General features: G+C 69.9%; 48 protein-coding genes (2 of these 48 cut by a window edge). 27 read left to right on the top strand and 21 right to left on the bottom strand.

The window, feature by feature from the left end; translation table 11 throughout:
- From hisD to QTI51_RS16115, 8 genes are all read left to right on the top strand, one after another.
- Positions 1-488, top strand: partial view of a histidinol dehydrogenase gene (gene hisD / locus QTI51_RS16150; protein WP_116911312.1) — the 3' portion only. 832 nt of this gene lie to the left of the window's left edge; only the last 488 of its 1,320 coding nucleotides appear in the window; its start codon lies beyond the left edge, outside the window; the stop codon is at positions 486-488.
- A complete protein-coding gene (locus tag QTI51_RS16145) occupies positions 485-1,255 on the top strand; it encodes an SDR family NAD(P)-dependent oxidoreductase (protein WP_286515091.1) in 771 nt (256 codons plus the stop codon). The genes hisD and QTI51_RS16145 overlap by 4 nt, the downstream gene beginning before the upstream one ends.
- Positions 1,252-2,328, top strand: a complete 1,077-nt coding sequence (locus tag QTI51_RS16140) for a LacI family DNA-binding transcriptional regulator (protein WP_286515090.1) — start codon at positions 1,252-1,254, stop codon at positions 2,326-2,328. Before QTI51_RS16145 ends, QTI51_RS16140 begins: the two co-directional genes overlap by 4 nt.
- A 35-nt stretch (positions 2,329-2,363) precedes the next feature.
- Positions 2,364-3,383 (top strand): Bug family tripartite tricarboxylate transporter substrate binding protein, encoded by a 1,020-nt coding sequence (locus QTI51_RS16135; RefSeq protein WP_286515088.1) that lies wholly within the window; start codon positions 2,364-2,366, stop codon positions 3,381-3,383.
- A gap of 10 nt (positions 3,384-3,393) precedes the next feature.
- On the top strand, positions 3,394-4,449 hold the full coding sequence (locus QTI51_RS16130; protein WP_286515087.1) for a Bug family tripartite tricarboxylate transporter substrate binding protein: 1,056 nt from the start codon (positions 3,394-3,396) through the stop codon (positions 4,447-4,449).
- Complete coding sequence (locus QTI51_RS16125) at positions 4,446-5,165, top strand: RraA family protein (RefSeq protein ID WP_286515086.1); 720 nt, start codon at positions 4,446-4,448, stop codon at positions 5,163-5,165. Before QTI51_RS16130 ends, QTI51_RS16125 begins: the two co-directional genes overlap by 4 nt.
- Before the next feature lie 16 nt (positions 5,166-5,181).
- Positions 5,182-5,988 carry an HpcH/HpaI aldolase family protein gene (locus QTI51_RS16120; RefSeq protein WP_286515085.1) on the top strand — a complete coding sequence of 269 codons (807 nt, stop codon included), beginning with the start codon at positions 5,182-5,184 and terminating at the stop codon, positions 5,986-5,988.
- Positions 5,989-6,170: 182 nt separating this feature from the next.
- Complete coding sequence (locus tag QTI51_RS16115; RefSeq protein WP_286515084.1) at positions 6,171-7,133, top strand: alpha/beta fold hydrolase; 963 nt, start codon at positions 6,171-6,173, stop codon at positions 7,131-7,133.
- 81 nt (positions 7,134-7,214) lie between these two features.
- On the opposite strand, the gene QTI51_RS16110 is transcribed toward QTI51_RS16115, so the two are convergent.
- Complete coding sequence (locus QTI51_RS16110; RefSeq protein ID WP_286515083.1) at positions 7,215-7,751, bottom strand: ureidoglycolate lyase; 537 nt, start codon at positions 7,749-7,751, stop codon at positions 7,215-7,217.
- Between the two features lie 181 nt (positions 7,752-7,932).
- On the opposite strand from QTI51_RS16110, the gene QTI51_RS16105 reads away from it, so the two are divergent.
- The 4 genes from QTI51_RS16105 to QTI51_RS16090 all read left to right on the top strand — a co-directional run bounded on the left by QTI51_RS16105 (position 7,933) and on the right by QTI51_RS16090 (position 14,752).
- Positions 7,933-9,258, top strand: coding sequence for an MFS transporter (locus QTI51_RS16105; protein WP_286515081.1), 1,326 nt, complete (start codon positions 7,933-7,935; stop codon positions 9,256-9,258).
- A gap of 101 nt (positions 9,259-9,359) precedes the next feature.
- Complete coding sequence (locus QTI51_RS16100; RefSeq protein ID WP_286515079.1) at positions 9,360-10,097, top strand: FadR/GntR family transcriptional regulator; 738 nt, start codon at positions 9,360-9,362, stop codon at positions 10,095-10,097.
- 142 nt (positions 10,098-10,239) lie between these two features.
- Positions 10,240-10,560 (top strand): hypothetical protein, encoded by a 321-nt coding sequence (locus tag QTI51_RS16095; RefSeq protein ID WP_286515076.1) that lies wholly within the window; start codon positions 10,240-10,242, stop codon positions 10,558-10,560.
- Between the two features lie 157 nt (positions 10,561-10,717).
- Positions 10,718-14,752 carry a non-ribosomal peptide synthetase gene (locus QTI51_RS16090; protein WP_286515074.1) on the top strand — a complete coding sequence of 1,345 codons (4,035 nt, stop codon included), beginning with the start codon at positions 10,718-10,720 and terminating at the stop codon, positions 14,750-14,752.
- Between the two features lie 40 nt (positions 14,753-14,792).
- Here QTI51_RS16090 and QTI51_RS16085 read toward each other — a convergent pair whose 3' ends face one another.
- Entirely contained in the window at positions 14,793-16,367 is a 1,575-nt protein-coding gene (locus QTI51_RS16085) for a sensor domain-containing diguanylate cyclase (protein ID WP_286515073.1), read from the bottom strand.
- A gap of 280 nt (positions 16,368-16,647) precedes the next feature.
- On the opposite strand from QTI51_RS16085, the gene QTI51_RS16080 reads away from it, so the two are divergent.
- Positions 16,648-16,935, top strand: a complete 288-nt coding sequence (locus QTI51_RS16080; protein WP_286515072.1) for a hypothetical protein — start codon at positions 16,648-16,650, stop codon at positions 16,933-16,935.
- Positions 16,936-16,949: 14 nt separating this feature from the next.
- On the opposite strand, the gene QTI51_RS16075 is transcribed toward QTI51_RS16080, so the two are convergent.
- From QTI51_RS16075 to QTI51_RS16045, 7 genes are all read right to left on the bottom strand, one after another.
- On the bottom strand, positions 16,950-17,612 hold the full coding sequence (locus QTI51_RS16075) for a hypothetical protein (RefSeq protein ID WP_286515070.1): 663 nt from the start codon (positions 17,610-17,612) through the stop codon (positions 16,950-16,952).
- 79 nt (positions 17,613-17,691) lie between these two features.
- Positions 17,692-18,582 (bottom strand): helix-turn-helix transcriptional regulator, encoded by an 891-nt coding sequence (locus tag QTI51_RS16070; RefSeq protein WP_286515068.1) that lies wholly within the window; start codon positions 18,580-18,582, stop codon positions 17,692-17,694.
- Between the two features lie 68 nt (positions 18,583-18,650).
- The gene (locus QTI51_RS16065) at positions 18,651-19,703 is read right to left on the bottom strand and encodes a Bug family tripartite tricarboxylate transporter substrate binding protein (protein ID WP_286515067.1); all 1,053 of its coding nucleotides are present in this window, start codon (positions 19,701-19,703) and stop codon (positions 18,651-18,653) included.
- 61 nt (positions 19,704-19,764) lie between these two features.
- Positions 19,765-20,574, bottom strand: coding sequence for an enoyl-CoA hydratase-related protein (locus tag QTI51_RS16060; RefSeq protein ID WP_286515066.1), 810 nt, complete (start codon positions 20,572-20,574; stop codon positions 19,765-19,767).
- Positions 20,571-22,535: an AMP-binding protein gene (locus QTI51_RS16055; protein ID WP_286515065.1), complete on the bottom strand. Its 1,965-nt coding sequence runs from the start codon at positions 22,533-22,535 to the stop codon at positions 20,571-20,573. The genes QTI51_RS16060 and QTI51_RS16055 overlap by 4 nt, the downstream gene beginning before the upstream one ends.
- Before the next feature lie 110 nt (positions 22,536-22,645).
- Positions 22,646-23,470, bottom strand: coding sequence for an SDR family NAD(P)-dependent oxidoreductase (locus QTI51_RS16050; protein ID WP_286515064.1), 825 nt, complete (start codon positions 23,468-23,470; stop codon positions 22,646-22,648).
- A 126-nt stretch (positions 23,471-23,596) separates the two neighbouring features.
- Complete coding sequence (locus tag QTI51_RS16045; protein ID WP_286515063.1) at positions 23,597-24,553, bottom strand: GlxA family transcriptional regulator; 957 nt, start codon at positions 24,551-24,553, stop codon at positions 23,597-23,599.
- Positions 24,554-24,664: 111 nt separating this feature from the next.
- Between QTI51_RS16045 and QTI51_RS16040 the strand changes: the two genes are divergently transcribed.
- From QTI51_RS16040 to QTI51_RS16030, 3 genes are all read left to right on the top strand, one after another.
- A complete protein-coding gene (locus QTI51_RS16040; protein ID WP_286515062.1) occupies positions 24,665-25,237 on the top strand; it encodes an MOSC domain-containing protein in 573 nt (190 codons plus the stop codon).
- A 75-nt stretch (positions 25,238-25,312) separates the two neighbouring features.
- The gene (locus QTI51_RS16035) at positions 25,313-26,521 is read left to right on the top strand and encodes a Fic family protein (protein WP_286515061.1); all 1,209 of its coding nucleotides are present in this window, start codon (positions 25,313-25,315) and stop codon (positions 26,519-26,521) included.
- A gap of 155 nt (positions 26,522-26,676) precedes the next feature.
- The gene (locus tag QTI51_RS16030) at positions 26,677-27,945 is read left to right on the top strand and encodes a multidrug efflux MFS transporter (protein ID WP_286515060.1); all 1,269 of its coding nucleotides are present in this window, start codon (positions 26,677-26,679) and stop codon (positions 27,943-27,945) included.
- Positions 27,946-27,991: 46 nt separating this feature from the next.
- Here QTI51_RS16030 and QTI51_RS16025 read toward each other — a convergent pair whose 3' ends face one another.
- The 6 genes from QTI51_RS16025 to putA form a co-directional block, all read right to left on the bottom strand.
- Positions 27,992-30,463 (bottom strand): penicillin acylase family protein, encoded by a 2,472-nt coding sequence (locus tag QTI51_RS16025; protein ID WP_286515059.1) that lies wholly within the window; start codon positions 30,461-30,463, stop codon positions 27,992-27,994.
- Between the two features lie 73 nt (positions 30,464-30,536).
- Positions 30,537-33,098 (bottom strand): penicillin acylase family protein, encoded by a 2,562-nt coding sequence (locus QTI51_RS16020; RefSeq protein ID WP_286515058.1) that lies wholly within the window; start codon positions 33,096-33,098, stop codon positions 30,537-30,539.
- Between the two features lie 183 nt (positions 33,099-33,281).
- Positions 33,282-34,085 (bottom strand): helix-turn-helix domain-containing protein, encoded by an 804-nt coding sequence (locus QTI51_RS16015; RefSeq protein WP_286515057.1) that lies wholly within the window; start codon positions 34,083-34,085, stop codon positions 33,282-33,284.
- Positions 34,086-34,193: 108 nt separating this feature from the next.
- Positions 34,194-35,240, bottom strand: a complete 1,047-nt coding sequence (locus QTI51_RS16010) for an isopenicillin N synthase family dioxygenase (RefSeq protein ID WP_286515056.1) — start codon at positions 35,238-35,240, stop codon at positions 34,194-34,196.
- Between the two features lie 57 nt (positions 35,241-35,297).
- Complete coding sequence (locus tag QTI51_RS16005) at positions 35,298-36,113, bottom strand: pyrroline-5-carboxylate reductase family protein (RefSeq protein WP_286515054.1); 816 nt, start codon at positions 36,111-36,113, stop codon at positions 35,298-35,300.
- 66 nt (positions 36,114-36,179) lie between these two features.
- Positions 36,180-40,133: a trifunctional transcriptional regulator/proline dehydrogenase/L-glutamate gamma-semialdehyde dehydrogenase gene (putA, locus tag QTI51_RS16000; RefSeq protein WP_286515053.1), complete on the bottom strand. Its 3,954-nt coding sequence runs from the start codon at positions 40,131-40,133 to the stop codon at positions 36,180-36,182.
- A 221-nt stretch (positions 40,134-40,354) separates the two neighbouring features.
- Here putA and QTI51_RS15995 point away from each other — a divergent pair, with 221 nt between their 5' ends.
- Genes QTI51_RS15995 through QTI51_RS15980 form a run of 4 tightly spaced genes read left to right on the top strand, consistent with a single transcriptional unit; the run spans position 40,355 to position 42,977 of the window.
- On the top strand, positions 40,355-40,603 hold the full coding sequence (locus QTI51_RS15995) for a hypothetical protein (protein ID WP_286515052.1): 249 nt from the start codon (positions 40,355-40,357) through the stop codon (positions 40,601-40,603).
- A gap of 10 nt (positions 40,604-40,613) precedes the next feature.
- Complete coding sequence (locus QTI51_RS15990; RefSeq protein ID WP_286515051.1) at positions 40,614-41,483, top strand: transporter substrate-binding domain-containing protein; 870 nt, start codon at positions 40,614-40,616, stop codon at positions 41,481-41,483.
- A gap of 13 nt (positions 41,484-41,496) precedes the next feature.
- The gene (locus QTI51_RS15985; protein ID WP_286515049.1) at positions 41,497-42,171 is read left to right on the top strand and encodes an amino acid ABC transporter permease; all 675 of its coding nucleotides are present in this window, start codon (positions 41,497-41,499) and stop codon (positions 42,169-42,171) included.
- Positions 42,171-42,977: an amino acid ABC transporter ATP-binding protein gene (locus QTI51_RS15980; RefSeq protein WP_286515047.1), complete on the top strand. Its 807-nt coding sequence runs from the start codon at positions 42,171-42,173 to the stop codon at positions 42,975-42,977. Before QTI51_RS15985 ends, QTI51_RS15980 begins: the two co-directional genes overlap by 1 nt.
- Before the next feature lie 65 nt (positions 42,978-43,042).
- Here QTI51_RS15980 and QTI51_RS15975 read toward each other — a convergent pair whose 3' ends face one another.
- Positions 43,043-43,999 (bottom strand): LysR substrate-binding domain-containing protein, encoded by a 957-nt coding sequence (locus QTI51_RS15975; RefSeq protein ID WP_286515046.1) that lies wholly within the window; start codon positions 43,997-43,999, stop codon positions 43,043-43,045.
- Positions 44,000-44,100: 101 nt separating this feature from the next.
- Between QTI51_RS15975 and QTI51_RS15970 the strand changes: the two genes are divergently transcribed.
- Entirely contained in the window at positions 44,101-45,441 is a 1,341-nt protein-coding gene (locus tag QTI51_RS15970; RefSeq protein WP_286515045.1) for an MFS transporter, read from the top strand.
- On the opposite strand, the gene QTI51_RS15965 is transcribed toward QTI51_RS15970, so the two are convergent.
- A complete protein-coding gene (locus QTI51_RS15965; protein ID WP_286515043.1) occupies positions 45,402-46,463 on the bottom strand; it encodes an adenosine deaminase in 1,062 nt (353 codons plus the stop codon). The genes QTI51_RS15970 and QTI51_RS15965 overlap by 40 nt on opposite strands.
- Before the next feature lie 190 nt (positions 46,464-46,653).
- On the opposite strand from QTI51_RS15965, the gene QTI51_RS15960 reads away from it, so the two are divergent.
- Both QTI51_RS15960 and QTI51_RS15955 read left to right on the top strand, forming a co-directional pair.
- Positions 46,654-47,619 (top strand): helix-turn-helix domain-containing protein, encoded by a 966-nt coding sequence (locus QTI51_RS15960; protein ID WP_286515042.1) that lies wholly within the window; start codon positions 46,654-46,656, stop codon positions 47,617-47,619.
- Positions 47,620-47,690: 71 nt separating this feature from the next.
- Positions 47,691-48,239, top strand: a complete 549-nt coding sequence (locus QTI51_RS15955; protein WP_116911338.1) for a DsbA family protein — start codon at positions 47,691-47,693, stop codon at positions 48,237-48,239.
- Positions 48,240-48,258: 19 nt separating this feature from the next.
- Here QTI51_RS15955 and QTI51_RS15950 read toward each other — a convergent pair whose 3' ends face one another.
- Positions 48,259-49,173: a LysR family transcriptional regulator gene (locus tag QTI51_RS15950; protein WP_116911339.1), complete on the bottom strand. Its 915-nt coding sequence runs from the start codon at positions 49,171-49,173 to the stop codon at positions 48,259-48,261.
- Between the two features lie 202 nt (positions 49,174-49,375).
- Between QTI51_RS15950 and QTI51_RS15945 the strand changes: the two genes are divergently transcribed.
- Both QTI51_RS15945 and QTI51_RS15940 read left to right on the top strand, forming a co-directional pair.
- Positions 49,376-50,365 (top strand): Bug family tripartite tricarboxylate transporter substrate binding protein, encoded by a 990-nt coding sequence (locus QTI51_RS15945; protein ID WP_286515039.1) that lies wholly within the window; start codon positions 49,376-49,378, stop codon positions 50,363-50,365.
- Positions 50,365-51,948: an amidase gene (locus tag QTI51_RS15940; RefSeq protein WP_503011517.1), complete on the top strand. Its 1,584-nt coding sequence runs from the start codon at positions 50,365-50,367 to the stop codon at positions 51,946-51,948. Before QTI51_RS15945 ends, QTI51_RS15940 begins: the two co-directional genes overlap by 1 nt.
- A 40-nt stretch (positions 51,949-51,988) precedes the next feature.
- Here QTI51_RS15940 and QTI51_RS15935 read toward each other — a convergent pair whose 3' ends face one another.
- Positions 51,989-53,035, bottom strand: coding sequence for a helix-turn-helix domain-containing protein (locus QTI51_RS15935; protein ID WP_286515036.1), 1,047 nt, complete (start codon positions 53,033-53,035; stop codon positions 51,989-51,991).
- A 217-nt stretch (positions 53,036-53,252) separates the two neighbouring features.
- Between QTI51_RS15935 and QTI51_RS15930 the strand changes: the two genes are divergently transcribed.
- Both QTI51_RS15930 and QTI51_RS15925 read left to right on the top strand, forming a co-directional pair.
- A complete protein-coding gene (locus QTI51_RS15930; RefSeq protein WP_286515035.1) occupies positions 53,253-54,245 on the top strand; it encodes a Bug family tripartite tricarboxylate transporter substrate binding protein in 993 nt (330 codons plus the stop codon).
- Between the two features lie 169 nt (positions 54,246-54,414).
- Positions 54,415-55,434 carry a porin gene (locus QTI51_RS15925; protein ID WP_286515033.1) on the top strand — a complete coding sequence of 340 codons (1,020 nt, stop codon included), beginning with the start codon at positions 54,415-54,417 and terminating at the stop codon, positions 55,432-55,434.
- Between the two features lie 78 nt (positions 55,435-55,512).
- Here the strand turns inward: QTI51_RS15925 and QTI51_RS15920 are convergent, their stop codons facing one another.
- Positions 55,513-56,700: a DUF5624 domain-containing protein gene (locus QTI51_RS15920; RefSeq protein ID WP_286515031.1), complete on the bottom strand. Its 1,188-nt coding sequence runs from the start codon at positions 56,698-56,700 to the stop codon at positions 55,513-55,515.
- Positions 56,697-57,083, bottom strand: the end of a protein-coding gene (locus QTI51_RS15915; RefSeq protein ID WP_286515029.1) for a hypothetical protein. The gene runs 744 nt beyond the window's last position; the window shows 387 of its 1,131 coding nt (coding positions 745-1,131); the start codon falls outside the window, past its right edge; it ends in the stop codon at positions 56,697-56,699. Before QTI51_RS15915 ends, QTI51_RS15920 begins: the two co-directional genes overlap by 4 nt.

Here is a 57,083-nt window from a genome sequence, read left to right as displayed (position 1 = left end):
GGCAGCTGAAGATCCTGCCGACCGCCGCCATCGCCGCCGTGAGCTGGGCCGAGTACGGCGAGGTGATCGTCTGCGACACGCAGGAAGAAATGCTGCGCAAGGCCAACGAGCTGGCCTTCGAGCATGTACAGGTGCTCACGCGCGACCCCGACTACTTCCTGGCGCACATGACCAACTACGGCGCCCTGTTCCTCGGGCCGCGCACCAACGTGAGCTTCGGCGACAAGGTCATCGGCACCAACCACACGCTGCCCACCAACCGCAACGCGCGCTACACCGGCGGCCTGTGGGTGGGCAAGTTCCTGAAGACCTGCACCTACCAGAAGGTGCTGACCGACGAGGCCAGCGCGCTCATGGGCGAGTACTGCTCGCGCCTGTGCCACATGGAGAACTTCGCGGGTCACGGCGAGCAGGCCAACCTGCGCGTGCGCCGCTATGGCACGCGGCCCGAGGTGCCGTGGTACCAGCCGGTGCCGGCGCTGTCGTGACCGGCGCGCTGCCCCGCTCGCCGGGCTTTCGGGTCGACGGCCAGCGCGCGCTGGTCACCGGGGCCGGGCGCGGCATCGGCCTGGCCGCGGCGGCGGCGCTGGCGCGCGCCGGCGCCCACGTCACCCTGGCCGCGCGCTCGGAGAACGAGCTGCGCGAGGCCTGCGAGCTGATTCGCGCCGAAGGCGGCGCGTGCGACTGGCTGGTGCTCGACGTGACCGACTCGGCCGCGGTGACCGCCGCGCTGGGCGCCGCGGCCCCGTTCCAGGTGCTGGTGAACAACGCCGGCCTCAACCGGCCCAAGCTGCTGGTCGATGTGCAGGACGACGACATCGACGCGGTGTTCGAGCTGAACGTGAAGGCCACGCTGTACGTCACGCGCACGGTGGCGCGCGGGCTGCTCGCGGCCGGGCTGCCGGGCTCCATCGTCACCATCTCCTCGCAGATGGGGGTGGTGGGCAGCCCGCGCCGCACGCTGTACTGCGCGAGCAAGCACGCGGTCGAGGGCATGACCAAGGCGCTGGCCTGGGAGCTGGGCCCGGCGAACATTCGCGTGAACACCATCTGCCCCACCTTCATCGAAACCGCGATGACGGCGAACATGTTCGCGGACCCCGCCTTCCGCGGCTGGGTCACCGAGCGCATCGCGCTGGGCCGGCTCGGCAAGACCGAGGAGATCATGGGCGCGGTGGTGTTCCTGGCGAGCGAGGCCTCGAGCCTCATGACGGGCAGCGCGCTGATGCTCGACGGCGGCTGGAGCGCGGCATGAGGTCGAACGCCACCGCGCAAGACGTCGCCAAACTGGCCAACGTGTCGCAGTCGGCCGTGAGCCGCACCTTCACGCCCGGCGCCAGCGTGTCGGAAGACACCCGCGCCCGCGTGATGATCGCGGCCAAGTCGCTGGGCTACCGGCCCAACGCCATGGCGCGCAGCCTGATCACGCGGCGCAGCCGCATCATCGCGCTGGTCATGGGCTACCTGGAGAACCAGTTCTACCCGCTGGTGATCGAGAAGCTCTCGCAGAAGCTGCAGAAGCAGGGCTACCACGTGCTGATGTTCATCAGCGACGGCGACGAGACCGACGGCGTGCTCGACGAGATCCTGCAGTACCAGATCGACGGCATCGTCATGGCCTCGGCCATGCTGTCGCCCGACCTCGCGCGGCAGTGCGCCGACTCGGGCGTGCCGGTGGTGCTGTTCAACCGCGTGCCCGACACCAGCGCCTTCGCGCGCCACACGACCAGCTCGGTCACTTCCGACAACCGCGAGGGCGGGCGCATGGTGGCCGAGCTGCTGCTCGCGCGCGGCCACAAGCGCATCGCGTTCCTGGCGGGGCTGGAAAAGTCTTCGACCAACCTGGAGCGCGAGCGCGGCTTCAACGAGGTGCTCGCGCAAGCGGGCGTGCAGGTGTTTCGCCGCGAGGTGGGCCACTACAGCTTCGAGCGCGCGCGCGACGCGGCGCGCGCCATGTTCGCCGGCGTGCCCGCCGCCAAACGCCCCGACGCGGTGTTCGTGGCCAACGACCACATGGCCATCGCCGCCATGGACGTACTGCGCCACGAGCTGGGCCTGCGCGTGCCCGAGGACGTGAGCGTGGTCGGCTTCGACGACGTGCCGCAGGCGGCCTGGGGCGCCTACCGCCTCACGACCGTGGTGCAGGGCGTGGAGCCGATGGTCGAGGCCACGGTCGAGCTGCTGCACGAGCAGATGCAGGACGACGCGCAGCCGCGCAACGTGGTCATTGCGTGCCGCGTGGTCGAGCGCGACTCGGTGCGCGCGGCACGGCCCTCGCAAGGCAAACGAAGCAACCCAGGCAAAGCCAATGTTTCGAAGCCCGCCTGAGCGGGCCGATTTCATTCATTCCAGGAGACAAATCCATGAGCCCCCGAATCCGCCCCGCCCTGCGGGCCACGCTTGCCGCACTCGCACTCCCGCTTGCCCTTTCCACGCTCACCGCCTTGACCGGTTTGGCCGGCGTTGCGCACGCGCAGCCGGCCGCCTGGCCCACCAAGCCCGTCAAGTACGTCGTGCCCTTCTCCCCCGGCGGCGTGTCCGACGGCGTGGCGCGCCTGGTGGCCCAGCACCTGGGCGAGCGGCTGGGCCAGCCGGTGATCATCGACAACCGCCCAGGCGTGTCGGGCATCGTCGGCACGCAGGCCGTGGCGCGCGCGCCGGCCGACGGCTACACCGTCATCGGCGGCACCATCACCACGCACGCCGTCAACCCCTTCTTCAACAAGAACCTGGGCTACGACCCTGTGAAGGACTTCGTGCCCGTCAACCTCGTGGGCATGGTGAGCAACGTGCTCGTGGTGCCCGAAGGCAGCCGCTTCAACTCGGTGGCGCAGGTCATCGCCGAGCTGAAGGCCAAGCCCGACAGCCTCACCTACGGCACCGCGGGGCCCGGCACCTCGCAGCACCTGTCGGGCCAGCTTTTCGAGAACATCACGCACACGCGCATGCGCCAGATCGTCTACAAGGGCGGCTCGCAGGCCATCGTCGACCTGGTGGGCGGGCAGATCGACATGGTGTTCGAGACCGTGGCCGCCGCGCGGCCCATGATCGACGGCAAGCGCGTGAAGGTGCTGGGCGTGACTGCGGCCAGGCGGCTCGCCAGCCTGCCGGGCGTGCCCACGCTGGCCGAGGCCGGCGCGCCCAACTTCGAGATGCAGTCGTGGCAGGGCGTGTTCGTGCCCGCGGGCACGCCCAAGCCGGTGGTCGACCGGCTGGCGCGCGAGATTGCCGCCATCGTCGCCATGCCCGACGTGCAGGAGAAATTGCGCGGCCTGGGCGTGGAGCCCGACGGCCGCACGTCGGAGGCCTTCACCGCGTTCCAGCAATCGGAAATCGCGAAATGGGGCAAGGTCATCAAGGACGCAGGCATCCAGGCCGAATGAGAGAGACAGCATGAAACACGACACACCTATCGCGCCCTTTACATCCATTACAACGGCCTCGCGCCTTCGCCGCTCCGCATTGCGCGCCGCCGCCGCGTTCGCCCTGGCCGGCGGCATCGGCATCGGCAACCTCGCATCCGCGCAAGCGCCCGCCGGCCCGGGCGGCTACCCCGCCACGGGCCGCGTCACCATCGTCGTGCCCTTCGCGCCCGGCGGCGCCACCGACATCGTCGCGCGCCTGGTGGCCGAAGAGCTCGGCAAGCGCTGGGGCACGGCCGTGGTGGTCGACAACCGCGCCGGCGCGGGCGGCGGCATCGGCACCGAGTACGTCGCGCGCGCCAAGCCCGACGGCTACACGCTGCTGCTGGGCACGCAGACGGCACTGTCGGTCAACCCCACGCTGCTGAAGAAGGTGAGCTACAACGTCGACAAGGACTTCGCCCCCGTGACCGAGCTCGCGAGCACGCCGCTGGTGCTGCTGGCGGGCAACAAGTCGGGCGCGACCGACGTGAAGTCGCTCATCGCGGTGGTCAAGGCCAAGCCCGACGCGGTGTCCTACGGCTCCAGCGGCAACGGCACCTCGCAGCACCTCACGGCGCTGATGTTCCTGAACCGCATCGGCGGCAAGGCGGTGCATGTGCCCTACAAGGGCAGCAGCCAGTCGCTGGTCGACCTGGCGGGCAACCAGATCGACATGCAGTTCGACAACATGACCACCGCGCTGGCCTTCGCCAAGAACAACCAGGCCAAGGCGCTGGCCGTGACCAGCGCCGCGCGTTCGCCGCTGGCACCCGAGCTGCCCACGCTGGCCGAATCGGGCGTGCCCGGCTTCGAGGCCGCGACCTGGCTCGGCCTGCTGGCGCCGGCCGCGACGCCCGCGCCGGTGGTCACCTGGCTGAACGGCGAAGTGGTGGCCGTGCTGCGCTCGCCCGCGGTGGTCGAGCGGCTGGCCGCGCAGGGCTTCACGCCCAAGCCGATGACGCCGCAGGCCTTTCGCAAGTTCATCCAGGACGAGACGCTGAAGTTCGCCGAGCTCATCAAGACCAACCACGTGACGCTCGAATGAGCACCGCGCCGCACCCGGTGATGAGCGAGGCGCTGGCCCGCAAGCTGCGCTCGGTCGACACGCCCACCATTTGCAACGCGCTCGAGCTCGCGATGGGCGGACGCAGCGCGCAGGGCTTCACCCGTGGCACGCTGGTGGCCGCGCCGCAGCCGATGGCGCCGATGCTGGGCTTTGCGCGCACCGCGTGCATTCGCGCCGCGCAGCCTTCCACGCGGCCCGCGGCCGACATGCGCCAGCTGCGCCTGGACTACTACCGCCACGTGGCGCCGGTGAACGGCGTGCCCACCCTCGTCGTGATGCAGGACCTGGACGAGCACCCCGGCGTCGGCTCGTTCTGGGGCGAGGTCAACTCGGCCGTGCACGAAGGGCTGGGCGTGGCCGGCGTGCTGACCAACGGCTCGGTGCGCGACCTGGGCGACCTGTCGCCGCGCTTTTCCATTCTTGCGGGCAGCATCGGCCCCTCGCATGCCTTCGTGCACGTGGAGCGCATCGGCGAGCCGGTGGAGGTGTTCGGCCTGCGCGTGGCGCACGACGACCTGATTCATGCCGACCGGCACGGCGCGGTGCTCATCGCGCCGCAGTACCTGCAGGCGCTGCCCGAGTGCATCGACCGCGTGCAGCGCAAGGAAGCACCGCTGCTGGCCGCCGCGCGCGGCCCCGGCTTCAACCTGGCGAAGATAGAGGCCGCCATGCGCGAGGCCGACGACATCCATTGAAGGACACACAGACACCATGGACCATCCTGTTCATCCTCATCACCCGCTCGACACCCGCCTGCCCGCGCTGCTGAAAAGCGGCCAGCGCCTGCGCGGCCTGTTCAATTCGCTGCCCAGCCCGGCCATCGTCGAGATGTGCGGCTACGCGGGTTTCGACTTCGTCATCCTCGACAACGAGCACGGCAGCGCCAACCTCGAAACCACCGAGCACATGCTGCGCGCCGCGCGCGCGAGCGGCATCGTGCCCGTGGTGCGTTGCCTGCGCCACGACATCTCGCGCGTGCTCGACATGGGCGCCAGCGGCGTGCAGATACCCATGGTCGGCAGCGCCGAGGAAGCGCGCGACCTGGTGCAGCAGGTGCGCTACCCGCGCGTGGGCCGGCGCGGCAGCGCGTTCAGCCCCCGCGCCGCCGGCTACGGCGCGTTCCCCGGCGTGGCGCACACCGAGCGCAGCAACGCGGGCGTGGCGCTGATCGTGATGATCGAGACGCCCGAAGCGGTCGAGCAGGCCGCCGAGATCGCGTCGGTGCCCGGCGTGGACGCGGTGTTCGTCGGGCCCAACGACCTGTCGCACGCCATGGGCTTCGACAACAACTGGAAGGCGCCCGAGGTGGAGGCCGCGATCCAGCGCGCGCTGTGCGCCATTCGCGACGCGGGCAACTGCGGCGGCGTGATCGCGCTCACGCCGCAGGACGAAGACAAGTACGGCCAGTGGGGCGCGCGGTACTTCGCAAGCACCACCACAGGCCTCATCACGCAGGCCTTCCAGCAGGCCTCCGGTGCGGGCGGGCGGCGGCCGGCCGCGGGCACGCTGGGGTACTGATTTTTCCTGTGTTGCAAGGCATGCACGGCGGTGCAGGCATGCCCCTGCGCGCTCGATGAACGGGAAGGGTTAGCCCTGTTTGCATGCCTGTGTAAGGTTTCGACATTGGGTCCGCCGCGGGGCGCTGGGCATTGGGCCCCGTGCTCCGCGCCCGACGATACCTTCACCACGGAAAGACTTCGATGCGACTCCAACGATCCCTGCTGCCGCTGCTCATGGCGATGGGCGCGCAATGCGCACTGGCCCAAGGCATGCCTACGCCCACGCCCACGCTCAACGCTTCACCCGCACCAGCCGCTGCAAGCGCGGCCGCCCCCGCCCTGCCCTACAAGCTGCACACGGTGACCACGCCCGATGGCGTCAAACTGCATGTGCAGGAATGGGGCAACCCTGCCGGCCCCGAGATCGTGTTCATCCACGGCTTCATGCAGAGCTACCTCTCGTGGCGCAAGCAGTTCGACAGCGACCTGGCGAAGACCTTTCGCATCGTCACCTACGACATGCGCGGTCACGGGTTCTCAGACAAGCCGCAGGGCACCGAGTACTACACCGACAGCAAGCGCTGGGCCGACGAACTCAAGGCCGTCATCGAGCAGACCGGCATGAAGCGCCCCGTGCTGGTCGGCTGGAGCTACGCGGGCCGCGTGCTCGGCGACTACCTCATGACCTACGGCGACAGCAGCATCGCGGGCATCGACTTTGTCGATGCGTCCACCAACGGCCCGCTGAACGCGAAGGCGCCAGCCGGCGCGATCGCTCCCGGGCTGGTGTCGCCGGACGAGGCGGTGAGCATCGAGGCCACGCGCGCTTTCCTGCGCGCCTGCTTCTCCACGCAGCCGACGGCGGCGGAGTTCGAGACCATGCTCGGCTTCAACACCATGGCGCCGGGCTACGTGCGGCGCGCCATGTCGGGCCGGCCCGCGCCCTACGAGGCCGCGCTCAAGGCGGTGAAGGTGCCGGTGCTCGTCACGCACGGCGTCGAGGACAAGGCCGTGCTGCTCGACGTGGGGCGGTACACGGCGGCTACCGTGCCAGGGGCGAGGCTGTCGCAGTACCCGGGCGTGGGGCATGCGCCGTTCTGGGAAGACGCGGCGCGGTTCAATCGGGAGCTGGGGGCGTTTGTGCTGGCGGCGCAGGCGCACTGAAGGCGCTGAAGGCACTGAAGGCACTGAACGTGCTGCAGGCAGTCGCTGCGATGGCGGCCTGCAATGGTTGAGTAGCGCCCCTCAGGAGACCACGAGCCTGACCCCGTCGGGCAGATGAATCTCATCGTAGTTGTGCCCCGCCCCCCCGCGGTCCACCACCACGAAGTTCGCCACGCGGTGCGTCACCACCAGGGGGTGATGCCATACGCCTCGCGCGTAGTTCACGCCTTGCCGCCCGTCGGTGACGAAGGCCCGCACGTCTTCCACGCGCACCGCGTCGCCCGCGGGCGCCACCACCACCAGGAAGCTGCTGCCGTCCATCGGCACGAACGCCTGGCTGCCCAGCGGGTGCCGCTCCAGCATGGCCACGCGCAGCGGCAACGCGTACGGCTGCGTCTCGAAGATGTTCACCAGCGCGCGGCCGCCTTCGGGCCCGAGGTCCACGTGCGCCAGGTCGTGGTGGCGCGCCGTCATGCCGGCGTTGATGGACAGGGGCGGCCGCTGCCCGCTCTCGATGACATCGCCGAACGCCGCGAAGGCCTCGCGCGTCAACGGCTGCGCGACAAGCTCTAGCGCCTGCGCCTCGGTGGGCAGGAAATGGGGACGGGCAAGCGTCAACGATAGCTCCTGTTCTTCTCTGGATCAACTGGTATGACCAGTATGCCTTTCAGACTGAAATCCGGTCAATGCAAGGGGCTCAGGGAAATCCACTATCCGTGAATGAAAATTCCCGCGCTATCGTCGTCCGGCGCCGCAAGTCCTACTGGTCATACCAGTAGCCACCATCCACAGGACACGCATGTCAACCACCACACTCCATCCGGCGCAGCAGTCGGCCTCCTCTTTTGCCGCGGCCGAGAACGCGCTCTACAAGAAAGTGGCCTGGCGGCTCATGCCGTTCCTGATGCTGTGCTACGTCGCGGCCTACCTCGACCGCGTGAACGTGGGCTTCGCCAAGCTGCAGATGCTCAACGACCTGCAGTTCAGCGAGGCGATGTACGGGCTTGGCGCGGGCCTGTTCTTCATCGGCTACTTCTTCTTCGAGGTGCCCAGCAACCTGCTGATGCACCGCATCGGCGCCAAGGCCACCATCTCGCGCATCATGATCACGTGGAGCCTGATTTCCGCCGCGATGATGTTCGTGACGACGCCCACGCAGTTCTACGTGCTGCGCTTCCTGCTCGGCGCGGCCGAGGCCGGTTTCTACCCCGGCATGATCCTGTACCTCACCTACTGGTTTCCCTCGCACCGCCGCGCGAAGATGGTGGCGGTGTTCATGTGCGCCATTCCGGTGTCGGGCGTGCTGGGCGGGCCGCTGTCGGGCTTCATCATGGAAGCGATGCAGGGCATGGGCGGCCTGCGCGGCTGGCAGTGGCTGTTCCTGATCGAGGCATTGCCCTCGCTGGTGATCGGCCTGCTCGTGATCGTGTACCTCGACAACAGCATCCAGGCCGCGCGCTGGCTCACGCACGAGGAAAAGACGCTGCTCGCGCGCAACATCGCCGCCGAGAACGCCACCAAGACCGACAACGCGCCCATGTCGCTGCGCGCGCTGTTCGCCGACCGGCGCATCGTGAAGATGGCCGTGATCTGCTTCTGCACGGTGATGGGCCAGTACGGCCTGACCTTCTGGCTTCCCACGCTGGTGCGGCAGTCGGGTGTGTCGGGCGCGCTGAACATCGGCCTGCTCACGGCCGTGCCGTTCGCGGTGGCCATCTGCTCGATGCTGCTGGTCAGCCGCAGCTCCGACCGCATGCGCGAGCGCCGCTGGCACCTGATCGTGCCGTTCTGCTGCGGTGCGCTCGGCCTCATGCTCAGCGCCATCTTCAGCAACAACGTGTACCTGTCGCTCGCCGCGCTGGCGCTGGCCGCCGGCGGCAGCCTGGCCACGTCGCCGCTGTTCTGGAGCCTGCCGACGGCCATTCTGTCGAGCGCCGGCGCGGCCGCAGGCATTGCGCTGATCAACTCCTTCGCCAACCTGGCGGGCTTCGTGAGCCCGTACATGATCGGGCTGATCAAGGACGCGACGAAGAGCACCGACATCGCGCTTTTCGTGCTGGCCGGCGTGCTGCTGTTCGGCGCCTTCCTCACCTACACGGTGCCGGCGAAGCTGGTCAACAAATAGGCGGCGAGCGAGCGAGCAACCCTGCAGGCAGGGCGAGGCCCGCGGTGCGGCCAAGTAAGATTTCGGTCCCCACGCGAACACGCCCTCCGCAGACACCGCCCATGCCCACCACCCCCGCCGTTGCCACCACCGCAGCCCGCCTGATCCAGCAGCGGATTGCCGACGGCACCTACGCGGCCGGCGGTTTGCTGCCTTCGCAGCGTGAGTTGGCGGAAGAACTCGGCATTAGCCGCACGTCGCTGCGCGAGGCGCTGTCGACCCTGCAGGGCACGGGGCTGGTGAGCGCGCATCCGGGCAAGGGCATGTACGTGGCCGAAACGCCTCGGCCTCTGCCAGCACCGGTTCCCGCGCAGGCCCCTTCGGCGCCCGACTGGCGGTTCGCCGGCTCGCACTCGCTGACCGACGTGTACCAGCTGCGCTTTGCGCTGGAGAATTTCGCGGCGCGGCTGGCCTGCCTGGTCGTCGAGGCCGAAGACCTGGCCGCACTGCGGGCCAATGCACAGGCCCTGCGGGCCTGCATCGACGCCTCCGACTTCGCGCAGGCCACGCAGCTCGACTTCGAGTTCCACATGCAGATCATCGGCATCGCCGGCAACCAGGCCATTGCCGACGTGCTGCGCAACAGCGCCGACGTGATGCAGGAAAGCCAGCGCCTGCCGTTCTACAAGCGCGGCGCGCGCCATGCGACGTATGAGGAGCACATGGCCATCATCGATGCGCTGGCCCAGGGCGACGCCACGCTGGCGCAGCAGGCCATGGCGCAGCACATCGTGCAGGCCGCGCAGCGCGCGGGCGTGCATTTTCCGACCGGGTTCAACGGGCCGTCCGCGGCGGCCTGAGCCTCGCGGGGCACCACATGCCCCCATGTCGCCGCATCCCTTGAATTGAGGATTGCGACCTACCCTCAATTGCATACATTGCTCTTCACGCCCCGGCGCCGCCCTGTTCGGCAAGAAAAGCCGAGGCCCATGGAGGAATGAAATGCCGCTCTTCTGCCTCATGAGGCTTCAGCACGCCCGTTTCCCGCTGCGCCTGGAAGAGCCGGAAGAGGTCAGGCGAATCTCCGTGCTGGCTGCCACCGGGCTGGTCGATGCGGAGTTCGGCGCCCACCCCACGCTGCGGGGCTCCTATGTGGCGCCGCGGATCGTGGTCGTGAAAGGCATCACCACCGATGGCCTGCAGGAACTCGCGCGCTTCGTCACGAGCGCGGCCGGGGTCGCGGCGCCGTGCATGGCCCTGCCGCTGCCGATAGTCAAGACGGTGAGGTTAGTACCCGTTAGCAACGATCTTTTCCTGATGTAACCGCGTCAGCAGAGTAATACCTCCGTCCTATCAAACACCCTAGGATGGCGGCAAGAACATTGGAGAGAGATGTGCCACGAGTGACTTCAGCCCCCTCCCGTGGCGCGATGCGCCCGCCTGTGCCCATCGGTCGCGTACACGACGAGCGGGCCACACGATGAGTGCCGCCGACGCGCCACCCGTCGCCCCCGCGCGCCATGTGCTCGACCTTCCATTGGACCGCCCACGCCGCGCCGGGCAAGGCACCGACATGCGGCGCACCGCGCGCACGCTCGACCCTGCGCTGCTCGCGGCGATGCGCACGGCCAGCGAACACGCAGGCTTCGACCTGTTCGACGGCCTGCTGGCCGCCTTCGTGGCCACGCTGTACCGGCTGAGCGGGCAGGACGACATCGCGGTCGGCATTCCGAAGAAGGAAGCGCAGACCGATGAATGGCTGACGCTGCATGTCGCCCCGCAGGCCGCACAGCGCTTCGATGCGCTCATGAGCGAATGCCACGCGGGCGTGCAGGCTCGAAGCCCGCAACAGCGGATGCTGACCAGCGTGTGCTTCGCGTTCGACCGGAGCGCCGCCGAGAGCGATGAGCCCTTCGATCTCTCGCTGGTCCTGCGGCCACATCAAGACGAGAACGGTGCCCTGCACGCCGAAGCCCGCTACAACGCCGACCTGTTCGACGAAGCCAGCGTGCAGCGCTGGCTAGAGATGTTCGCGTGCGTCGTGCGTTCGGCCGCGGCCAACCCCGCGGAACTTGTCGGCCGCCTCGACGTGCTGTCGCCCGAAGCGGCGCGCGAACTGGCCGCGCTGCAGCCGCCGCCCACCGCCCTGGTGGGCGAACCTTTCGCGCACGCCGGCTTCATCGCCTATGCCGCCCGGCACCCCGCGCATATCGCCGTGCGCAACGGCGAACGCGTCTGCAGCTACGGCGAGCTCGATGCGCTTTCCAACCGCCTGGCCCATGCCCTGCGCGCACGCGGCGTGGGCCGCGGCCAGCGCGTGGGGCTGTGCCTGGAGCGAAGCGCCGACATGTTTGTCGCGCTGCTGGCGGTGCTGAAGTCGGGCGCGGCCTATGTGCCGCTGGACCCGAGCTTTCCGCAAGCGCGGCTCGACTACTACGCGCAGGACGCCGGCTTCAGCCTGCTGCTGACCGCCTCGGGCGTTGCGTCGGCCCCGCGCACGTGGTGCGAGGGCGCCGCCGCCCGCGTGTTCGAGATCGACCGCGACACCGCCTGGCACCAAGCCCCCGCCGACGCGTTGCCACCGGGCGGCCAGGACGCCCGGCCCGACGACGCCGCTTATGTCATCTACACCTCGGGCTCCACCGGCAAGCCCAAGGGCGTGTGCGTGCCGCACCGCGCCGTGGCCAACCTGCTGCAGTCGATGCAGCGCGAGCCCGGCATCGGCCCGCGGGACCGCATCGCGGCGGTGACCACGCTGTCGTTCGACATGGCCGTGCCCGAGGTGCTGCTGCCACTGGCCGCGGGCGCGCAGATCGTGCTGGTGCAGCGCGAGACCGCCATGGACGGCCAGCGCCTGCGCGCGCTGCTGGAGGCGCAACGCATCACCATCCTGCAGGCCACGCCCGGCATGTGGCAGCTGCTGCTCGAGGCGCAGTGGCAAGGCCGCAAGGAGAGCGACGCGGGCCCTGGCCTGCGTGGCTGGATCGGCGCCGAGCCGGTGCGCGCGCACCTGGCGCTGGCGCTGCTCGATCGCTGCACCGCGCTGTGGAACCTCTACGGCCCGACCGAGACCACCGTGTGGTCGACCGCCTGGCACATGCAGCGCGACGCGGTGGCCGCGCGCGGCGTGGCCATCGGCAAGCCCATCGACAACACCGGCGTGTGGATCCTCGACGCGCAACTGCAGCCCTGCCCCGTCGGCGTGGCGGGCGAGATCTGCATCGGCGGCGACGGCATGACGCTGGGCTACCTCGAGCGCGCCGGGCTCACGGCCGAGCGCTTCGTGAACGTGCGCATCCTGGGCACCGACACGCCGGTGTACCGCACCGGCGACCGGGGCCGGTGGCGCAACGACGGCCTGCTGGAGCACCTGGGGCGGCTCGACTTCCAGGTGAAGGTGCGCGGCTACCGCATCGAGCCCGGCGAGATCGAGGCGCGCTGCAACGAACATGCGGGCGTGTCGCGCAGCGTGGTCGTGGCGCGCGAAGACCACCCGGGCGACGTGCGCCTGGTGGCCTACCTGGCGCTCGTGCCCGGCACGGCGCTAGACCGCCGCGCGCTCACGCAGCACCTGCGCGAGCGCCTGCCGAGCTACATGCTGCCGCAGCACGTGGTCACGCTCGCGGCGCTGCCGACGCTGCCCAACGGCAAGATCGACCGGGGCGCGCTGCCTGCGCCGCATTCGGTGCAGGCAGCACAGGTCGAGCAGCCACCGATGCCCGCGGCCGCTCGGCCCCCGCTCGTTGTCCGGCCCGACCGGCGGACCGCGCCGCTCACACCCGCGCAGGCGCGCATCCACCACGAGGAAACGCTGCACCCCGGCCGCGCCTTCCACAACATGCCCTTTGCACAGCGGCTGCAAGGCGCGCTCGACGTCGCGCGTTTCGAGGAAGTACTGCGCGCCATCGTGCGTCGCCAACCCGCGCTGCGCACCTGCATCGGCGCCGATCCGCAGGGGCAAGCGATGCAGTCGATGGCGCCGCACGTCGACTTCGCGCTGCCCACCATCGACCTGCGCGGCCTGCCGGCCGACCAGCGCGAGGCCGAGCTGGCGGACCGCATGCAGGAACTGGCCGACCGCCCCATCGACATCCGCACCGCGCCGATGGCGCATGCCGCGCTGTTCCAGCTCGACGAGGAAGACCATGCCTTCGTGTTCGTGCCGCACCGGCTGGTGTGGGACGACGGATCGTTCGAGCTGCTGCAGCGCGAACTCGCTGCGCTGTATGTGCAGTCTTCGCTGTCGAGCGAGGCTCTGCCCGCGCTCGCCAGCACCCACGGCGACCACGCCGAGTGGCTGGCCGACTGGATGCAGGCGCCCGACTTCGATGCACAACTCGGCTTCTGGCGCCAACGCGCCGCGCCCGCGTCCCTGCCGCTGCCGCGTACCGACATGCCGCGCCCCACGGGCCGCAGCGGCCAGGGCGGCGTGCAACCCATCGACATTGACCCCGCCGCCACGCGGCGCCTGCACGACACGGCGCACGGCCTAGGCACGACGCTCGACGTGCTGGCCCTCGCCCTCTACGCGCTGACCCTGGGCCAGGTGACCGGCCGCGAAACCGTCGCCATCGCCGCGCCGGTGCGTGGACGCCAGCAGCCCGAGGCGCACCACGTGATGGGCCCGTTCGACACGGTGGTGCCGGTGCGTCTCGCGCTCGACATGCAAGCGTCGTTGCCGCAGTTCGTGCAGCGCGTGCAGCAAGAGCTGCTGGCGCTGGCCGACCACCAGCACGCGCCGTTCGAGCAGTTCGTGGCGCCTTGCCCTTGGAGCTTTTCTTTCATCGATGCACGCGAGCATCCGGCGCAGCTCGCGGACCTGCACACGCGGCGCATACCGCTGGCGCAGCGCGGCGCCACGGAAGACATCGCGCTGCGGCTGGTCGAAGGCGCGCGTGGGCTCGAAGGCGCGCTGGCCTGCAACAGCGGCATCTACCTGCGCGAGACCGGCGCCCGGCTGCGCGAGCGCTACCTCGAGCTGCTGCACCGCGCGGCCTACCGGCCCGAAGCCACGCTCGCGTACATCGCGAGCACCGAGGGCTCTGCCAGCGCGGCGTGGCTGCAGAAGCTCTCCGCCGCCGACGCGAGCGCAAGGCGCGAGGCCACGGCTGTCGCCGAAACCGTGTCCCCCACGCTACCTGTGACGGCCCACCTCGCCAACGCCGAGCAGGCCCGACTGGCAGAGGTGTGGGCGGGCGTGATTCGCATCGAGGTGAGGGACATTCGCGCGAACGACAACTTCTTCGAGCTCGGCGGCGATTCGCTGCTGGCGCAGCGCGCGGTGCAGCAGACCGAGAAGCTGCTCGGCTACCGCGTGGAACCGCAGCGCTACCTGTACGAGACGCTCGGGCAGATCGCGGCGTCGGCAACAGGTGCGGCTGCGGACGGCGAGTTGCGGGGCGCCAGCCAAGACATGACAGACGAGCAGGAGATGCCTGATATTGCGATGGCGACCGGCGCGCGCAGCCCCGGCTTGCTCGGGCGTGCATTCGGCGGTTGGCGGCGCAAGGGCTGAAGCAGCGCCTCGGCTTCTTTCGATTTGTCCGGCGCGCGGGCTACTCGGTGTCCGGCGCCTGCAGGCTCGCCGAAATCTGGTACTCCACCCAGCCCCAGTAGTGGTCGAGCGTGGTGCCGTCCCGCACCGCCTTTTCCCAGTTGGCGAGCGCGAAGGCCGGGTGCTCGGTGGCGGGCGCGTACTTGTCGCGCAGGCCCGCGGCGCCCAGGTCGATTTCTTCGGCGAAGGCGTCCATCGACAACGATGCCTCGGCCGCGGTCGCGCCACCCGTGCCGAATGCACCGCCCGTGCCGCTGTCGGGCCCGCCCGCCGCGTTCCTTCCGGCCAGTACCACGCAGTCGCGGCCGCGCGCCTTCGCCTTCAGCAGCGCCATGTCGGCCTCCTTCAGCGACGCGCTGGTGTCGCGCGTGGTCGTCAGCGGCGCGATGCCGATGGACACGGTCAGCGGCATCGCCTGCGAACCCGTCACGAAGGGGTGGTCCGAAAACGCCTGACGCACGGCCTCGACGCAGGCGTGCGCCTCCACCAGCGGCATCGCCTCGAAGACCAGCCCGAATTCCTCGCCGCCCAGCCGTGCGATGGGCACCTGGCCCGGCACCAGCGCGCGAAGCCGCCTGGCGACCTCCACCAGCGCCACGTCGCCCGTGTCGTGGCCGAAGCGGTCGTTGATCGACTTGAAGAAGTCCAGGTCGATGATGGCCACCGACGCCTGCGAGCCGCTGTCGACCACCGCCTGCGCGGACTGCATGGCCGTGTTGAAGCGGCGGCGGTTGGGCAGGCCGGTGAGCGCGTCGGTTTCCGACAGGTCGATGAGCTTGCGGTTCAGCAGCGACAGCTCGCGGTGCGCGGCGCGCAGGGCGTCCTCGCGCTGGATGAGCTCGGTCACGTCGGTCCAGACGCCGGCGGTGCCGCCCGCGTCCCACGCCTGCTCCTGCACGCGGTAGAAGCGCCCGGTGCGCGCACGCATGGTGAGCGGTGCCTGCACCGGGCCGCGCGCGGTGCTCAGGCACAGCTGCTCGTAGACCTCGTCGCCGCCGAAGATGTCCTCGAACTTCTTCCAGTAGCCGCCCTGCTGCGCGCCGCGCCGCTCGATGGCCGGCACCCGCTGGATCAGGCCCATGAAGTGCTCGGAGAAAAACCTCGAATTCACGTAGCGCAGCACGCCCGCCGTGTCGTGCACGATGAGGCCCACGTTGGCCACGGCCATCAGGCCCTGCAGCAGGCTGCCCTCGGCGCCGGGCGCCTTCTGCGCCGACACGTCGGACCAGATCTTGAAGCGCGCGCCATCGGGCTGCGGGAACATGCGCAGCTCCAGCCAGCGGCCGTCGGGGCGCTGGTACTGGAACGGGCCTTCTTCGTGCGCGTGGCGGTGGATGGCGTTGCGCGCGGCATCGGCGCGCTCCTGCGCGGAGGCCTGCGGATGCTGCAGCGCCAGGAAGGGCTCCAGCGTCTCCAGGAAGGGCGTGCCCACCCGGAGAAAAGGCGCCACTTCGGGAAAAAAGGCGAGGTAGCGCTCGTTCCAGAACGTGATCCGGTCCGACGCGTCGTAGCCGCACACGGCGGACGCGCCGTGCGCCATCAACGCCTGCGCCAGGAACTCTGAGCCGGAAACCATCTGAATCGTCAACCCCTGGCTGTTTGGAGCCGTACGCCGCGCACGTCCCTTCCTGACCAGATTGTTTCACGAATCAACAATTACGCACCTGATTTCCGATCAGGGCATGCCCACCCCACCCCTTGCGTTGAAACGGGGCGCGCGGCTCAGTGCGCACCGGCGACCGGGACATTGGCCTACTCGAATGTCGGCGCTTCGCCGTACGGATGGCCGCGCGTGTCGCGAGAGCCTTGCGTTTCAGGTTTCAGATCCGTCATCCATAAAAGAAAGGCCAGCCACCATGACCGCTGCAAATACCGCCATGCCCGCATCGATCGCCGACGACACGCTGACCCCGCTGGACATCTCGCAGGCCGTGCTCGAAGGTGAAGAGAACCCGAACGTGGCCCGACCGCTCACGCCGAAGGAACAGGCTGCGCGCGGCGCTGCCGCCGCAGGCCACGCCGCGCTCGGAAGGGGCGCCCGCCTGAAGCGCGCCCTGCGCAGCCCCGCGGTCGCTTGGGGTGGCGCGGCCGCCACGGGCATTGCGCTGGCGCTGTTTTACGCGCGGCGTACGAGCCGCATCTGACGAGCCGCAGCTGATCAGTGCGCGGCGGGGTCGTGCGCGGCATCGCCGTGCAGGCCCATGCCGCCGCCGGCCATACCAGCGCCGGCACCGCCCCCACCACCTCCTCCTCCGCCGCCACCCTTCGCACCGCCGCCGCCTTCGCGCGCGGCCGTTCCCTTCGACCGCACCGGCCCCTGCTTGGGAATGCCCAGCTCCGCCGGAATCGGGTCGAGGTCGAGCACATCGCGAATGAACAGGCGCAGCGACACCACCAGTTCCGCCGTCTCCACAGGCCGCCCTTCGACCATGTCGTTGGCGGCGCGCGCGGCCAGGCGCACCTGTTCTTCAGTGCCCAGCAAGATCACGTCCGACAGCGCGGCCTCGACCGCATCGCGAATGCGCCGCCGACGGTCCGACGCGGCAAGCGCCGCCGCCTCGGCGCCTTCGCGCAGGCGCAGTTCGCGCAGATGGCTGGGGTCCACCGACAGGTCGCCGGTGAACGAGCCGCCCAGCACCTTGTAGGCGGCGATGAGCGTCTTCAGCCGCTCGTTGATCTGCCGGTTGGCGCGCTCGCGACGCTGCTGCACGCTGTGCATCACCAGCAGGCGAATGCCGACCGCGACAAGGGAGACGACGACAAGGCCGAGCAGCGTGGTCAGCAGGCCTTGCCAGGAGCTGAAGTCGAGGGAGTTGCGCATGGTGCCGAACGATCATAGGCGCACATGTGTGCGCACATGCGCAGCACGGCGCCCCTCGCACGCAAGCCGCGCCGCGGTCCTACACCAGGGCGGGAGCCGCCGCCGCGACCGCGACCGGCCCGCTGCCCGGTTCGGCCAGCGCCTTGGCGAACAGCTCGTTGCGGTGGTGCAGGCCCATGCGCTCGAACGCGCGGTTGCGGTAGGTCTTTACCGTGCCGGCGGAAATGCCCAGGTCGGCCGCGATGCCGTCGTAGGTCCAGCCGCGCAGCAGCCGCTGGCACACCTCGCGCTCGCGGCGCGGCAGCTCGGCCAGTGCCGCGGGTTCGGGGTTGACGGGGCTGACGGGGTTGAGCGCAACCACGTCGCCACCTTGCCCTTGCAGGTCGCCGAACGGCTGCTGCGCCATGAGCCGCAGGTGCAGCTTCACGGTCGCCAGCAGCGGCGCCGCCACGCTGCAGAGCAGGTCGACCTCGTCGTCGCGGAACGACGACTGCGCCATGCCCCGGTACAGGTTCACCGCCAGCACCGCGCCACGGGCATCGCCTTCCACCAGCGACACGCGCTCGCGCAGGCCGTGGCGAATGTAGATGGCCTTGCGGTGCTCCAGCGGAATCTCGCGCGCGTGCCAGCGCGTGACCACGGCATTGCCGCCCTGCACCACCTCGCGCGCTTCGAGAAAGGTGCGGTCGCGGCTGTAGAGGCCCTGTCGGTACACGCGCCACGAATCGCGGGTGCCGTCGGCCATGCCGAAGGCACCGCCGCCGTAGCTCTCGGGCGGCGCATCGGGGAACAGCTTGTAGATCGACATCCAGCACATCGGCAGCATCCGGTTGAGCTCGCCCAGCGCCTTGGCGCTGAAGTCGGGCTGGCCGGTGCAGCCGATGACGCCGGCCAGCGCCAGGCTGGCGCGCTCCGACGCGCCCGCCGGGTCGTGCCGCGGCGATTGCTGCGTGAGGGGAATCAGGTCCATGTGCGCAAGCTAGCGGCAACGGGGCGATCTTCCAACCGGGTTGACCCTGTTCCGGCCGCTGCGCAGGCTCAATCTCCCTTGAAGCCCGTGGCCGCCACCACCTTCTGCCAGCGCACCGTCTCGGCCGCGATCATGCTGCGCGCGTCGGCGGCGCTGCTGCCGGCGATGCTGAACCCCGCTTCTTCGAGCCGGCGGCGCACCTCGGGCGCCTGCACCGCCGCCACCGCCTGCGCGTTGAGCTTGTCGAGCACCGCCTGCGGCGTGCCGGCGGGCGCGAACAGCACGAACCACGCCGAGAAGTCGGCCTTGGGAAAGCCCGACTCGGTGAAGGTGGGCACCGCCGGCAGCAGCGGCGAACGCTGGGGCGCGGTGGTGGCCAGCGCGCGCATCTTCTCGCCCTTGACCTGCGCCATGGCCAGCGCGGTCGACACGAAGGCCGCCTGCACGTCGCCCGCGATGATGGCCGTGACCGCATCGCCGGTCGCGCGAAAGTGCACCGGCTCCACCTTGAAGCCGCCCTGCTCCGCGAACATCTCGGCGCCGAAGTGGCCCGGCGTGCCCGCGCCGAAGGTGCCGAAGTTGACCTTGTCCTTCTCGGCCCTGGCCATCTTCACGAAGTCGGCCACCGTCTTCGCGGGCGAGCTGTTGGGCACCACCAGGATGAAGTCGGTGCGCACCACCTCCGACACCGGCACCAGCTCGCGCGCCGGGTCGTACTGCAGCTTGGAGAACGCCGCGGGCGCGATGCTGATGGCGCTCACGTCGGCGATGAGCAGCGTGTAGCCGTCGGCCGGGCTCTTGGCGACGAACTGCGCGGCAATCTGCCCGCCCGCGCCCGCGCGGTTCTCGATGACCATCGGCTGGCCGATGGTCTCGCCCAGCCGCTGCCCGAGCACGCGCGTGAGCACGTCGGGCCCGGTGCCGGGCGCGAAGCCCACGGCCAGGCGCACCGGCCGCGTCGGGTAGGCCTGGGCGGACGAGGCCGGCTGCGAAAAGGAAAGCTGCGGCCAGCCCAGCGCCAGCGATGCGGCGGCGCCCGCCGCGCCTGCAGCGAGGCAGCCCCTGCGGGTCAACTTCATGTCGGCAGGCATGTTGGCAAGCGTGTTCTTGGGCGTGTTCATCGGTTTGTCTCCGTTGGTTCTTGAAATCGAATGGCTCTGAAGTTCTAGCGAGCAACGCCGCTCAGCGGCCCTGGTAGTCGGGGCTGCGCTTTTCCATGAAGGCGCGCGGCCCTTCGCGCGCGTCGGCGCTGGCGAACACCGCCTTCTTCGCGCGGTCTTCGAGCCGGTAGCCAACGTCCAGCGGCACGCCGTTGGCCTCCATCACCGTCTGCTTCACGGCCTGCACGGCGAGCGGGCCGTTGGCGGCAACCTGCAGCGCCACCTCGCGCGCCTTCGCCATCAGCTGGTCGGCGGGCACCACGTGGTTGACCAACCCGCACAGCAACGCGGCCTGCGCGTCCATCGGCCGGCCGGTGAGCATGAACTCCATCGCGCGCGCATGGCCGATCTGCCGCGGCAGCCGCACCATGGAGCCCGCGAAGGGAATCAGCGCGCGCTGCACCTCGGGCAGCCCGAAGCTCGCGTGCGCGGCGGCAATGCGGATGTCGGTGCCCAGCATCGTCTCGAAGCCCGCGGCCATGCAGGCGCCGTTGATGGCCGCGACCACCGGCTTGTGCAGCGCGAAGTCGCGCAGCGACGAGGCAGCGAGCACCATCGGGTCGGCGAGCATGCGGTGCTCGAAGGCGTCGGCCGGCGCGCGGTCGCCGGTCATCAGCGGCAGCGTGGTCGCCAGGTCGCCGCCCGCGCAGAAGGCCAGCTCGCCCGCGCCGGTGAGGATGGCCACGCGCAGGTTCGCGTCCGCGCGAAAGTCGACGAAGGCATCGGCCAGCAGGCACAGCATGCGCGGCGTGAGCGCGTTGCGCGCCTGCGGTCGGTCGAGCGTGATGGTGGCGACGTGGCCGTTCTTCTCGTAGCGGATGTCGTCGTTCATGCGCCGGCTCCTTGCGCCGTGCCGACGCGGCAGTTCAGCGCGAACACGCCGAGCAGCTTGCGCACCTGCGCGGCGGTGTCGAGGCCGTCGAGGGCAGCGGAGCGATGGCAAGCGAATTCCTCCTCGGCCAGCGTGCAGTGCACCACCAGCCCTTTTCCCTCTGCGCGTACATCGACCTGCACCCTGTCCGCCAGCCCGTTCTGCGCGAGGCGGTCCTGCACCACCCAGCGGATCGCCATGGCGCGCAGCGTGGGCTTGTAGAGCTTGCCGATGGCGGTGACCGGCAGCGCGTCGAGCACGAAGATCGCCTTCGGGTACGCGGGCCGTTCCGGAATGCGCGCCTGCGCGAACGCGGCGAGTTCATCGCTGCCGACCGTGCGGCCCGGGCGCAGCGACACGTACGCCACCGGCACCTCGCCCGCATATTCGTCGGGCGCGCCCACCGCCGCGGCCAGCAGCACGTCGGGGTGCGCCATGAGCGCGTCTTCGATGACCACGGGGTCGATGTTGTGGCTGCTGCGGATGATCAGGTCCTTCGAGCGCCCGGTGACGAACACCCGCCCCTGCGCGTCGATGCGGCCCACGTCGCCCGTTACCAGCCAGCCGCCATCGACGAGCACGCCGGTGTTGGTGTCGGCGTCGGTGTAGCCGGGGCCGACGTTCGGGCCCTGGATCTGCAGGATGCCTTCCGGGCTTTCATCACCCCCCGCCAGCGCCACGCCCGTTTCATCCGCCACGCGCACCCGCGTGAACGGCAGCGGCCAGCCGACCGAGCCCGCCACGCGCGGCGCACCCGCGGGCTCGATGGCGATCACGCCGCCGCACTCCGTCATGCCCAGGATGTTGCGCACCGCGATGCCCAGGCGCTGCTCGAAGGCGTCGGCCAGGTCCGAAGGCAGCGGCGAGCCGCCGGTGAGCAGGCAGCGCACGCGCGACAGGTCTTCGCCCTTCAGCGGCACGCCCAGCAGCGTGGACATCACGGTCGGCACCGCCGCCAGCAGCGTGACGCGGTGCAGCGCCACGAACCGCCAGTACGCCTGCATGAAGGCCGTGTTGCGCAGGCCCAGCAGCGTCGGCAGCACCACCTCGCCGCCCGCGAGCAGGGTCGACAGGCCGTAGACGAAGGAGCCCGCCACATGGAACAGCGGAAAGCCGTTGAGCACCGCGTCGTTCTCCGTGGTGCCGTACATGCATGCCGCGCCCCACGCCGCATGCAGCTGGTTGCCGTGCGTGTGCTGCGCGAGCTTGGGACGCCCGGTGGTGCCGCCGGTGTGGAACAGCGCGGCGATGCGGTGGGCATCGGGCGCGCGCGACCGCTGCAGCGGCGCGTCGGACTGGGCGGCGAGCAGCGCGTCGAAGTGCAGCGCGTCTTCCGTGCCCTGCCCGATTTGCGTGTGTTGCTCGCAGCCCACCGCGATCACGTGCGCCAGCGATTTGCAGCGACCGCGCAGCCCGCGCACGCGGGACCAGATGTCCAGCTCGGGGTGGGGGCCCAGCGCCACCAGCACATTGACCTGCGCCGCATCGATCAGCTCGGCGATGTGCGCCTCGCCCAGCAGGTAGTTGATGGGGCAGGCCACGCCCGCCGCCTCGGCGCCCCACAGCGTGAAGTAGGCCTCGGGGATGGCGGGCAGCAGGAAGGCCACGCGCGGCTGCGCGTCGCCGCACAGCGCGGTGAACGCACGCGCCGCGCGCCGCACCTGCGCCACCATCTGCGCATGCGTCCAGCGCGCGGGCGGCACCGACGGGTCGGCGCTGCGAATGAAGGTGATGGCGGGCCGGCCGGCGTGCCGCAGCGCGGCGTCTTCCAGTGCATCGAGCACGTCCGCGTGCGGCATGAACTGCGCGTACGGGGCCGCCTCGATGCGCCGGATGTCTTCCAGGCTGCGAATGCCCGCATTGGCGTCGACCGCGAGATCGACATCGACGGCCGTGCCGGCTGCTTGTGCTGCTGCTCTCAAACGCGCGCTCCCAGGTCAGGGGTGTCAGGGGGGCCCGTTGCCGGGCAAGTGTCTGACGGGAGCGTAAGCAGCGAGCGCCGCGGCGTCTGTCTGCCGCGATGGGGACAGGCTTACCCTGAGACGCTGGCGCCCACCTTGTAGCGCGCGGCAGGCGCCGCGTTCGACAGCCGGGTCGACATCGCGCGGCGCGCCGCCTCGAAGGCGTTCCATTCGTCCTGGCTGGGCAGCGCCGGAATGGTCACCTGCTCGCCCTGGTCGAGCCCGGCGAGCGATGCGTCGACCATGTCCTCGGCCGTCATCACCCACTCGCCCGGCAGGTTGTGCACCGGCAGGCCGGCAATGTCCCAGAACTCGGTGGCGGTGGCGCCCGGCAACACCGCCTGCACCCGCACGCCCTTGCCCGCCAGCTCGTGCTGCAGCGACTGGCTCAGCGCCAGCACGAAGGCCTTGCTGCCGCCGTACACGCCGTTGAGCGTTTCCGGCGAGATCGCCACGATGGACGCAATGTTCACCAGCGTGCCCGCGCCGCGCGCCACGAAGCCCGGCACGGCGGCGTAGGTGAGCCGCGTGAGCACGCTCACGTTGAGCGAGATCATGGCTTCCATCTTGTCGATGTCCGATGCCAGCAGCGGCGCAGTGGCGCCCACGCCGGCGTTGTTCACCAGCATCGTGATGTCGCCGCGGGAGCGCAGCACGGCCTCCACGCGCGCGATGTCGGCCTTGTCGGTGAGGTCGGCCGGCAGCACCTCGACCTTGCGCCCGGTCTCGCCGCCCAGGCGGTCCGCCAGCGCGGCCAGGCGTTCGCGGTTGCGCGCCACCAGGATCAGGTCGAAACCGCGGCGTGCCAGCCGGTCGGCGTACACGGCGCCGATGCCGGAGGATGCGCCGGTGATGAGGGCGGTGCCCTGTGTCTTTGCGCTTATGTTTGCAGTCATGGAACTTCCTTTGAATGCCACGTCGTTGTGTGGCGGTAGGGGAAGTTTGCTGCGCGCAGGCCATGGCGTAAATGTCATATAAGCCACTTTTCAGGACATCCGGCGTGAACGGGCGACCTCGGGCTTTCAGGCGGTCGCGAGCGCGCCCGCCTGCTGCCGCGCCGTGCGCCGCACGCTCTGCGGCGGCTGGCCCATCGTGCGCAGGAAGGCACGGCGCATGCGCTCGGGGTCGCCGAAGCCTGTTTCTTGCGCCACCACGCCCAGCGCCAGGTTGCCCTCGTCGATCAGCGCGCGCGCCGCTTCCACGCGCAGGTTTTCCACCGCCTGCGCGGGCGACTGCCCCGTGTCGGCCTTGAAGGCGCGGCTGAACTGGCGCGGGCTCAGGTGCGCGACCTCGGCCAGCTCTTCGACCGACAGCGCATCGCGCAGGTTGGCGCGCGCGTGCAGCAGGGCCTGCTGGATGCGGTTGGAGCGCGGCTCCAGCTCCAGCAGCGTGGAGTACTGCGACTGCCCGCCCGCGCGCCGGTGGTACACGACCAGCTTGCGCGCCACGTAGCGCGCCGTCTCCACGCCCATGTCTTCTTCCACCAGCGCCAGCACCAGGTCGATGCCCGCCGTCATGCCGGCCGAGGTCCACACCGGCCCGTCGTTGATGAAGATGCGGTCGGGCTGCACCTTGACGGCCGGGTGGCGCTGCTGCAGCTCCTGCGCAAAGGCCCAGTGCGTGGTCGCGCGGCGCCCGTCGAGCAGCCCCGCGTCGGCCAGCCCGAAGGCGCCGGTGCAGATGCTGGCCACGCGGCGCGCGTTGCGCAGGCTGGCGCGCAGGTAGCGGCGCATCTTCTCGGAGGTGGGCAGGAGCGTGAGCGCGCCGGTCATCAGCAGCGTGTCGAACCGGGCCGTGCCGAAGCGCCGGGTGTCGGCGCTCACGCCCGAAGAGCTGCGCACCAGGCCACCTTCTTCCGACAGCAGCTCGACCTTGTAGACCGGCTTGCCGGCGTGGATGTTGGCAAGCTCGAAGGCGGCGATGACCGCCAGCTCGAGCACCTGGAAACCGGGAAAGACGATCAAGCCGATGCGCTTCATGGCGATGTCCTGAAAAGAGGGTTAGTGGTCATTCGGGACGACAGCCTAAACCTTCTCGCCCGACCGGGGCTGCCGCGGGGCCATGCGCCGCGGCTTGCGCACAATGGCCGCATGCCCGACCTCCGCGAATTGACCCGCCAGTTTCCCCGCCCCGGCCGCCTCGACGCCATTCTTCTGCGGCCCGCGCGCCGAGCACCCGTGCAGTCCGTCGAGGAGGCGGTGGTGCTCGAAGGCCGCGGCCTGCAGGGCGACCGCAGCAGCAAGGCCGCGAAGCCGGGCGGCAAGCGACAGGTCACGCTGGTGCAGGCCGAGCACCTGCCGGTGATCGCCTCGCTCTGCGCGCTGGACGCCGTGGCCGCCGAGGTGCTGCGCCGCAACTTCGTGGTGTCGGGGCTGAACCTGCTCGCCGCCCGCGCGCTGTTTCGCGACCAGCCGCTGGTGCTGGGCATCGGAGCAGAAGTGCTGCTGGAAATCAGCGGGCCGTGCGAGCCGTGCTCGCGCATGGAAGAAGCGCTCGGGCCCGGTGGCTACAACGCGCTGCGCGGGCACGGCGGGGTGACGGCGCGGGTGCTGCGCGGCGGGGTGGTGCGGGTGGGGGATGTGGTGAGTTGCGGGGTGGGGCATGTGGGGATTCAACCGGCAAAAGAACCGGCAAAAGAACCGGAAATTCAACCGGCAACTTGAGCGGCATTGGAATTTTGCAAGTTATTGATATATAACGCTTAAATACAACTTTTTAGCGGAAAATCAACCGGCAACATGTCCGCACCTTCAACGCCCGTTTCCGTCTACGACCAGCCTCATCAGTTCGAGCCGTTGCTTCCGACCCGCAAGCTTGGCGAACTGGGCGAAACCACGCGCCGGATCTTCGAAAAGTCGTCGGAACTGAAAGCTTCGGCAAGCCCCGAGGCGCGCACCGCGCTGCGCGAGATCGTGCGGTCGATGAACAGCTACTACTCGAACCGCATCGAAGGCCAAGGCACGCACCCCGCCAACATCGAGCGCGCGCTGAGAAGCGATTTCTCAGACAGGCCGGACGTGGCCAAGGGCCAGCGCGTTGCCCTGGCCCACATCGAGGCCGAGCAAGAGCTGGAGACCCTGGTCACGACCGAGGCCGCCGCGTTGAACAGCGGCTTTCTGCAGAAGGCGCACGAGAGCCTGTACCGCAGGCTGTCCGCGCAAGACCGCACCACCAACGATGGCCGCGTCATCGTTCCAGGCGAGCTTCGCCGTCATGACGTTGCCGTGGGGCGGCATCAACCGCCGGCCTGGGCGTCGGTCCCCCGGTTTCTCGGCCGGATGGATGAAGTCTATGGACGCCTGAAGGGCATGGACGCGGTGGTCTACACAATTGCCGCGGCCCATCACCGAATGGCATGGACCCACCCCTTCGAAGACGGCAACGGCCGCGCCGTGCGGCTGCAGACCCACTGCGCGCTGTTCCCGCTCAACGGCGGCCTCTGGTCCGTCAACCGCGGCCTTGCGCGCCACCGAGAGCGCTACTACCAGATGCTGGACGCGGCGGACAGCAGCCGCCAGGGCGACCTCGACGGCCGCGGCAACCTCAACGAGCAGATGCTCTGGGACTGGTGCAGCTACTTCCTGGCACTGTGCGAAGACCAGGTGGATTTCATGGCATCGATGCTGGACCTCGCCAAGCTCAAGGAGCGCATTCGCGCCTATGTCATGGTGCGCGGCACGGTCGACGGCATTGCGGAGTACCGCGAAGAGGCCGTCCTCGCCCTGCAGAACGTCGCGTGCGGCGGTGCCGTGTCGCGCAGCGACTTCGCGCGCATGACCGGCCTGGAAGAACGCACCGCGCGCAAGGTGATCTCGCGCTTCGTCAGCGACGGGCTCCTGAAGAGCGACGGGCACCGCGGCAACCTGAGCATCGGCTTTCCGCTCGCCTCGCTGAACATCCTGCTGCCCAACCTGTATCCCGAGGCGTCCACCGCGGTGCTGGACTGAGCCGCGCGGCGAACTCGTCGGGCGACAAGGCCGCAGGGGATTTTGAGTCCCCCTGCTCCTGGCCCGCCGCCCCCTGCCCCCGCCCCTCGCGATGCCTCCCGCCGCCATTCGGCAGGCGCCAATTCGCCCGCCGCGTCACACAATGGCCGCTCCCCATGACGCACCCGACGACAACAACGACCGCCCCCGCGCCCGACACCGCGGCGAGCCCCCAACCTCCCGCCCAGGCCCAGGCCCACATGCACTGGCAGCGCAACCTCGCCGTGTGCATGTTCGGCTCGTTCACCACCATCATCGCGATGACGCTGCTGCTGCCCTTCCTGCCGCTGTACGTGGAGCAACTGGGCGTGAAGGACCACGCCGCCATCGTGCAGTGGTCGGGCGCGGCCTATGGCGCGACATTTCTCAGCGCCGCGCTGGTGGCGCCGCTGTGGGGCCGGCTGGCCGACCGCTACGGGCGCAAGCCGATGCTCATTCGCGCGAGCCTGGGCATGTCGGTGGCGATGGCGCTGATCGGCCTGGCGGGCAACGTGTGGCAGCTGGTCGGGCTGCGGCTGCTGGCCGGGCTGCTGGGCGGCTACGCCTCGGGCTCGATGGTGCTGGTGGCCACGCAGACGCCCAAGGACCGCACCGGCTGGGCGCTGGGCACCATGTCGTCGGCCATCATGGCAGGCAACCTGGTGGGGCCGCTGGTGGGGGGCATGCTGCCGCCGCTCATCGGCATTCGCGCGACCTTCTTCGCCGCGGGCGCGATGATCTTCGTGGCCTTCCTGGCCACGGCCTTCCTCATTCGCGAGCAGAAGCGCACGCCCACCGAGAAAAAGCAGAGCGGCACGCCCGAGGCCGGCTGGGCCGCCGTGCCCGACAAGCGCCCGCTGGTGGCCATGCTCTTCACCGGCATGCTGCTGATGCTGGCGAACATGTCGATCGAGCCCATCATCACCGTGTATGTGGCCACGCTGGTCGACGACCCGAACCGCGTGACGATGATGGCCGGCCTGGTGATGTCGGCCGCCGCGCTGGGCAGCATCCTCTCGGCCTCGCGGCTGGGCAAGCTGGCCGACCGCGTGGGGCACTGGAACGTGATCGTCGGCTGCCTGGCGGTGTCGGCGCTGCTGCTGGTGCCGCAGGCCTTCGTCACCTCGGGCTGGCAGCTGGTGTTGCTGCGCTTTCTGATGGGGCTGTCGCTGGGCGGGCTGCTGCCCTGCATTGCCAGCGTGATCCGCCACAACGTGCCCGAGCGCGTGGCCGGCAACATGCTGGGCTACTCGACCTCGGCGCAGTACACCGGCCAGGTGGCGGGCCCGCTGCTGGGCGGCTTCGTGGGCGGGCACATCGGCATGCGCGCGGTGTTCCTGGGCACCTGCGTGCTGATGGCCGCGGGCGCCGGGTGGAACTGGCTGGCCAAGCGGCGCCAGCCCTAGCCGGGCGGCGCGTGTTGCGCGCGGCGGCCCCGGCGCACCTTGCCTGCTACTCCCGGATCGTCACGCTGCGGTAGGCCGCGTCGGCCTTGATCTCGGCCTCGGAGAACGGCACGCGCAGCCATTGCCCGGCGCTGTAGGCACGCGTGTAGTCGGCGTGGTGCGGCGACGCGGGGTCGTCCGAGAGCGAGAAGCTGAGCAAGGTGTGCGCCTCCACGCCGCCTTGCGGGAAGCGCACGACCTGCATGTAGCTGTTGCCGTTGGGGTTGCCGTCCATGCTGTAGCCGCCCTGGTCGAGCCGGTTGTCCGAACACAGGATGGTGAAGTAGCCCTTGTCGTCGCAGCCGCCCGACAGCGGAATCTTCCGGCCGTCGCGCGTCACGAACAGCGTGTCGCCGCGCGCAGCGTCCAGCGCGTAGCCGCTGGCCTGCACGCGGAGCACGGCCGCACCGAAGGCCTGGCGCAACTGCGCCGCGGCCGAGGCCTGCAGGCCGCGCGGCGTGCCGATGGGGTCGCTCGCGCTGAAGGGCACGGCGTACAGGCGCGACGCCGGCAGCAGCTCGGCGCGCGCCCAGAACTCGTCCCACACGTGCGCGCCGCGCGCCGTGGCCACGCCGGTGTCGTTCCATGCCTTCAGCACCGCGCAGGCGGGGCCGGTGGCCACGCTGCGCGGCGGCGAGAACACCTGCTGCGTCTGCGGGTCGGCCTTCACGGCGATGCGCCTCGCGCCGCACACCAGCGCCAGCGCGCGGGCCTTGAACAGCTCGGCCGTGTAGGCGCGGCTGTTCAGGGCGACGCGCTTCACGGTGTCGACCGTGGCATGGTTTCCGACGCCCTGGGCAATGAGGTGCCCCAGCCGCGTGCGATAGGTCTGCGGCTCCTCGCCGGTCGGGCCGAAGAGGGCCGGGTAGCCCGTGAGCGGCGCCTTCGGGTTGGCCAGCCAGTGGCTGTCGTTCATGTTGGCGACGTAGTCGTCGCGCAGCAGGCTGGGCATGCGCGAGGGGCCGACGGCGCCCTTCTGCACCGAGTCGGCGTCGGTCTGCCAGTCGCAGGCGCTGCGCGAGCCGTCGAACACCGGCACGCGCGGCATCGCGGCACCCAGGGCCTGGCCGGCCGGCGTGGTGCAGTCCTTGACCTGCGCGCTCGACACATTGGGCACCGCGCCGATATCGGCATACCAGGCCTGGGCGCTGCCGCGGCCCACCGCCACGGTGTTGACCCACGGAATGGACGCCTCTTCGCGTTGCGCCGCGACCAGCTCGCCGAGCGACCGGGCCTGCCCCCAGCGCAGCCAGGTGCGAAAGGTGCGGTAGTTGTCGGCGTTGATGTCGCGAATGGCAAAGGCCGTGTTCGCGCTCCAGCCCAGCGCCGGATCGATGGCGCCCAGGTTCACCAGCGGGCCGTAGGCCGAGGTGTACAGCGTGCGCGTCACCGGCACCACCTCGCCCGAAGGCTGCTTCACGTTCACGGTGAGGGTGCGCGGCTGCATCTTCACGGGCTGGCCGTCGCGCAGGTAGCTGGTGGCGTCGCCGGGCACCAGCTTCAACTGGTACAGGCCGAAGCGCCGCGCCGCCGACACCGTGTGGCTCCAGGCCACGTTCTGGTTGAAGCCGATGAGGATCACCGGCACGCCCAGGAACGACGTGCCGCTCACGTCGAGCTGCCCGGGAATGGTGATCTGCGCCTGGTAGAAGCGGTCCGGCCCGCGCCAGTACCAGTGCGGGTTGCCGAACAGCAGCGGGCTTTCGTCGCCGGTGGCCGCGGTGCCGAAGCCGATGACATTGCTGCCCACGCCGGCCTTGCCGCCGACCTCCATCGCGAAGCGCTGAGGTACGGACGGCGCCGCGTCGCGCGACGACAGCTGCGCGCCCGGTGGCACGGCGGTGGCGATGTTCGCCACGAAGTTGCTGTAGCCCGCCGCCAGGTTGGTGGCGTACATGCGGCGGTAGATGTCCTGCGCGGTCACGGGCCGCAGCCAGGGCGCGTCGCGGCAGGCGGCGTGCGCGGCGGCTTCGCTTTCGAGGTCGCGAAGATCGCGCAAGTACCGGTTGTAACCCGCGGCAAAGCCTTCGACCAGCCGCTGGATGCTCTCGGGCTGCGCGCGCGCCATGGCGTCGACCGCGTCGTCGGCCAGCACGTGCTTGTGGAAGAAGTCGGCGTCGATGTTCTTCGGCCGGCCGATGGTGCTGTTGGCCGGTATCTGCGCCTCGGCGCCGAAGAAATGCGAGCGCTCGCCGCGGAAGGTGACGAAGCCTTCGGCCAGCGTGCACAGGTCGTCCTGCGCCTGCGCGTAGGCGTAGCCGTAGCCCGCGCCGGCCCAGTCGTCGGCCTTGATGTGCGGCACGCCCATGGCGGTGCGGCGGATCTCGGCCTGGTAGGTGGGTTTGGAGACTGCCCGGGGTTCAGGTGCCGGGTACTCGGAGGTGCCGGCGCAGGCCGGGAGGGACAGGAGGGACAGCAGGGCCAGGGCAACCGGCACGAAAAAAAGCGGCCGGAGGCCGCGTGAAAAATTGGCGCGCATGCCTGATGACGTTTTGGCCGCGCTTTTGTTCAGGGGCGCGCGCACGCCGGCGGGCGCGCGCCCGAACCTGTGCTTACTCGCTGATGACGGCGGTGCGGAAGTCGGCGTTGGCCTTGATCTCCGCTTCGGAGAACGGCATGCGCAGCCACTGGCCGGCGCTGTAGGCGCGCGTGTAGTCGCCGTTGTGCGCGGAGGCCGGGTCGTCCGACAGCGAGAAGGTCAGGAAGGTATGGGCCTCCACCCCGCCTTCGGGGAAGCGCACCACCTGCATGTAGCTGTTGCCGTTGGGGTTGCCGTCCATGGTGTAGCCGCCCTTGTCCAAGCGGTTTTCAGAGCATGCGATGGTGAAGTACCCCGGGCCGCCACAGCCGCCGTACAGCGGAATCTTCTTGCCGCCGCGCGTGGCGAACAGGTAGTCGCCGCGTGCCGCATCCACCGCGTAGCCGCTGGCCTGTACGCGGGCCACCGCGGCGCCGAAGGCCTGCTGCAGCAGCGTGCCGGCGCTGCTCTTCAGGTCGCGCGGCGTGTGGATCGGGTCGGCCGCGTCGAAGGGCACGTTGTAGAGCGTGGCCGCCGGAATCTGCGAGGCGCGGTTCCAGAACTCGTCCCACACATGCGCGCCCTTGGCGCCGCTCACGCCGGTGCCTTCCCAGGCCTGGAGCGCGGCGCAGGCCGCCGACACGTCCACGCTCGGGCCGATGGCTTCGCTGGTCAGCGGGTCGGTGGCGATGTTGATCGTGGGCGTGGCGCACACGATGGGCAAGGCCTGCGTCCGGAACAGTTCGGCCGTCAGCGAGCGGCTGTTCAGCACCATCTGCTTGACGGAGCCGGGGGTCGCGCCCTTGGCGCCGTAGCTGTCGCTGCCGTCGATGCGCGCCTGCGCCAGCACGTTGCCCATGCGGGTGCGGAAGCTCACGGCCTCGGTGCCCGCCGGACCCATGATGTCCGGGTAGCCGGTCATCGGGGCCTTGGGGTTGGCCAGCCAGTAGCTGTCGTTCATGTTGGCGACGTAGTCGTCGCGCTGCAGGTTGGGCATGCGCGAGGCGCCGATGGCGCCCTTCTGCGCGGAGTCGGCGTCGGTCTGCCAGTCGCAGGCGCTGCGCGAGCCGTCGAAGATGGGCACGCGCGGCAGCGTCGGCTGCATCGTGGCACCCACGGCCGTGGTGCAGTCGGTGACCTGGGCCGGCGTCACGTTGGGCACGGCGCCGATGTCGGCGTACCAGGCCTTGGCGCCGCCACGGCCCACGGCCACGGTGTTGACCCACGGAATGGCCGTTTCCTCGCGCTGGATGGCGATGAACTCGTCCAGCGATTTCGCCTGGTTCCAGCGCAGCCAGTTGCGGAAGGTGCGGTAGTTCTCGCCGTTGATGTCGCGGATCGCGAAGGCCATGGACTGGCTCCACGCGAGCCCGCTGTTCAGCGGCGCCAGGTTGACCATCGGGCCGTACTCGCTCTTGTAGAGCGTGCGCGTGACCTGCGTCATGCTGCCGTCGGTGGCCTTCACCTTCACGGTGATGTCGGTGGCCTGCATCTTCACGGCGGCGCCGTCGCGCATGTAGCTGGTCGGGTCGCCCGAGGCCAGCTTCAGCTGGAAGAAGCCGAAGCGCCGCGCGGTCGACACCGTGTGGCTCCAGGCCACGTTGTCGTTGAAGCCGATGAGGATCACCGGAATGCCCAGGAACGAGGTGCCGCTGATGTTGAGCTGGCCCGGAATGGTGAGCTGCGCCTGGTAGAAGCGGTCGGGCCCGCGCCAGTACCAGTGCGGGTTGCCGAACAGCAGCGGGCTCGCGTCGCCGGTGGCCGCGGTGCCGAAGCCGATCATGTTGCTGCCCACGCCCTCATGGCCGCCCACCTGCAGCTCGGGCTCCTTCACGTTCATCGTGGCGAGCTGCACCGCGGCCTGCCTGCGCTGCCGGTCGAGTTGCCGGTCGAGCTGCCGGGTCGAGACCTTGGCGACCACCGCCGCCGCAGGCGCCGTCGCATTCGCGATCTGCGCGAGGAAGTTGCTGTAGCCGCCGGCCAGGTTGGCCGCGTACATGCGCCGGTAGATGTCGTCGCTGGTGATGGGCTTCACCCAGGCCTCGTCGCGGCACGCCGCATTCCTGGTGCCACCGGCCTTCACGTCGCGCACGTAGCGGTTGTAGCCCGCGGTGAAACCTTCGACCAGCTGCTTCAGGTTGTCGGGCTGCGCGTCGATCATCTTCTTCAGCACGTCGGCCGAGATGACGTGGCGGTGGAAGAAGTCGGAGTCGATGTTCTTCGGCAGGCCGATGGTGCTGCTGGCCAGCAGCTTGGCGTCGGCGCCGAAGTACTGCGAGCGCTCGCCCCGGTAGGTGAGGAAGGAGTCGGCCATGGTGCACAGGTCGTCCTCGGCCTGCGCGTAGCCGTAGCCGTAGCCCGCGCCGGGCCAGTTGTCGGCCAGGATGTGCGGCACGCCCATGGTGGTGCGGCGGATCTCGGCCTTGTAGGTGCCTTCGGGCGGCGGGTTGGTGGGCGTGGCCGGCGTGTTCGGAAGCGGCAGGAACGAGAAGCCGTTGCCGCCTCCCCCTCCGCCCCCGCAGGCGGTCAACGTGGCGGCCGCGGCGAGCGCGAGCAACGACAGCGGCACCAGGCCGCGACGGAAGGTCTGTCTCATGAATGAAGTCTCCAGTTGATGCTCTCTTGGCGGAGCACGTTGGAGCTTAGGGAGCGTGGATGCGCGCGGCTTGTACGCAGCCGCTGCGATGCCTAGGGTTGGTGCTGATGCGTCACGAGTGCGCGATGGCCGTCCGATGGCCGGTGATGCCCGTGTGGTGGCCATGCAAAGGCCGTGGCAACGTCAATGCAGCCCGTGCTGGCCCCACGCGTGCGAGGCCTGCGCATCGGCCGTCACGCTCACCTGGTTCGCCAGGAACGACGGCGCCAGGCCGAAGTAGCGCTGGAAGGTGCGGCTCATGTGCGCCGCGTCGGTGAAGCCGCTGACCAACGCCACGTCGGTCAGCGAGCGGTGCCCGGTGAACTGCTGCACCGTGCGGCGCACCTTGGTCCACAGCGCGTAGCGCTTCACCGAAACGCCCACCTGCTCGGCGAACAGATGCGTCAGCCGGTCGGGCGACAGGCAGGCCACGGCCGCGAGTTCGCGCAGCGCGATCTGCCCCGCGTGCGCGCGAATGGACTGAAGCACGCGGTCAATGCGCGGGTCGATGGGCGCCGCGACCTCGGGGTACTCGGTGATGGCCTCGACCAGCTTGGCGCTGAGCAGCTGCAGCCGGTCGTCGGGCAGCGCGCCGCGCTGCGCGGGTTCGAAGTCGTCGCGCAGCCGGCCGAAGCGGCGCGCGTCCACAGGCTGTATGCCGTGGCCGCCCATTCGCTTGGCGAGCATGCGGTACGCGATGGAGGCGGGGTCGAGGTTCAGCGAGAGCAGCCCGCAGCCGTCGACGTCGAGCCGGCGCGACACATGCGGCGCCACCAGCGCGGCGGTGCACTGCACGCGCGTACCGTCGGCCGCCTCGAGCGTGAAGGGATGACCGCTGACCGAGGCCAGCAGCGTGGCCGACGAACGGGCCGTCAGGCCCGACTGGATGGCCGGCGTGATGTACAGGAACCGGTCGTCCCACAGGTGCAGGAAGTTGTGCGTTGCCATGCCGTTTCGCTTCTGGTTTTGTCTCCAGCGGCGGATTCTCCACGAAGTCGGGAGCGCGGCAGGCTGTCGTGCGGCGGGCCGTGCCGCGGTGGCCCGGCCCTCGGCGCGCTACTTGTACTGCGAGAAGTTCTTCTTGTTCTTGCCGTGGATGTAGCCCGACGCGGTGATGGCCGGGTACTTCTGCGCGCCCTCGGGAAAGCCCAGGTCGGTCGGGTCGATCACGGCGTCGGGGTTGGGGTCGAAGAAGATCGCGATGGAGTGCCGCTCGTTGCCCGAGCGGTTGATCACGCGGTGCAGGTTGGAGCTGAGCGTTTCGTTCGACCAGCGGTGCAGCAGGTCGCCGATGTTGCACACCAGCGTGCCCGGAATGGGTTGCGCCGCCACCCATTCGCCCTCGCGGTTGCGCACCTGCAGGCCGCCGTTCGAATCCTGCAGCAGCAGCGTGAGCACGCCGAAGTCGGTGTGCGGCGCGGAGCCGAAGCGCTCTTCGCTTTCGTCCTTGGCGGTCGACACCGGGTAGTACACGAGCTGGCCGCGCGCCATCGGGCTGGAGTAGCGCGAGGCGAAGAACGAGCGGTCCAGCCCCAGGCCCAGCGCAATGGCCGACAGCAGGCGGTGGCCGATGCGGCACACGGCGTCGTAGTAGGGCAGCAGGTCCTGGCGCAGCGCGGGAAACTCGGCGTCGGGCCAGACGTTGTCCGCGATGAGCGAGTCGGCGCCCTTCTGCGCGACCAGGTGCGCGGCCCATTGCTCGGGGCCCCAGAAGAAGATCTCCTTCAGGTCGTGCGTCTTCGAGCCTTCGAGCCGCGCGATGCCCGAGGCCATCCAGCCGCGCTGGCTGGTGTTGACCGGGTGCAGGCCCTTCACTTCGGGCGGCAGCGCGAAGTAGTCGCGCATGGCCTGGCCGGCGCCGTCGATCACCTCCTGCGGAATGCCATGGCCCTTGATGTAGAAGAAACCGATGCGCTGCGACGCGTCCATGACGCGCCTGGCGACGTCTTCCACGGCGCCGGGCGCGTCGGCGACCAACCCGGAGATGTCGATGACGGGGATGTAGTCTTCGTCGACCTTTTTGGCCTCGAAGTAGGTCTTGCTTTCAGTGGCCGGGGTGACTGGGTTGGCCGGGAGGTTGGTGGAAGGCGTGGTGCTGGACATGTGAGTTCCTGTTCAACGAAATCGGAAACGTAAAAAGAGGGTTGCTGGAGAACGCGTTCAGCTCGCGGACAGCTCCACGGCGCGTTGCCGTGCGGCAAGCGCGGCGCGCTCGACCAGTTGGCGCAGCGCGCCGTCGTGCTCGAACACGCCAATGGCCGCGGCCGTGGTGCCGTTCGGCGAGGTCACTGCCTGGCGCAGCGAGACGAAGTCGGCACCGGGCGCATGTTGCTGCGCGGCGGCGCCCCAGGCGGTGTCGGCCGCGAGCTGCCGCGCAAGGGCCGGCGCCAGGCCCAGCGCAACGCCGGCCGCGGCCAGTGCCTCGCTGAACAGGTGGTAGTAGGCCGGGCCGCTGCCGCTGAGCGCGGTGACGGCGTCTAGCAGGGGCTCCTGCTCGACCCAGTGGGCCGAGCCCACGGCCGCGAACAGCGCCGCGATGCGCTCGCGCAGTGCCGCGTTCGATGCGCCCGCCGCGGTCCCCGCGAACAGGCCGGTGCAGCCCGCACGCAGGATGACCGGCGTGTTGGGCATGGCGCGCACGACCGGCGTGCCCGCCGGCAACGCGGCCACCAGCGACGCCACGGGCACGCCGGCCGCGATGGACACCACCGCCGCGCCGCGCATCAGCGAGGCCGGCAACGCGCGCAAGGCCTCGACGGCCTTCGCCGGCTTGACGGCCAGCACCACCAGCTCGATGCCCTCGCCCGCACCGGCTGCCACCAGCGCGTCCACGCTCGCATGACGGCCGGCGTGGGCCGCCTGCTCAGGCGTGGCGACAGGGTCCACCGCCAGCACATTGCTGGCCAGCCCGCTCGCCTTCCATGCTTCGCCCAGTGCGCCACCCATGTGGCCGTAGCCCAGGAACAAGACCTTCATTCGAAACCTTTGCTTTGAAAAAATCTGCTTTGGAGAAAACGCGGTGCGTCGTTCATCCGGTGCTTATCAACCGACGCTCATCAGGCTGGCGTTGCCGCCGGCCGCCGCCGTGTTGACGCTCAGGCTGCGCTCGATCAGCAGCCGCTCCAGCACGATGCCGGTGTCGCCGGGCGCCAGGCCCTGCAGGCCGACGATGGGGCCGGGGCGCAGCGCCAGCTGCTCGCTGATGCCGCGCAGCTGGTCGGAGTCACCGTGATGGATCACCGCGGTAAAGGCGCCTTCGTGCGACCAGTCGCCCACCCACTCCAAGGCGGCGCGCACCTCCGCCGGCAGGCGCGCGGCCAGCGCGCGCGGCGCCTCGGCATGGGGCCATGCGGCGCGCGCCCCCACGCTCAGCACCGCCGCGAGCTGGCACAGCAGGTCGGCCTCGCTGGCGGCCAGGCACAGCACCGCTTCGCGCGCCGACAGACGGTAGGCATTGCGTTCACCGGTGGGCCCGTCGAGCAGCAGCTCGGTGCCGCTGCGCGACTCGCCCGCGTAGCGCTCGCACAAGGCGGCGAGCTCGGGGCGCGGCGGCGTGGCGGTGTCGCACCACTGCCTGAGCGCGGCGAGCGGCGCCGACATTGAAAGCGGGCCGTCGCGTTGCGCGCCGCAGGCCGGCGCGCTCGACAGCAGCCGGTTCAGGTACAGCGGCCCGCCCGCCTTGGGGCCGGTGCCGGAGAGCCCTTCGCCGCCGAACGGCTGCACGCCGACCACCGCGCCGACCATGTTGCGGTTGACGTACAGGTTGCCCACCTTCACGCGCGACACGATCTTCTGGATGGTCTCGTCGATGCGCGAATGCACGCCCAGCGTGAGGCCGTAGCCGGTCGCGTTGATCTGGTCGAGCAGCGCATCCAGTTCGGTGCGCGCATAGCGCAGCACATGCAGCACCGGCCCGAAGACCTCGCGGTCGAGCTCGTCGATCTGCGCGATCTCGATGAGCGTGGGCGTCACGAAGGTGCCGGCCAGCGTGTCGCCGCCGTGTGCGCGCGCCACCTGGAACACCCTGCGGCCCTTGGCGCGCATGGCCTCGATGTGGCGCTCCAGCGCCTGCTTGGCCTCCAGGTCGATGACGGGGCCGATGTCCACGCACAGGTGCTCGGGGTTGCCCAGCGTGCATTCGGCCATGGCGCCTTGAAGCATCTCGATGGTTCGTTCGGCGATGTCTTCCTGCACGCACAGGATGCGCAGCGCCGAGCAGCGTTGCCCCGCGCTGTCGAAGGCCGAGGCGATGACGTCGGTCACCACCTGCTCCACCAACGCCGAAGAGTCCACGATCATCGCGTTCTGGCCACCGGTCTCGGCAACCAGCGGAATCGGGCGGCCCTGCGCATCGAGGCGCCCGGCAATCACGCGCTGCAGGATGCGCGCGACCTGCGTCGAGCCGGTGAACATCACGCCCTGCACGCGTGCATCGGCCACCAGCGCGGCGCCCACGGTCTCGCCCGTGCCGGGCAGCAGCTGCAGCACGCCCGGCGGCAGGCCGGCGTCGTGCAGCACCTTCACCGCCTGCGCCGCGATCAACGGTGTCTGCTCGGCGGGCTTGGCCAGCACCGTGTTGCCGGCGGCCAGCGCCGCGGCCACCTGCCCGGTGAAGATGGCCAGCGGAAAGTTCCAGGGGCTGATGCACACGACCGGCCCCAGCGGGCGGTGCGTGTCGTTGCTGAAACCCTGGCGCACGCGGGCCGCGTAGTAGTGAAGAAAGTCGACCGCCTCGCGCACTTCTGAAATCGCGTTGGCCAGCGTCTTGCCCGACTCGCGCACCAGCAGCCCGAGCAGCGGCTGCATGCGGCCTTCGAGCAGGTCGGCCGCGCGCTCGAGCATGTCGGCGCGCTCCGCGGCGGGCGTGGCCTGCCAGATCTGGAAGGCGTCTTGCGCGGACTGCAGCGCAAGCTGCACGTCTTGCGCGGTGGCGTCCTGCACGTGGCCGACGATGTCGTCGTGGCGCGCGGGGTTGCGCACCGCCTGGCGTCCGCCCGAGCCCGAGCCCACGCCGCCCCCCGTGGCAGCCGGCTGCCCCAGCAGCGGCTGCGCGAACCAGCTCTCGCCGGCCCCCTGCAGCAACGCGCTGGCCAGCGAGCCCAGCCGCTGTTCGTTCGACAGGTCGAGCCCCGCCGCATTGGCGCGATCGGCGTACAGCGCGCGCGGCAGCGCGATGCGCGGGTGCGGCAGCCCCGTCACGCCGTCGGCCAGGCCCTGCGCCTCGACCACGGCCACCGGGTCGGCCACCAGCGATTCGATCGACAGCGTCTTGTCCGCGATGCGGTTGACGAAGGAGGTGTTGGCGCCGTTTTCCAGCAGGCGGCGCACCAGGTAGGCCAGCAGCGTCTGGTGGCTGCCCACCGGCGCGTAGATGCGGCAGGGCCGCCCCAGCTTGCCCTCCGCGACCGGGCCCACGACCTGGTCGTACAGCGGCTCGCCCATGCCGTGCAGGCACTGGAACTCGTACTGCCCCTCGTAGTAGTTCTGCCCGGCCAGGTGGTAGATGGCCGCCATGGTGTGCGCGTTGTGCGTGGCGAACTGCGGGTACACCGCCTCGGGCACGGCCAGCAACTGGCGCGCGCAGGCCAGGTAGGACACGTCGGTGTGCACCTTGCGCGTGTAGACGGGGTAGTCCTCCAGCCCGTCGACCTGCGCGCGCTTGACCTCGCTGTCCCAGTAGGCGCCCTTCACCAGCCGGATCATCAGCCGGTGGCGGCTGCGCCGCGCCAGGTCGACCAGCCACGCGATGGTGCTGGCGCAGCGCTTCTGGTAGGCCTGGATCACGAAGCCGATGCCGTTCCAGCCGGCCAGCGCGCTCTCGTGGCACAGGCGCTCCAGCAGGTCGAGCGAAAGCTCGAGCCGGTCGGCTTCCTCGGCGTCGATGTTCAGCCCGATGTCGTACTTGCGCGCCAGCAGCGTGAGCGAGAGCAGCCGCGGGTACAGCTCGTCCATCACGCGCGGGTACTGCGCGCGGCTGTAGCGCGGGTGCAGCGCCGACAGCTTGATGGAGATGCCCGGCCCGCGGTAGATGCCCGCGCCCGAGGCCGCCATGCCGATGGCGTGGATCGCCTGCTCGTACGAGGCCATGTAGCGCAGCGCGTCGGCGTCGGTGAGCGCGGCCTCGCCGAGCATGTCGTACGAATAGCGAAAGCCCCGGGCCTCCAGCTTGCCGGCGTTGGCCAGCGCCTTGCCGATGGTTTCCCCGGTGACGAACTGCTCGCCCATCAGGCGCATCGCCATGTCCACGCCCTTGCGCACCACCGGCTCGCCGCCGCGCGTGAGCACGCGGCCCAGCGAATGGCTCAGGCCCGACTCGTTGTGCGTGGCCACCAGCTTGCCCGTGAGCATCAGCCCCCAGGTGGCGGCGTTGACGAACAGCGAGGTGCTCTTGCCCAGGTGCGGCTGCCAGTTGCCGTTGCTGATCTTGTCGCGAATGAGCGCGTCGCGCGTGCCCCGGTCGGGAATGCGCAGCAGCGCCTCGGCCAGGCACATGAGCGCCACGCCCTCCTGCGAGGACAGCGCGAACTCCTGCAGCAGGTTCTGCACCACGCCGGCACGGCCCGCCGCCTGGTGGTTGCGCAGCTTCTCCGACAGGCTGCAGGCCAGCCGGTGCGTGGCCGCGGCCATCTCGCCGGGCAGGCGCGCCTGCGGCAGCAACATGGACACCTGCTCGGCCTCGGGACGGCGGTAGGCCGCGGTGATGGCCGCGCGCAGCACGCTCTGCGGCAGCACGTTTTCCGCGAAGTCGAGAAAGGGCTGGTGCTCGCGCTCGGCCACGGCGGACGCGGCGGCGCTGGTCGCTTCGGCCCCGTTCGCGGCGCCCGAGCCGTCGCCGAACACGTCGGCCAGCGGGAGCCCGCGCTCCAGCATTTCAAGGTGCGAATAGATCGCGTGCTTGATCAGCCAATGCGGCGTGCGGTCGACCTTGGCAGCCGCTTTCTTCAGGCGTTCGCGGACGCTTTCGTCCAGTTTGACGCCGAGTGTGGTCAAAGACATCTAATTGCTTTGGCTTGGGAATTTAATTGGGGCGGATGTTAGTTCAACAAAGACGCAGGTGCAACCACGTCAATTGAAGGGTGCAACCTGCGACGTATATTTTAGAAGGGTTGCACCTTGCTGGCCTGCTTATTGCTGACCCAGCATTTCATGACACCTGAATCCGCTCCAGCCCGACAGCCTGCCGTCCGCAAGGCACCGCAGCGGTGCGGAAACGGCGCTTGCACTGGCAATTCCGCCCGTTCAGCGCCGCCAAAAAGGTGCAACCCAAGATCCAAAAAGGTGCAATTCTTTTCATTGCCTTCCATGCAGAAAAATTAGCGCACCCTGGGCGCCGATTTCGCGCTCAACGCATTTTTTCAACACCAATTTCTATATCTTCCCGGCAATTGCCGGGACGGGTCCTGCTGCGCATTCAATTCAATTCAATTGAATGCGCGATTTCCGAAAAATCATCTTTTCAACACTGAAGGAGTTCCCATGCAACGCAGAGCCGTATTCAATCAATTGGCAGTGGCAGGCGCCGCCGTCGCGGCCACGGCCGCCACCGCAGGCCAGGCGTTCGCGCAGGCAGCGCCGGCTTCCACCGCGCCGTCCAGCGGCTCGACGCTCGACAAGGTCCAGAAAAGCGGCGTGCTGCGCGTGGCCGTCATTCCGGGCCAGGAGCCCTACTTCCACAAGGACCTGGTCTCCAACGCCTGGACCGGCGCCTGCCTGGACATGGCCGCCGACATCGCGACCACCCTGCGCGCCAAGGTCGAGACGGTGGAGTCGAGCTGGGGCAACCAGATCCTGGACCTGCAATCGGGCAAGGTCGACCTGGCCTTCGCCGTGAGCCCCACGCCGCAGCGCGCGCTGGTCATCGACTTCTCCACGCCCATCCTGGTGCACTCGTACACCGCCATCACGCGCAAGGGCTTCGCCAAGACCACCACCTGGGAAGACCTGAACAAGCCCGCCGTGAAGATCGCGGTGGACATCGGCTCCACCCACGAGACCATCGCGCGGCGCTACTGCCCGAAGGCCAACATCCTGGGCTTCAAGACGCGCGACGAGGCCGTGCTGGCGGTGGCCACCGGCCGCGCCGACTGCACCGTGGTGCTGGCCGTGCTGGCCATCTCCACCATGAAGAAGAACCCGACGCTGGGCACGCTGGTGATCCCCAAGCCCACGCTCACCATGCCGACCAACCTGGGCATCCGCATCGAGACCGATCCGCGCTGGAAGAACTTCCTGAGCGTGTGGGCCGACGGCAACCGCTTCAGCGGCCAGACGCGCGAGTGGATGCTCAAGGGCTTCGCCGCGCTGAGCATCAAGCCGGAAGAGATCCCGAGCGAAATCCAGTTCTGATCTCGTCCGCCGCATGGAACAAGCTTCATACGCATGGGACTTCGGGTCCCTGGTGCCCTACCTGCCGCTGATCTGGCGCGGGCTGGGCGTGACGCTGGCCTTCACCGTCAGCACGGTGCTGGTCGGGCTGGTGCTCGGGCTGGTCACGGGCGTGCTGCGCAACCCGACGATGACGCGCTGGGTGAGCGTGCCGCTGCAGATCTGGACCGAGATCTTCCGCTGCACGCCGCTGCTGGTGCAGCTGGTGTGGGCCTACTACGCGCTGCCGGTGCTCATCGGCGTGGACATGTCGGCCACCACCGCCTGCTTCCTGGCGCTGTCGTTCTATGCGGGCGCCTTCTACAGCGAAATTTTCCGCGGCGGCATCGAGGCGGTCGACCGCGGCCAGTGGGAAGCCGGGCGCGCCATCGGCATGCGGCGCGGGCGCATCTTTCGCCGCATCATCCTGCCGCAGGCCTTTCCGCTCATGATTCCGTCGCTCATCAACCAGACCATCATGCAGCTGAAGAACACCTCGCTGGTGTCGGCGGTGGCGGTGGGCGACCTGCTGTACCAGGGCTCGGTGATCACCGGCGCCAGCTACCGGCCGCTGGAGGTCTACACGACCATCGCGGTCATCTACTTCGCGGTGCTCTTCCCGCTCACCCTCATTGCCACGCGGGTGGAACGCCGCCTGGCCGCCAAGTGATGTCAACGCCTTTCACTCCTCCCGGCGCGTCGCCCCAGGCCGCGCCCATCCTCGAGGCCACGGCCATCCACAAGTCCTTCGGCGACCACCACGTGCTCAAGGGCGTCTCGCTCTCGGTGCAGGCGGGCGAAGTGGTGACCCTCATCGGTGCCAGCGGCTCGGGCAAGTCGACCTTCCTGCGCTGCATGAACCTGCTGGAGATGCCCGAGGACGGGCAGCTCGGCGTGGCGGGTCACAGCTTCGCGTTCAAGGGCGCGAGCCGCGCCCCCAAGGACGCGCAGCTGGCCGCGCTGCGCGCGAACATCGGCATGGTGTTCCAGCACTTCAACCTGTTCCCGCACATGACGGTGCTGCAGAACATCATCGAAGGCCCGGTGCAGGTGCAGGGCAAGCGCCCCGACGAAGCCAAGGCGCTCGCGATGACGCTGCTGGGCAAGGTCGGCCTCGCCGAAAAAGCCGACCAGCACCCGGGGCGCCTGTCGGGCGGCCAGAAGCAGCGCGTGGCCATTGCGCGCGCGCTGGCCATGCAGCCGGCCGTGATGCTGTTCGACGAGCCCACCTCCGCGCTGGACCCCGAGCTGGTCGGCGAGGTGCTGGCCGTGATCCGCGAGCTGGCCGCCGACGGCATGACGATGGTGCTGGTGACGCACGAAATGGCCTTCGCGGCCCATGTGTCGGACCGCATCGGCTTCATGCGCGACGGCGTCATGGCCGAGATCGGGCCGGCCGAAGACATCATGCACAGGCCGAAGGACCCGAAGCTGGTGTCGTTCCTGGAACGCTTCCACGCGGCGCGCCAGGGCTGAGCCTGAACGTCGGTGCGAACGTCGGTGAGAACGTCAGTGCAGCGGCGGCGCCCCGGCGCGCGCCCTCAGCGCAGCGCCACCCCCACCGGCTGCATATGCTGCCGCACGCCCTCGAGCAGCAGCGTGGCCAGCCGGCTCGCGGGCGCTTCCGAATGCGCCTGCGCGCGGTACAGCACCAGCGAGATCTGCGGCAGCGCGGGCAGCGACAGCACCGCGCGGTCAAGCGTGCGCACGTGCGAGGGCAGGCCGAAGGGCGTGCGCACCGTCAGGCCCAGGCCGGCCGACGTGGCGGCCCACAGCGCTGCCAGGCTGGCGCTGCCGAAGGCCCGGCGCCACGGCAGGCCGGCGCGGTCGAGCACGGCGATGACGATCTCGCGCAGCGGGCACGGGGCGTCCAGCATGATGAGCGGCAGCGGCTCCCTGCTCTTCGGTTGTCGGGCGGCGCCGGCGCGGTGTTCGCGCTCGGTCCACCAGGGCGCATCGACCCGGTCGGGGGCGGTCGGGCCTATCCACAACAGCGGCAGCCGCGCCACGCGCTCGGCATGGGGCGACAGCGGCTGTTCGCCCGCGTCCCACGCCAGCGCCAGGTCGAGCTGGCCGAGTTCGAGCCGCTCGCGCAGCTCGCCGCTGCGCGCCACGCAGGCCTCGATGCGCACCTTGGGGTGGGCGCGCGCGAAGCGCCCGAGCACGGCCGGCAGCAGCGTCTCGCCGAAGTCTTCCTGCAGGCCCAGGCGCACCCAGCCCTGCAGGTCGACACCGCGCATGGCTGCGCTGGCCTCGTCGTTCAGCTCCAGCATGCGGTGCGCGTAGGCCAGCAGCGTTTCGCCAGCGTCCGTAAGTGCCAGGCCGCGCCCCTCCTTGCGGAACAGCACGGTGCCGGCCTGCGACTCCAGCTTTTTCAGCTGCGCGCTCACGGCCGAGGTCGAGCGGCCCAGCCGGTCGGCCGCGCGCGCGTAGCTGCCGAGCGCCATGCCGGTGGAGAAGGTGCGCAGCACGTCGAGGTCGAACATCACCTGGGTCATTGGAAGTCCTTGCCTGTCTGGATAGTCCTGCTTTTCAGGACGATAGACCCATTATTTTCTGATTTTCAAAACCTTCGCAACGGCGGACACTGCGCCGCAACATGACACATCCGCCCTCTTCTTCCCTCGCGTTTTCGCGCCGCCACCGCTGGAAGGTGCTCGCCGCCGGCGTGGCCGCCAACGCGGCGTTCTCGGTCGCCTTCAGCGGCATTCCCATGACCGCGGTGCTGATGCGCACCGGCTACCAGCTCGACAACGCCACGCTCGGCCTGGTGCTCGGCCTCATGGGCCTGGGCATTGCCGTGAGCGAGCTGCCCTGGGGCCTGCTGACCGACCGCTGGGGCGACCGACCGGTGCTGCTGGTGGGCCTGGGCAGCACGGCGCTGGCGCTGGTGGCGATGGCGCTGTGGGCGGCGCCTTCTTCCGGCCACATTCCGTCGCTCGGCTGGCTGGCCGCCGGGCTGTTGCTGGTGGGCCTGCTCGGCGGCAGCGTGAACGGCGCGAGCGGGCGCGCGGTGATGACCTGGTTCGACGCCAGCGAACGCGGCCTTGCAATGAGCATCCGCCAGACCGCCGTGCCGCTGGGCGGCGGCATCGGTGCGCTGGTGCTGCCCTTCGTGGCGCTGCACTTCGGCTTCGCGGCGCTGTACGGCCTGCTGGCGCTGCTGTGCGCGCTGAGCGCGGGCATGAGCTGGGCCTGGGTGCACGAGCCGCCCATCGCGAAGGCCACGCCGGCCAGCGCGATGCCGTCGGGCAGCAAGGCAGCTGAGGCGGTCGATACCACCGCCCCCGCGACCGGCCCGCTGCGCGACGCACGGGTGTGGCGCATCGTCGCGGGCATCGGCATTCTTTGCGCGCCGCAGTTCGCGGTGCTGTCCTTCGGCACCGTGTTCCTGCACGACTTCGGCCATGCCGGCCTGGGCACCATCACCGCGACGATGGTGTGCGTGCAGGTGGGCGCGATGGTCATGCGCGTGTGGAGCGGCCGCTGGACCGACCGGCGCCGCAACCGGCCCGCCTACCTGCGGGCCTGCAGCACGCTCAGCGTGGCGTTGTTCGCGGGGCTGGCGCTGCTGGTGCTGGCGGGCGGCGCGCACGCGGCCGATTCGGCGGCGCTGCGCATCGCGCTGGTGGTGCTGCTGGCGGCGAGCGGGGTGTGCGTGTCGGCCTGGCACGGCGTGGCCTACACCGAGCTCGCCACGCTGGCCGGCGCGGCCCGCGCCGGCACCGCGCTGGGCATGGCGAACACCAGCGTTTTCCTGGTGTGCTTCGTCACGCCCTTTTCCATTCCGCACCTGCTGGCGGCGCAGGGCTGGCCGCTGGTGTGGCTGGCGGCCAGCGCCTGCGCGCTGGTGGCGCTGCCGCTGCTGGTGCCGCGGCGTGGCGCTGCGTCAGCCTCGGATCAGAAGGTGGCGAAGACGGCGTTGAGCCGCTCGACGTAGCCGCGCTTGGCGGCCTCGTCGATGAAGCTGCCCTCGAAGCTGTTGGCCGCCAGCTGCCAGGCGTGTCGCACGCTCAGCCCGGTGGCCGCGAAAGTCTCCAGGAAGTTCTGGTTCATGTAGCCGCCGAAGTAGGCGGGGTCGTCCGAGTTCACGGTGGCGACCAGGCCGGCGTCCAGCAGGGTGCCCAGGTTGTGCTGCGCCAGGTCGGGGAACACGCACAGCTTGAGGTTCGACAGCGGGCACACGGTGAGCGGAATGCGCTCTTGCGCGAGCCGCGCCATCAGCGCCGGGTCCTTGGCGCTCTGCACGCCGTGGTCGACGCGCTCGACCTTCAGCACGTCGAGCGCGCTCCACACGTACGCGGGCGGGCCTTCTTCGCCCGCGTGCGCGACCAGGTGCAGGCCCAGCTCGCGGCAGCGCGCGAACACGCGCGCGAACTTCTCGGGCGGGTGGCCCACCTCGCTCGAGTCGAGCCCCACGCCGATGAACTTGTCGCGAAACGGCAGCGCCTGCGCCAGCGTGTCGAAGGCCTCTTCCTCGCTCAGGTGGCGCAGGAAGCAAAGAATGAGCGAGGCGCTCACGCCCAGCTTCGGCCCGGCCTCGACGCAGGCGCGGTGCAGGCCGTGCACCACGGTTTCCATCGCCACGCCGCGCGCGGTGTGCGTCTGCGGGTCGAAGAACATCTCGGTGTGCACCACGTTGTCGGCCGCGGCGCGCTCCAGGTAGGCCCAGGCCATGTCGAAGAAGTCCTGCTCCTTCAGCAGCACGCTGGCGCCGGCGTAGTAGATGTCCAGGAAGCTCTGCAGGTTGGTGAAGGCGTAGGCCTTGCGCAGCTCCTCGACGCTGGCGTAGGGAATGCGCACGCCGTTGCGCTGCGCGAGCGCGAAGATGAGTTCGGGCTCCAGCGAGCCTTCGATGTGCATGTGCAGCTCGGCCTTGGGCATGGCGCGCAGCAGCTCGGGCAGGCGGTCGGCGGGAATGCGGTCGAAGCGCGCGTCGTAGGTGGGGCGAAAGTCGGTCATGGGGGAGGCATCTGCGTTGTGATCGCGCACAGCATAAAGGCAGCCACCGCCCGCGAGATACACGAAACCTTACAGCTTGCATTCGCGCCCGCGCCGCGTTTTCAATAAAACGCACAAAGCTTCTATCCAGAATCCGCCGCAGCGCCGCCAATCGAAAGCTCTGCCACTCCCGTCTTTCGCCCGCCCGTCCATGCACGCCGACAGCAGCTTTTCTTCGGCAACAGGCCCGGTGCACCGACCGGTGCCCGCCCCTGCGCACCCTGCCCCGGCACCCGCCACGGACGGCCTCGGCTGCACGGCCAGCCACCTGAGCCAGGACCGCGACCTGCTGGCCAACGGCGTGCGGGTCTACCGCAAGACCGTGGACGGCCCGCAGCGCCAGCACGTGGAAACCGCCGCCAGCGGGCGCGGCGTGCTGGTGGGCGTGTCGCTGCGCGACGGCCACCGCCGGCGCGTGCTGCACGAGCACCACGCCGTGCGCCACGACTTCGGCAAGGGCGCCATCTACATCCGCGACTTCTGCGACCGCTACCGCGCCGACATGGAGACCGGCTTCGACTTCGTGCTGCTCGAAATTTCCCACGCCGCGCTCGAACGCGCCCTGGACGACCGCGCCGGCCCGCGCGCCGGCGGGCTCGCGGCCGTCACGGCCGAGCGCGACGACGTGCTCGCCCATCTCGCGCAGGCGCTGGTGCCCGCGCTGCACGATCCGGCCGACGCCAGCCTGCTGTTCGTCGACCAGGTCTGCCTGGCCGTCACCAGCTACCTGGTCGACGTGCACGGCCGCGCGGCGCCGCCGAACGAGCCGCGCACGCAGCGCGTGCTGTCGCGCTCGCACGAGGCGCGCGCCAAGGAAATGCTGCGCAGCAAGATCGACGGCGCCATTTCAGTCGCCGAGATCGCGGACGCCTGCAACCTGTCGCGCAGCTACTTCATTCACGCGTTTCGCGAAACCACCGGGCAGACGCCGCACCAGTGGCTCATCGCGCAGCGGCTGGAGCGCGCGCAGGCGCTGCTGATGGACTTCGAGCGCCCGCTGGCGGACGTGGCCGCGGCCTGCGGCTTTGCCGACCAGAGCCACTTCACGCGGGTGTTCTCGCAGTACACGGGCTCGCCGCCGGGCAGCTGGCGGCGCAAGATGCGGGTGGCGCGCTGAACGGCGCGCGCGCCGGAGCAAGTCTTTTTCTGTTTTTTTCCACACCCCTACACCCATCCTGCGAGGCCTTCATGAGCGCACCGTCCCACGCGAACCCGAACCCCCTCCTCACGCCCGACCCCGCCACCGAGCACATCCTCGGGCCGGCCTCGGCCCGCGTCACCCTCATCGAGTTCGGCGACTTCGAATGCCCGTCGTGCCGCCAGGCCCACCCGGCCGTGCAGATGATGCTGTCGCACTTCGGTGCGCAGGTGCGCTTCGTGTTCCGCCACTTTCCGCTGCGCGAGGTGCACCCGCACGCGGAGCTGGCGGCCGAGGCCGCCGAGGCCGCGGGCGCGCAGGGCAAGTTCTGGCCCTATGCAGAGCTGCTGTTCAACCACCAGAGCCACCTGGACGCCACCCACCTGGACGCCTACGCCGCGCAGCTGGGCCTGGACATGCCGCGCTTCGAAAACGAGCTGAAAGACACCGTGTACCGCCAGCGCGTGCAGGAGCAGGTCGAGCTCGGCCGGCGGCTCAACGTGCGCGCCACGCCCACCTTCTACGTCAACGGCGAGTTCACCGACGTCTCGTTCGGGCTGGAGCACCTGCGCAGCGCCATCGAGCGCGCGCTGAAGTAGGCACCGGGCGCGGCCTGCCTCAGCCCGAGGCCTGCACGGCCTCGACCAGGTAGCGCACGAAGGCCTTGCCCGCGTCGGGCAGCGCGCGGCCGGCCAGGGTCTCGATCTCGAGGTGGCGCTCGTTCATCTCGCGGTCTTTCAGGGCAATGGCGACCAGCGCCTTGCTCTGCAGCAGCGTGCGCATCGACAGCGCACCGTAGAAGGCGATGCTGCCGCCGCCGGCCGCGGCAAAGCTCAGCAGCGCGTTGGCGTGGTTGCTCGACATGGCCTGCGCATAGCGCAGCCCCTGGCGGGTGCAGCTGGCGTCCAGCAGCCGGCGGATCGAGCTGTCTTCCTGCGGCAGCCCCAGCGGGTAGGCCACCACCTGGCGCAGCGTGAGCTGGCGCTGCTGCGCCAGCGGATGGTCCCTGGCCATCACGGCCAGGATGGGGCTGGGGTGGCGCAGCTCGATCTCGATGCCGGGCTCGGGCACCGCGCTCAGCGTGATGCCCACGTCGGCCTCGCCGTCGCGCACCCGCCGAGAAACGTCGCCGGGCGGGCACACCTCCAGGTGAAAGCGGATGCCCTCGTGCTTGCGCCTGAAGCGCGCCACCAGCGTGGGAATGAAGTCGAAGGCGAAGCCCTCGGTGCTCGCGATGCGCACATGCCCGCTGCGCAGGCCGCGCAGGCCCGCGATGTCGTTCGCCACGCGCTCGATGTCCTGCTGCGCCCGCTTCGCATGCGCGGCCAGCAGCTCGCCGGCGGCGTTGGGCACCATGCCCCGCGCATGGCGGTCGAACAGCAGCGTGTCCAGCTCGCGCTCCAGCCGCGCCACCTGGCGGCTCACCGCCGAGGGCGCCACGTTGAGCTTGAGCGCCGCGTCCTTCACCGAGCCCGTCTTCACGACCTCGAGAAAGTAGCGGACCGCGGTTTCCTGCAAGGCGCGAAGCGTCACGAATTCCTTCGGTGGAAAGGGGTGCGCCGCGGCGGTGTGAAGACGGCGCCGATTGCCGTTTCGGCAACGCACGATTCTAAACATTGCGCTTGTGGCAGCGTGTTGCGGCTCCTAGGATGAACCTGCGAGCCCTACCGGCCCGCACTGGCCCGCACCGGTCCACGCTGGCCGGCCTTTTCCCTAGACCCCAGGAGTTCCCCCGATGAACCGTCTCCCGCTCATGGCACGCATGGCATGGCTGTGCTGCTTCGGCTTCGGCGCCCTGCCGTTCGCCGCCCTCGCCGCCGAGACCGGGTTCCCCTCGCGCCCGCTCACGCTGGTCATTCCCTTTCCGCCCGGCGGCGCGACCGACGTCAACGGCCGCGTCATCGCGCAGCGCCTGGGCAAGGAGCTGGGCCAGCCCGTGGTCATCGAGAACCGCGCGGGCGCCGGCACGGTGATCGGCGCGAGCTACGTGGCCAAGGCCGCGCCCGACGGCTACACGCTGCTGGTCAGCTCGGGCACCACCTTCACCGTGAACCCGGCCATTCGCGCCAACCTGCCCTACGACCCGGTGAAGGGCTTCGACCCCATCGGCATCGCCGGGCGCACCGGCCTCGTCCTGCTGGCCAATAGCGAGGTGCCGGTGAAGACGGTGCAGCAGTTCGTCGACTACGTGAAGGCCTCGCCCGGCAAGTACTCGTACGGCTCCTTCGGCACCGGCACCACCGCGCAGTTCGCCGGCGAAAGCGTGCTGCACGCGGCCGGCCTGAAGATGACGCACGTGCCCTACAAGGGCAGCGCGCCGGCCATGACCGACCTGATGGGCGGGCAGATTCCGTTCAGCATCGACACCGTGAGCGCCGCCATCCCGCAGCTGAAGAGCGGCAAGATCAAGGCCATCGCGCTCACGACGGCCAAGCGCTCCGCGCTGCTGCCCGACGTGCCCACCCTGGCCGAGAGCGGCTACCCCGACATCGACATGGACACCTGGCTTGTGCTGGCCGCGCCAAAGGGCCTGCCCGCCGACGTGAAGGCCAGGCTGGAGAAGGCGCTGGCCGTGACCATCGCCGACCCCGACACCCGCGCCAAGCTGCTGGCCCAGGGGCTGGAGCCGGCCTACAGCAACGCCGCCGCGGCCAGCGAGCTCATCAACCGCGAGCTGCCGCTGATGCGCGCGGTGGCGGCGCGCGCCAACATCACCGCCGACTGATGAACACCACGCACACCCCCGCACGCAATCCGGTACACACCCCCGTGGAAGGACGCCAAGAACCCGGCGCCGACCTCGTCGAGACCTCCGCCGTCGCGCTGCGCCGCCTCATCGGCCGCAAGCAGATCTCGCCCGTCGAGCTGCTCGACGCCTGCATCGCGCGCATCGAGCGCGTGAACCCGTTCGTCAACGCCGTGACCGCGACCTGCTTCGAGCGCGCGCGCGCCGAGGCCCGCGCCGCGGAAAGCGCCGTGATGCGCGGCGACACCCTGGGCCTGCTGCACGGCCTGCCGCTGGGCGTGAAGGACCTGGAACCGACCGAAGGCCTGCTCACCACCTGGGGCTCCGCCATCTACCGCGACCACGTGCCCACGCAGGACATCGAGCTGGTGGCGCGCCTGCGCCGCGCGGGCGCCATCGTCGCGGGCAAGACCAACGTGCCCGAGATGGGCGCGGGCGCCAACTCGCGCAACGCGGTGTGGGGCGCCACCGGCAACCCGTTCGACCCCAACCTCAACGCGGGCGGCTCCTCGGGCGGCTCGGCCGCCGCGCTGGCCTGCGACATGCTGCCGGTGTGCACCGGCTCCGACACCGGCGGCTCGCTGCGCATTCCCGCGGCCAAGTGCGGCGTGGTGGGCTTCAGGCCCTCGCCGGGCGTCGTGCCCAGCGTGCGCAAGCCGCTGGGCTGGACGCCCCTTTCGGTGGTCGGCCCCATGGGCCGCACCGTGGACGACGCCTGCCTGCAACTGGCCGCCGCTGCCGGCATGAGCGCGGGCGACCCGCTGAGCTACCCGCTGGACCCTCTGTCGTTCCTGGCGCCCGCGCACGTCGACCTGGCCGGCCTGCGCGTGGCGTGGACCGAAGACTTCGGCACCTGCGCCGTGGACGACGGCATCCGCGCCACCTTCCGGCAAAAGATGGGCGCCATGCGCCACCTGTTCGCGCGCTGCGACCCGGTCGACTTCGACATGGGCGAGGCGCACCGCTGCTTCGACGTGCTGCGCGCCGAGGCCTTCGTGGCCGGCATGCACGCGGCCTACGAGCGCGACCCCGCGAGCCTGGGCCCCAACCCGCGCGCCAACTACGAGATGGGCGCGCGCATGAGCCTGCTCGACAGCGCCTGGGCGCAGGCCGAGCAGACCCGCCTGCTCCAGCGCTTCCAGGCAACCTTCGCCGACTACGACCTGGTGCTGTCGCCGACCACGCCGGTCTCGCCCTTTCCGTGGACGCAGCTGTACGCCAGCCACATCAACGGCGAGCCGCAGGCCAACTACTACCGCTGGCTGGCGCTGACCTACGTGGTCACGCTGACAACGCACCCCGCCATTTCGCTGCCCTGCGGGCTCGACCACGCGGGCATGCCCTTCGGGCTGCAGGTGGTGGGCGGCTTTCGCGCGGACCACCAGGTGCTGGGCGCGGCACGGGCGATGGAAGAAGCCTTCGCGGCGCATGCGCAACTGCGCCGGCCGCGGCCCGACCTGGCCGCATTGCGCGAGGCGCAGCCCGCGCTGCGCTCGATCGTGACCACGCCGCCGGTGTTCAACAGCGCCGCAGCGGGCACCGCCGCCGTGTCGGCGGTCTAGGGCTATATAGGGCTATATCGGGCCGTATAGAGAAGCGCAGCTACCTGAAAGCGAGAGGAAAAGCCTGCGCGGGCCAGCCCGCATGCCGCTGCTGCCACGCCGGCTCGCGCCGCAGCAAGGGAGCGTACGCATGCAGCTCCTGCGGCGCGATGTCGTAGGTGCGCCGAAACGCCCGCGTGAAGCTCGACGCGTTGTTGAACCCCAGCCCCGCCGCGATGTCCTGCACGGCCAGGTTCGGGAAGCGCACCAGCTCGTCGGCGGCCGTTCGCAGCCTGCGGGCGCGGATGTACGCGGCCAGCCCGCCGTGGTGCAGGAACAGGCGGTACACGCTGGCGCGCGACAGCTGCAGCGACTGCAGCACGCTCTCGGGCGACAGCCCCGGGTCGTGCAGGTGCGCCTCCACGTGGCGGCAGACCTGGCCGTACACCGCGGCGCGCACCGCCGCACGCGCGTCGCCCGACAGCCCCGCCTCCCGGCTGAAGGCCGCCACCAGCAGCTGCACCGTGGTGCGAAAGCTGTCGCCCGCGTCGTCGCGGGCCAGCCCCACGATCTGCCGGCTGAGCGCCAGCAGGTGCGACACCAGCATGCGCGTGAGCGGCGTGTTGGCCTCCACCCGCCGGCCGTGCAGCGAGGCGGCATCGGGAAAGGCCTTTTCCACCACCACCCGCGGCACGAAGAACATCAGCATGCGCCCCTCGTGGCTGCGGATGGTGCAGGGCTGGTCCATGTCCAGCGCCAGGATGCTGGGCACTTTGGGCGCGCGGTGCTCGTCCGCGCGCATCCTGTGGCCGCGGAACTCGGCCGGAATGCCTTCGACGAACAGGTTGAACGAGATGTCGCGCACGCTCTCGGTCGACACCCGCCCCAGCGAGCGCACCGCCACATTGGGGCCGGTGCGCATGTCGAAGAAGGTCAGGTCGTCGACCGTGTAGCGCGCGAACGAGGCGTCGAACACCGCCCCGTCTTCGAGCGCCGGCACGGGCTGCACGTCGTAGACGGTGCTCATGCGCTCCTGCCAGGCCGGCAGGCTGTGGCGGGCGTCGCCCTGAACCCCGAAACTGCTGTGGACGATGCCGGGGGCCAGCATGGGAGGCTGCGGGGGCAGGAGCAAGCGGTCTGAAAGGAATCGATCTTCGGACATCACAAGGCAGGCAAAAGCACAGGAAGCACAAGAAGCAGGGGGTTCGAACGACGGCGCGTTCGGCGCGAAGTTATACGAAAAGAGTATGACATTGCATCTCGAATCGGTATTTCCGAATATGACAGCCGCTGCCTAGCATGCGCCCATAAACAGGAGACGAGACATGAAGAGGATCGACACACTGGCGCTGGTGTGCGCCGCCGGCATGGCATGCACGGCAATGGCACAGCCGCAATCGCAAACCCAATCGCAACCCCAGGCCGCCCCCTGGCCGCAACGCGCCATCAAGATCGTGACGCCCACGCCCCCCGGCGTGGGCTCCGACCTGTTCGCGCGCAGCTACGCCGAGCAACTTTCGCGCCTGCTGAAGGTGCCGGTGATCGTGGAGAACAAGCCAGGCGCGCTCTCCACCATCGGCACCGACGCGGTCGCCAAGGCCGCGCCCGACGGCTATACGGTGCTGTTTTCCACCAGCAACCCGTTCACGATGACGCCGTTCCTGCTCTCCAAGCTGCCCTACAGGCCCACGGAAGACCTGGTGCCCGTCACGCAGGCGCTGAAGGGCGGCTCCTTCATCGTGGCGAACAACGCGGTGCCCGCGCGCAACGCCGATGAACTGGTCGCGCTGGCCAGGCGGCAGCCCGGGCATGTGAGCTTTGCCTCGTACGGTTCGGGCAGCACCTCGCACCTGGGCTTCGAGCTGCTGCAGGAGGCAGCCTCCGTGCAGATGCTGCACGTGCCTTACAAGCAGGGCGCCATGCCCGACGTGATCGGCGGGCAAGTGATGCTGGGCTTCGAGCCACCCATCTCCGCCCTGCCCAACATCAAGGCCGGGCGCGTGAAGGCGCTGGCGTACACCGGCAGCCAGCGCAGCCCCGCCCTGCCCGACGTGCCGACGCTGGCCGAGCGCTACCCCGGCCTGGAGGTGTCGACGTGGCTGGGCTTCTGGCTGCCCGCGCGCACGCCGCAACACATCGTCGAGCGCCTGGGCCAGGCGATCCATACCGCCACGCGCTCGCCCGAGATGGCGCGGCAGATCGCCGACGCGGGGCTGGAGCCCATGGGCACCGGCCCTGAAGACACGCGCGCCATCATCGAGCGCGAAGCCGCCACCATGGGCCGGCTCATCAAGACCAAGGGCATCCGCATCGACTGACGCGGGCCAGCCTCCTCTTTTTTCCTTTTTCTTCCGTTCGCTCCCGCCTTCGAGACCACGCCGACAACGGCGGTGGGCTCCTGGCACTGGACCCTTGCGCCACGCAAGGGCCGCGGGAGCGCGCGCGCCCTGTTCACGCCTTTTTTCTACAACCAGGAGACAACACCCCATGATCCGTTCCACCCTCGTGCTCGCCGCGGGCTGCCTCGGCCTGCACGGCCCCGCGCTCGCGCAATCGACTGTGTCCCTCTTCGGCACGGTCGACCTCAACCTCACCTTCGCGAAGTCGGGCGGGCGCTCGGTCCGCGCGATGGACCAGGGCGGCAACGTGCTGCCCAGCCGGCTGGGCTTTCGCGGCACCGAAGACCTGGGCGGCGGGCTGGCCGCGAGCTTCTGGCTCGAGGCCGCCACGCTGCCCGACACCGGCGAGTTCCAGGGCGTGGGCTGGCAGCGGCGCTCCACCGTGAGCCTCTCGCACAACAGCTTCGGCGAGCTGCGCTTGGGCCGCGACTACACGCCCAGCTTCTGGAACGTGTCGCAGTTCTCGCCCTTCGGCACCGTGGGCGTGGGCGGCTCCAGCAACATCGTCGAAGGCTGGCCCTTCGGGCTCGGCGGCGCGAAGACGCTGGTGCGCGCCAACAACTCGGTCGGCTACTTTCTTCCGCGCAACCTGGGCGGCTTCTACGGCCAGGTCATGGTGGCGATGCCCGAGGGCCAGGAGGGCATGAAGTACTCGGGCGCTCGGCTGGGCTATGCGTCGGGCCCGCTCGACATCGCGGCCAGCTACGGGCAGACGCCCGTCGAAGGCCGGCGCTACCGCAACGCCAGCCTGGGCGGCAGCTACGACTTCGGCGTGGTCAAGCTCTACGCCAACTACCTGCGGCAGAAGAACGCGCCTGAGAGCCAGACGCACGCGATGCTGGGCCTGAGCGTGCCGGTGGGTGCGGGCGTGATCAAGGCATCGGTCGCGCGCGCCAACCGCTCGGGGCCGGGCGTGGACGCCGACGACGCCACGCAGGTGGCGCTGGGCTATGTGCACTGGCTCAGCAAGCGCACCGCGGTGTACGGCACCTGGTCGGTGGTGCGCAACAAGGGCAACGCGGCCTATGTGGTGACCGATGCGCTGTCCGACCCGCAGGCCGGCGCGAACTCGCGCGGCCTGCAGTTCGGCATTTCGCACAACTTCTGAGCGAGAGAGACAAAAACAAAGACCGGGCGCTTCGCGCGTCCGGTCTTCAGGTCTTCAGGTCTTCAGGTCTTCAGGTCTTCAGGAGAAATACCGCGGATAGCCCGCGCCGTCGAGCCCCGGCACCACCACCGCGCGCGGGTCGTTGCCGGCGGCCTCCAGCAGGTCGGCCGCGTAGTCGGTGACGCAGCCCGCGAGCAACTGGCGCGGGTCTTCCAGAATCACGCGCAGCCGGGTGTTCAGCGCGTGCCAGTCGTCCGGCCCGGCAATGGCGGGCATCTCGCTCACCTCCGTGGTGCCGGGCTGCAGCACGGGCCGGCTGCCACGGCCGGGCGCAAAGCGCGGATAGCCCTCGTACATCAACGGGCCCAGGTCGCTCATGGCGCGCGTGGCCCACCACAGCTTACGCATCGGCGCCTCGTGCGCCGCCACGGCCGCCAGGTCGACCGGGCGCTCGAAGGTGGGCGCCGGCGCGTGCGGCGCGATGTACACGCGCTCCAGCGGCAGCGCATGGTGCGAAGACGCCAGCACCATCGCGCACACCGCGTTGGTGCTCCACGTGACGCCGGCGGTGGGCCGGCCCTGCTTGCCCACGATGAGCACCATGGCGTTCGCCCAGTCGATGCGGTGCCGCTCGAACCACGCGATCGCGCGGTGGGCGGTGTCGAGCCCGACCAGGAAAAAGGTCGCGATCATCACCTGGTTCATCGGCACGCTCGCGCCCACGGCATCGCCGCTGGCTTCGAGGCAGTGCGCGCGCAGGTCGGCGGCGGTGAGCGTCTCGGGCTGCGCCAGCGCGCGGGCGATGTAGCGCTCGGTCAGTTCGCAGGCGTACTGCACCATGTTCGCGATGTCGGTCTCTCGTCCCTGGTAGGCGGGCACCGCGATGTGGTCGCGCCAGAGCGCGACGCTGTTCGCCGCGCGCGCCGCCGCGGTGGCGGCGAGCAGGCGCTCGGCCTCGCTGCGCCACAGCGTGCCTGCGGGGTCGATCTCGCGCAGGCGCACCAGCGAGGCCAGCGCGGGCCCGAAGTGCGACACCGCCGCCAGCTCCTTGAAGCCGCGCGTCGTCAGCCGGTAGCCCTCGACCTCGGGCGGCTTGCCGCGCCCGGGAAAGAGAATGAAGTCGGCCGCCGTCGCCACGATCAGCGCCGCGTCGGGCGCGGCCTCGGCGGTGGCGCGGGTCATCTTCGCGCCCAGGCTGTCGGGGCTCGCGGTGTAGGTCTCGAACAGGCGCAGGAACTCGGGGCTCTGGAAGTTGGGCGTGCTCATCGGGCGTCTCCCGGCTGTGCCTGCGTTTGCGCCTGCGTTTGCGCCTCCCCCAGCCGGTACACCTTGCTCGGCGTGCGAAAGCGAATGTCCGCGCCCAGGCTGTTGGCGACCACCAGGTAGGCCTGGCCGTCTTCCTCGAAGGCGCAGGCATCGGTGCCGCCGAGCGTCGGAAACTCGCGCCGCACCGCCAGCCGGCCGTCGACGAAGCGGTAGCCCACCGAGGTCATCGAGGTGATGGGTGCCTCGCGGCTGCCCAGCAGGAAGTTGACCTGCACCAGCTCGCCGCCCTGCGCGTCTTCGCGCCAGATGAACTCGCGCCCACCGGGGCCGCTCAGCGTCTGGTGCGCAACGAAGCCGCAGCCCTTGCCGCTCCAGCGCAGCAG

Origin of the sequence: Variovorax sp. J22G73 (assembly GCF_030317035.1) — a bacterium.
GTDB lineage: Bacteria > Pseudomonadota > Gammaproteobacteria > Burkholderiales > Burkholderiaceae_C > Variovorax.
The sequence above is the reverse complement of the archived record's forward strand: the minus strand, read 5'-3'. Positions and strand labels throughout refer to the sequence as shown.

Bases quoted from the DNA above. Each gene is read 5' to 3' on its own strand.
- QTI51_RS15945 (WP_286515039.1), top strand. From the start codon at position 49,376: ATGAACCGTCTCCCGCTCATGGCACGCATGGCATGGCTGTGCTGCTTC.
- QTI51_RS16105 (WP_286515081.1), top strand. From the start codon at position 7,933: ATGTCAACCACCACACTCCATCCGGCGCAGCAGTCGGCCTCCTCTTTT.
- QTI51_RS16075 (WP_286515070.1), bottom strand. From the start codon at position 17,612: ATGCGCAACTCCCTCGACTTCAGCTCCTGGCAAGGCCTGCTGACCACG.
- QTI51_RS16015 (WP_286515057.1), bottom strand. From the start codon at position 34,085: ATGGCAACGCACAACTTCCTGCACCTGTGGGACGACCGGTTCCTGTAC.
- QTI51_RS15970 (WP_286515045.1), top strand. From the start codon at position 44,101: ATGACACATCCGCCCTCTTCTTCCCTCGCGTTTTCGCGCCGCCACCGC.
- QTI51_RS16065 (WP_286515067.1), bottom strand. From the start codon at position 19,703: ATGAACACGCCCAAGAACACGCTTGCCAACATGCCTGCCGACATGAAG.
- QTI51_RS16115 (WP_286515084.1), top strand. From the start codon at position 6,171: ATGCGACTCCAACGATCCCTGCTGCCGCTGCTCATGGCGATGGGCGCG.
- QTI51_RS15960 (WP_286515042.1), top strand. From the start codon at position 46,654: ATGCACGCCGACAGCAGCTTTTCTTCGGCAACAGGCCCGGTGCACCGA.
- QTI51_RS16080 (WP_286515072.1), top strand. From the start codon at position 16,648: ATGACCGCTGCAAATACCGCCATGCCCGCATCGATCGCCGACGACACG.
- QTI51_RS16030 (WP_286515060.1), top strand. From the start codon at position 26,677: ATGACGCACCCGACGACAACAACGACCGCCCCCGCGCCCGACACCGCG.
- QTI51_RS16140 (WP_286515090.1), top strand. From the start codon at position 1,252: ATGAGGTCGAACGCCACCGCGCAAGACGTCGCCAAACTGGCCAACGTG.
- QTI51_RS16040 (WP_286515062.1), top strand. From the start codon at position 24,665: ATGCCCGACCTCCGCGAATTGACCCGCCAGTTTCCCCGCCCCGGCCGC.
- QTI51_RS15990 (WP_286515051.1), top strand. From the start codon at position 40,614: ATGCAACGCAGAGCCGTATTCAATCAATTGGCAGTGGCAGGCGCCGCC.
- QTI51_RS15975 (WP_286515046.1), bottom strand. From the start codon at position 43,999: ATGACCCAGGTGATGTTCGACCTCGACGTGCTGCGCACCTTCTCCACC.
- QTI51_RS15980 (WP_286515047.1), top strand. From the start codon at position 42,171: ATGTCAACGCCTTTCACTCCTCCCGGCGCGTCGCCCCAGGCCGCGCCC.
- putA (WP_286515053.1), bottom strand. From the start codon at position 40,133: ATGTCTTTGACCACACTCGGCGTCAAACTGGACGAAAGCGTCCGCGAA.
- QTI51_RS16060 (WP_286515066.1), bottom strand. From the start codon at position 20,574: ATGAACGACGACATCCGCTACGAGAAGAACGGCCACGTCGCCACCATC.
- QTI51_RS16035 (WP_286515061.1), top strand. From the start codon at position 25,313: ATGTCCGCACCTTCAACGCCCGTTTCCGTCTACGACCAGCCTCATCAG.
- QTI51_RS16045 (WP_286515063.1), bottom strand. From the start codon at position 24,553: ATGAAGCGCATCGGCTTGATCGTCTTTCCCGGTTTCCAGGTGCTCGAG.
- QTI51_RS16050 (WP_286515064.1), bottom strand. From the start codon at position 23,470: ATGACTGCAAACATAAGCGCAAAGACACAGGGCACCGCCCTCATCACC.
- QTI51_RS16125 (WP_286515086.1), top strand. From the start codon at position 4,446: ATGAGCACCGCGCCGCACCCGGTGATGAGCGAGGCGCTGGCCCGCAAG.
- QTI51_RS16100 (WP_286515079.1), top strand. From the start codon at position 9,360: ATGCCCACCACCCCCGCCGTTGCCACCACCGCAGCCCGCCTGATCCAG.
- QTI51_RS16090 (WP_286515074.1), top strand. From the start codon at position 10,718: ATGAGTGCCGCCGACGCGCCACCCGTCGCCCCCGCGCGCCATGTGCTC.
- QTI51_RS15925 (WP_286515033.1), top strand. From the start codon at position 54,415: ATGATCCGTTCCACCCTCGTGCTCGCCGCGGGCTGCCTCGGCCTGCAC.
- QTI51_RS16120 (WP_286515085.1), top strand. From the start codon at position 5,182: ATGGACCATCCTGTTCATCCTCATCACCCGCTCGACACCCGCCTGCCC.
- QTI51_RS15920 (WP_286515031.1), bottom strand. From the start codon at position 56,700: ATGAGCACGCCCAACTTCCAGAGCCCCGAGTTCCTGCGCCTGTTCGAG.
- QTI51_RS16020 (WP_286515058.1), bottom strand. From the start codon at position 33,098: ATGAGACAGACCTTCCGTCGCGGCCTGGTGCCGCTGTCGTTGCTCGCG.
- QTI51_RS16135 (WP_286515088.1), top strand. From the start codon at position 2,364: ATGAGCCCCCGAATCCGCCCCGCCCTGCGGGCCACGCTTGCCGCACTC.
- QTI51_RS15985 (WP_286515049.1), top strand. From the start codon at position 41,497: ATGGAACAAGCTTCATACGCATGGGACTTCGGGTCCCTGGTGCCCTAC.
- QTI51_RS16130 (WP_286515087.1), top strand. From the start codon at position 3,394: ATGAAACACGACACACCTATCGCGCCCTTTACATCCATTACAACGGCC.
- QTI51_RS16095 (WP_286515076.1), top strand. From the start codon at position 10,240: ATGCCGCTCTTCTGCCTCATGAGGCTTCAGCACGCCCGTTTCCCGCTG.
- QTI51_RS16070 (WP_286515068.1), bottom strand. From the start codon at position 18,582: ATGGACCTGATTCCCCTCACGCAGCAATCGCCGCGGCACGACCCGGCG.
- QTI51_RS16005 (WP_286515054.1), bottom strand. From the start codon at position 36,113: ATGAAGGTCTTGTTCCTGGGCTACGGCCACATGGGTGGCGCACTGGGC.
- QTI51_RS15940 (WP_503011517.1), top strand. From the start codon at position 50,365: ATGAACACCACGCACACCCCCGCACGCAATCCGGTACACACCCCCGTG.
- QTI51_RS16085 (WP_286515073.1), bottom strand. From the start codon at position 16,367: ATGGTTTCCGGCTCAGAGTTCCTGGCGCAGGCGTTGATGGCGCACGGC.
- QTI51_RS15965 (WP_286515043.1), bottom strand. From the start codon at position 46,463: ATGACCGACTTTCGCCCCACCTACGACGCGCGCTTCGACCGCATTCCC.
- QTI51_RS16025 (WP_286515059.1), bottom strand. From the start codon at position 30,463: ATGCGCGCCAATTTTTCACGCGGCCTCCGGCCGCTTTTTTTCGTGCCG.
- QTI51_RS15935 (WP_286515036.1), bottom strand. From the start codon at position 53,035: ATGCTGGCCCCCGGCATCGTCCACAGCAGTTTCGGGGTTCAGGGCGAC.
- QTI51_RS15930 (WP_286515035.1), top strand. From the start codon at position 53,253: ATGAAGAGGATCGACACACTGGCGCTGGTGTGCGCCGCCGGCATGGCA.
- QTI51_RS16010 (WP_286515056.1), bottom strand. From the start codon at position 35,240: ATGTCCAGCACCACGCCTTCCACCAACCTCCCGGCCAACCCAGTCACC.
- QTI51_RS15955 (WP_116911338.1), top strand. From the start codon at position 47,691: ATGAGCGCACCGTCCCACGCGAACCCGAACCCCCTCCTCACGCCCGAC.